This window comes from Pseudomonas sp. RL_5y_Pfl2_73 (genome assembly GCF_963970515.1).
In the GTDB taxonomy this organism is placed as follows: domain Bacteria; phylum Pseudomonadota; class Gammaproteobacteria; order Pseudomonadales; family Pseudomonadaceae; genus Aquipseudomonas.
Genome location: NZ_CAXAPD010000003.1, coordinates 1 through 54,599 on the forward strand (window position 1 = coordinate 1; position 54,599 = coordinate 54,599).

A 54,599-nucleotide genomic window follows, 5' to 3' on the forward strand; every position below is an offset into this window, starting at 1 on the left:
CAACCGAAGCATTAGTGGCACTGGCCCGCAAGCTTGCCCGAGTAGTATTCGCCCTGCTGAAGAACCAGAGCGAATACTTACCGAAGGGCATTTAAGGGGTAGCCCTGCACCATAGAATCTCCCACAGTGGTTTTGTGTCGGACATAATTTTGTGTTCACTGGAGATTCTGTGTGGGAGCGAGCTTGCTCGCGATAGCGGTGGCTCAGCCCCAAAAATGCTGGCATGTGTCCCCCGGTCTTGCTCTTGCTCTTGCTTTAGATCTTGATCTGGGGCGCCCCGTTAACCACGCTGGCCGAACGCAGGCATTGCGCAGTGGGCACCTCGGCATGGATGCCGAGGTAGCCGCGCTGGGCCATGGATGGCCCTTCGCGGCGGCCCACGGAGCAATGCCGGAGTGAGGGCATGCCGAGCCTAGGCGAGGCACCGAGTGGTGGGGCAAAGCGCTTTTGGTTACTTTTGGCGCTCTTCCAAAAGTGACCCGCTGTAAGAGCGGAACCCTAAGCAGCCGTTACCGCAGCAATGGATATACACACCAAACCATGCCTCTCGGAACAGATAATCAGAATCTTCAATAATGGTGGCTTAGGTGAACAGCATTAGGTACAAGACGGGCCTTTTTATGCGGAGTGATTCTTGACACTGGCCAGTCAGCTTCTCTAGGATGCCGCTCATGCGCCGATTTAAACAGCTACTTGCGGGGCGCCAGGTGACTCAATCCAGTCGCCGATAGAAGCCGAAGACAAGGCTTCGAAATACCGCTAAAGCGCTGGTTCGGTGTTGCCTCTCACCTGCCATGCAGACTTTTGAGGCAGAGACACGACACGATGAACGCACCCAGCCCCCTAGTACGTCTTGCGCCGATTACGGCGAACCTTGTGCAACGCAATCCGAAAATTCTCCTGGGCGGCACTCACCAGCCAACGCTTTTGCGCTATCTCGACGGCTGGCCGCGTCGTAACCATGGGCCCGCTGCTTTCCTGATCCAGTTTGTCGAAGACGGCGAGTCACTGGCGCGGTTCGCCAATGACAGTTTCGACCTGGCTGTCATCCAGTCCCCCTGTGCGGCGGACGCTCCTGAAATGATCCGGCAGTTGACCCGTGTCGCCCGGCAGGGATTGATCACGCGCCGCTGAGGCGAGGATTACGGATACGCGATGTCCACGATGTAGACCCGTTTCTCGCCGGTAGGCGTCTGGACGCTGACCTCGGCATCCAGGGCCTTGCCGATCAATGCCCTTGCCAGCGGTGAGTCGATGCTGATCAGGTTCTGCTTCAAGTCCAATTCATCGGGCCCCACGATGCGATAGCGGGCTTCGTTGCCATCCTCATCCTCGACTGTCACCCAGGCACCGAAGTACACCTTGTTCGGATCGCTGGGTTTTTCACTGACCACTTTGAGCGCCTCAAGGCGCTTGGTGAGGAAACGCACGCGACTGTCGATTTCCCGCAGCATCTTCTTGCCGTAGGTGTATTCGGCGTTTTCCGAACGATCACCCTGGGCCGCTGCCTCGCTGACCGCCTGGGTCACCTGGGGGCGGCGCACATGCCACAGCTCATGGAATTCAGCGCGCATCCGCGCTTCACCCTCGGGGGTGATCAGCGCGGTGCCGGCGGTGCGGGGAGGGCGATAGCGGCTCATGGCAACTTCTTGTATTAGCGAAGCCGGGAGTCTATCAACCCTCGCGCAATACTGTCAGCGGGCTGGCATTGAGCGCTCGACGGGTGCCAAACACTCCGGCCGTGCCGATCAGCAAGGCCCCCAGCAGTGGCAATGCCAACAGCCATGGATGCGGATGCCAGGGCAGGTCGAAGGCGTACCGGTAAAGCACCAGGCTCACCAGTTCCGAACCCAGGGCCGCAAGCAGGCCACTGACGGCGCCGAGCAGGCCGAACTCGATGCGCCGGGCCTTGACCAGCAGGGGCCGTTCGGCGCCCAGTGCGCGCAATAGCGCGCCTTGGCGAATGCGCTCGTCGAGGGTCGCTTGCAGGCCGGAAAACAGCACCGCCATCCCCGCTGCCAGTACAAACAGCAACACATATTCCACCGCCAGGGTCACCTGGGCCAGAATGCTGCGCAGTTGCTCGAGCAAAGCCTCGACTTGCAGGATCGTCACCGCCGGAAAGGCTCGGGACAGGTCGACGATCTGTTGGTCGTGGCCCGGCGCCAGGTAGAAACTGGTGAGATAGGTCGTCGGCAGATCCTTCAAGGTGCCGGGCTGGAAGATCATGAAGAAGTTGGGCTGGAAATTGTCCCAGTTGATCTCCCGCAGGCTGGTGACCTTCGCTTCACGGTTGACGCCGCCCACGCTGAACACCAGGCGGTCGCCCAGTTTGATCTTGAGGTTCTCGGCCACCTTGCCTTCCACCGAAACCCCGGGGATGTCGTCCGGTGGCTGCTGCGGCCACCAGGTCCCAGCGGTGACGATGTTGCCCGCCGGCAGGTCCGCCGCCCAGGTCAGGCTCAGGTCACGTTGCAGCGCCCGGTCACCCGCCGAGTCCTTGGTGACGAACTCTGTCGCCGGTTCGCCATTGATGCTGATGAGGCGTCCGGGAACCACGGGGTAGAGCGGCGCCGATTGCGCCGACAGTGCCAGCAGCTTGTCGGTGAAGGCCTGTTTGTCGTTGGGCAGGATGTTCAGGGCGAAGTAGTTCGGGGCGTTTTTTGGCAACTGGTTTTGCCAGGTGTCCAGCAATTCGCCGCGTAACAGCGCGATCAACGCCATGGACAACAGGATCAGGCCGAACGCCAGGGCCTGGCCGGCCGCCGCCAAGGGGTGACGGAGCAATTGGCCGAGGCCCAGCCGCCAGGGCAGGGAGGCGCGGGCCAGCAGGCGACGCAGGCTCTGGAGCAGCAGCAGCAACAAGCCGCCAAGCACCAGGGCGGCCACGACGCCACCGCCCAGCAGGGCGAAGGTGAGGACCAGGTCCAGGCTCAGGCGCCACATGATCAGGCCCAAGGCGCCCAGCGCCGCACCGTAGATCACCCAGGAGCTGGAGGGGATCGGCAGCATGTCCCGGCGCAGTACGCGCAACGGCGGTACCCGACCCAGCGCTGCCAGTGGCGGCAGGGCGAACCCTGCCAACGCCACCAGCCCGGTACCGATCCCGGCGATCGCCGGCAGCAGGCCCCCCGGCGGAACGGTGGCGGGCAGCAGGTCATGCAGCAGGGCGAACAGGCCTAACTGGGCGATCCAGCCGAGCAGGGCGCCACTGATACTGGCGAGCAGGCCCAACACCGTCAATTGCAGGCTGAACAGCACCATGGTTTCCCGGCGTGACAGGCCCAGGCAGCGCAGCAGCGCGCTGGCATCGAAACGTCGGGTGGCAAAGCGGTTGGCCGAGAGCGCGACGGCGACGCCGGACAGCAACACCGCCACCAGGCTGGCCATGTTCAGGTAGCGTTCGGCCTTGCCCAGGGCACCACCGATCTGCCGGTTGCCGTCGCGGGCATCCTGCAAGCGCTGATTGGGTTCAAGGCCAGGCTTGACCAGGTCGCGGTAGGTTTGCAGCGACGGTGCCGGGCCACGCCACAGGTCGCGATAGCTGACACGGCTGCCCGGTTGGACCACGCCAGTGGCTTCCAGGTCCTTGAGGTTGATCAGCACCCGCGGGGTGAGGCTGTAGAAGTTGCCGGCGCGATCGGGTTCATACGTCAGTACGCGGCTCAGGCGCAAGGTCTGGTTGCCGACGTCGATGCTGTCGCCGATCTTCAGGTCCAGTGCGGTCAGCAGCCGGGCTTCGACCCAGGCCTCGCCAGGGTTCGGACGTCCGCCGGTTTCTTCCGGGGCGAACGGGGTTGGGGTGCTTTTCAGCTCGCCGCGCAAGGGGTAGCTGTCATCAGCCGCCTTGACGCTGGACAGCTGGATACCATTGTCGGTGGCCACGACACTGGAGAACTCCACGACCCGGGCGTGTTCCAGCCCCAGTTCGGTGCCGCTGCGGATCTGTTCCGGGCGGGCGGGAGAGCTGCCTTCGAGCAGCAGGTCGGCACCGAGGAACTCGGTGGCGCGCATCATCATCGCGCCGTTGAGGCGGGCACCGAAGTAACCGATGGCGGTACTGGCCGCCACGGCCACGAGCAGGGCGAAGAACAACACCCGCAACTCACCGGCGCGAGCATCGCGAAGCAATTGACGGACAGCGAGACTGAACAGGCGCAACAGCGGCAAGCGTGCCATCAAGGCTCCAGAGGGGCGACCATCTCGCCGGCTTCAAGTCGGATCAGGCGCCGGCAGCGATGCGCCAAGCGTTCATCATGGGTTACCAGCACCAGGGTCGTGCCGCGTTCCTTGTTCAATTCGAACAACAGGTCGCTGATGCGTTCGCCAGTGTGGCTGTCGAGGTTGCCGGTGGGTTCGTCGGCAAACAGCACGTCGGGTTCGGCGGCAAAGGCACGGGCAATCGCCACGCGTTGTTGTTCGCCGCCGGAGAGCTGACGCGGCGAGTGCGTCAGGCGCAGGCCCAGGCCGACGCGCTGCAACAGTTGGGTGGCCCGTTCGCGGGCATCCTTGCGTCCGTCCAGTTCCAGCGGCAGCATGACGTTTTCCAGTGCATTGAGGCTGTCGAGCAATTGGAACGACTGGAAGACGAAACCGACATGCTCTGCGCGGATCCGTGCACGCTGGTCTTCATCCAGTGCGCTGAGGGCCTGGCCGGCGAGCGTCACTTCACCGCTGCTAGGCAGGTCGAGGCCGGCCAGCAAGCCCAGGAGGGTGGATTTTCCGGAACCGGACGCGCCGACGATGGCCAGGCTATCGCCTTTGTTCAGTTCCAGGCTGAGTTCGTGCAAGATGGTCAGTTCACCTTCCGCGCTGGAGACCACTTTGCTAAGGTCTGTCGCGGTGAGAATGCTTGAGCCCATGGAGAGTCCGATGCGTGTGTGGTTTTTGAGTGCCGGCCTGGCCTTGATGTGCATGGCCCAGAACGCAGCGGCGGGTACAGTCCTGATCGTTGGCGATAGTATCAGCGCGGCTTTCGGCCTGGATACCCGGCAAGGGTGGGTGTCGTTGCTCGAGCAACGGCTCAAGGCCGAGGGTTTTGACGATAAAGTGGTCAACGCCTCCATCAGTGGCGACACCAGTGCCGGAGGTCAGGCGCGGCTGCCGGCGCTGCTTGCAGCCCATAAGCCGGACCTGGTGATCCTGGAGCTGGGCGGCAACGATGGCTTGCGCGGACAGCCGCCAACGCAATTGCAACAAAACCTTGCAGCGATGATAGACAGCGCCCGCGCGAGCGGTGCCCAGGTGCTTTTGCTGGGCATGCAACTGCCACCCAATTACGGACGGCGCTACACCGATGCCTTTGCTCGGGTCTATAGCACCCTGGCCGAGGAGAAAAAAGTCCCGTTGGTGCCGTTTTTTCTCAAGGACATCGGTGGCGTCCCGACCATGATGCAAGGCGACGGATTGCACCCGTCCGTCGCGGCCCAGGGCAAGTTGCTGGAAAATGTCTGGCCGACACTGAAACCGCTGCTTTGACGCTTTTCTACAGACGGGCTTTCGGCTAATGTGGCGCCCCCGATTTGGAGCCCCCGATGCCGCGTCCCGCCTGGTCCCTGTTTGCCTACCAACTGATCGAGCCTGACGAGCAGCTGGATCTGTTCGCCTGCCAGGAAGCACGGGTGCACCTGGTGACCCGGCAGTTGGAGCTGGGTGGCTCGGCCGACCGGACCCTCTGCGGCAGCCTGCTGCCGGCCCAGCCGCGCTGGTCGAGCGTCGATCGCAAGATTTTCCAGGATCAGCGCCTGTGCTCGTTGTGCCGGGCGATTCTGGAGTCCCAGAAGCGCGGCACCTCGCCAATCTGGCCGGAGCTGCGGTTCGAGCTGTAATCCGGATTCCCGACATGTCCCTTGTGAGCGAGCCTGCTCGCGATGGCAGCGGCACATTCAACATAAATGCAAGCAGACCCACCCACAGGGATTTGTGTCGAACCCTTCATCTGTGTGAGCGCCTGAAACAATGCTGTGCATCGGACGCCGCTGTACCGCTCTCCCCGAAATAACAGGTGGCAGTGTACAATCGCCGTTTTCATACCCCAGTTCGATCTGCGAAGGATTTCCCGGATGTTGCCGCGCTTGCCTGCCGTCGCCCGCTGCCTGTCTCTTGCCGCCCTGTGTGTGGTGGGCCCCGTTGCCGCCCTGGAGCTGCCTCTGCCACCGCCGGGTGAAGACATCGTTGGCCAGGTGCAGGTGATCAAGGCCAAATACGAAGACACCTTCGCCGACCTGGGCACCACCCATGACCTGGGCTACAACGAGATGGTCGCCGCCAACCCGGGGGTCGATCCCTGGTTGCCGGGCGCCGGCGCCGAGATCGTCCTGCCGACTCGCTTCATCCTGCCGCCGGGCCCGCGCGAAGGCATCGTGATCAACCTTGCCGAGTACCGTCTCTACTATTTCCCCAAGGGGCGGAACGTGGTCTACACCTTTCCGCTGGGGATTGGGCGCGAGGGCTGGGGGTCGCCGATCGCCCACACCAGTATCATTGCCAAGACGCCGAACCCGACCTGGACCCCGCCGGCATCGATCAAGGCCGAACACGCCGCTGACGGCGACCCGCTACCCAATGTCGTGCCCGCCGGCCCAGATAACCCGCTGGGTCCCTTCAAGTTCACCCTGGGCACCCCTGGCTACCTGATCCATGGTTCGAACAAGAAGTTCGGCATCGGCATGCGGACCAGCCACGGCTGCTTCCGGATGTTCAACAACAACGTACTGGAAATGGCCGGCATGGTGCCGGTGGGCACATCGGTGCGGATCATCAGCGAGCCCTACAAGCTGGGCTTGAGCGGTGGCAAGGTGTACCTGGAAGCTCACACACCGTTGGACGACAAGGGCAACCCGTCGGTGGTGGACAAGCACACCGCGGTGATCAACGCGATGCTCAAGCGTGAAGACATCACCAGCAACTTGCGCATGGACTGGGATGTGGTGCGGGATGTGGTGGCGGCCGAAGATGGCATGCCGGTGCAAATCGCTGTTCCGAATACCTCGACGCCGATGGTCACGAGCGCGCCGATCGATTTGCAGCAGTAAAGGTCTCGATAACAACCCGTCGACGTTTCGCGATGTTGGCGGGTTTTTTATTGCCTGGGAAAACACTGGGCAATAGCTCTCAAGTCAAAAAAAAGCCGACCCAAAAATGGGTCGGCTCGATAACAATCCCGAAGGACTATTACTTGCGGCTAGCTTTTTCCAGCATGCGCAGAGCACGCTCGTTAGCTTCGTCAGCAGTCTGTTGTGCTTTTTGAGCAGCAGCCAGAGCTTCATCAGCTTTACGATAAGCTTCGTCTGCACGAGCCTGGGAGCGAGCTGCTGCGTCTTCGGTAGCAGTCAGACGTGCTTCGGTTTCTTTCGATACGCTGCTGCAACCGGTAGCCAGAACTGCGGCCAGAGCCAGAGCAGAGAATTTCAGAACGTTGTTCATCGTGTTCCCCTTCAAGGACATTCTATTAGTGACTGTCTCCCCAGACTGAGGAGTTAGCCGGCGTACATACTACCCATTACTTGTAGTAAGTAAACTGACGTAGCGCAAGAAGCAAAAAAATTGTAGGCGGTGATTCTTTTTCGAGCAACTTTTCCAAGAGGTGTTTAAAAAATATTCACCCCAAAGCCCTTGGCTGGAGCGCGTCAACGAAAAAAAGTTCCGCAGCGGCGGAGAACTCTTGCAGCCCTCGCTAACGCCGTTGTTTATTGATTCTCCTACACTTTTGTACATTTTTTGTGCAGTGTCCCAGGCATCTTTATTGGTATTGGCGGTGACTTTAACTAGGCGCGCTCGTCTCAAGACTCAACAACTGGCGATGTTCAGCTATTGCACCGTGACCGACTGCAGCGCGCCCATGGCGCTCAATCGATAAACCCGACGAGGTTTACCCCTCGATGACAGGCGTGTCTTGAGCATTTACGTCATTGGTGCCTACTATTCACGACGTGCTCGGGTTTGAGCGGATCGGTTTTGGCGCTCGGTGACCAGGCAGGCACGGGGTGGCGTAGATGTTCCTTCGCCGGAAAAACATCGGTAAGGTAGGGGTCGGCATTCAGACCCGCGAGGAGTAGTGATGAGCGAGGCGGTTACCATCCACCATGACCAGGCCGGTCATCAGTTCGAGACCAATGTGGACGGTCATCGTGCCTATCTGACCTATATGGACCTGGGCAAGCAGACCCTGGATATCTATCGCACTTTTGTGCCCAACGCCTTGCGCGGCAGGGGCATCGCGGCGGCGTTGACCGAAAGGGCGCTGCAGTACGCCGAAGAAATGGGCTACACGGTGATCCCGTCCTGCTCCTACGTGGAGCGTTACATGGAGCGTCACCAGCGGCACGCGGCGAAACTCTGAGAAAACGGATTCCCATAAAAAAACGCCGGGCTGAAAAGCCCGGCGTTTTTTTGTGTCTGGAGGAGCGCAGAAGATCGCAGGCTTCGCCAACTCCTACATCCCGCTCCAAATATGCGTAGGGGCGGTGTAGGAGCTGCGTAGGAGCTGTCGAGTGAAACGAGGCTGCGATCTTTCTCAGCCACGCTGCCGCTTCGGCAACACATCCTTGAGCTTGGCATGCATGCTGCGCAGGGTGTTCTCGGTGGCGCTCCAGTCGATGCAGGCATCGGTGATGGAGACGCCGTACTGCAAGTCGGCGAGGTCTTTCGGGATGGCCTGGCAGCCCCAGTTCAAGTGGCTTTCGACCATCAGGCCGATGATCGACTGGTTGCCTTCCAGGATCTGGTTGGCCACGTTCTCCATCACCAGCGGTTGCAGTGCCGGGTCCTTGTTGGAGTTGGCGTGGCTGCAGTCGACCATGATGTTCGGTTTGATCTTGGCTTTGTTCAGCGCCTGTTCACACAACGCAACGCTGACCGAATCGTAGTTCGGCTTGCCGTTGCCACCGCGCAGAACCACGTGACCGTAGGCGTTGCCCTTGGTGGTGACGATCGACACGCCACCTTCCTGGTTGATACCCAGGAAACGGTGTGGGCTGGAGACCGACTGCAAGGCGTTGATCGCCACGGTGAGGCCGCCGTCGGTGCCGTTCTTGAAGCCCACTGCCGACGACAGGCCGGAGGCCATTTCGCGGTGGGTCTGGGACTCGGTGGTGCGCGCGCCGATGGCCGACCAACTGATCAGGTCCTGCAAGTATTGCGGCGAGATCGGGTCCAGGGCTTCGGTGGCCGTGGGCAGGCCTATTTCGGCCAGGTCCAGCAGCAGTTGACGACCGATGTGCAGGCCGTCCTGGATCTTGAAGGAGTCATCCAGGTACGGGTCGTTGATCAGGCCTTTCCAGCCGACGGTGGTCCGAGGCTTCTCGAAATACACCCGCATGACCAGGTACAAGGTGTCGCAGACTTCCGCTGCCAGCACCTTGAGGCGCTCGGCGTATTCGTGGGCGGCCTTGATGTCATGGATCGAGCAGGGCCCGATGACCACGAACAGGCGATGATCGGTGCCGTCCAGAATGTTGCGGATGACTTCCCGGCCCTTGGTCACGGTGCGCAGGGCAGTGTCGCTCAGGGGGATATCGCGCTTGAGCTGGTCAGGCGTGATGAGGGTCTCGTTGGAGGCGACGTTAAGGTCGTTGATCGGTAAATCAGCCATCGTGTTACTCGTCAGGTCACGGGTGCCGGCCGCCAGCGATCCCCGAGCGGCGGTGCACAGCGGATTTTAAGCGCGTCGGGGAGCCGAACCTTATCGCGTTACGAGGTGGCTCGACAATGGGCGAGGACGGGTTTAATGCCCTATGGGCTGGGGAAAAGGCTTTGGAGAGGGCCCTGCAACAGATTCGTGAACAGATGTAATGAAGATTGCACGCCATGCGGCTCGCGCTGATAGTGTGCAGGGGCCGTTTACCAGAGGAGTTGCAAAGATGCAGGCAGGCGTTAAACCGCGGATCGGGATGATCGGCACCGGGGCGATCGGTGGGTTCTACGGCGTGATGCTGGCGCGTGCCGGTTTTGACGTGCACTTTTTACTGCGCAGCGAATTTGCTGCCGTGGCCGACGCCGGTTTGCGAATCGACAGCGCGGTTCACGGTGAGCTGGCCCTCAACCCTGTCCAGGCGTATCGCTCGGCAGCCGACATGCCGCCCTGCGACTGGCTATTGGTCGGCGCCAAGACCACCAGCAATGCCGAGCTGGCCCCGGCCATTACCCAGGCTGCCGCTGATGGTGCAAAAGTCCTGTTGCTGCAGAACGGCCTGGATGTCGAAGACGCTCTTCGACCTTTATTGCCCGATTCGTTGCACCTGTTGGGTGGCCTGTGCCTGATCTGCGTGCATCGCGTCGGCCCTGGTGTCGTCACCCACCAGGCCCTTGGTGCGGTCAACGTCGGTTATCACAGCGGTCCTTGCGCCGATCAGGCACAACGCATGGTGATCGTCGAAGAGGCGACGACGTTGTTCCGCCGCGCCGGTATCGACGCCCAGGCCATGCCGGGCTTGCAACAGGCCCGCTGGCAGAAGCTGGTGTGGAATGTGCCATACAACGGCCTTTCGGTTCTGTTGGGCGCCAGTACCACGCCGTTGATGGCCAACGACCATAGCCGCGAATTGATCCAGGCACTGATGGGGGAGGTGGTCCGCGGTGCGCAAGCCTGCGGGCATCACATCGCGCCGGGTTATGCCGAGTATCTGTTCACGATGACCGAGAAGATGCCCGACTACTGGCCGAGCATGTACCACGATTATTCCCACAAGCGTGCGCTGGAGCTGGACGCGATCTATAGCCGGCCATTGGCGGCAGCGAAAGCGGCAGGGTGTGAGCTGCCGAAAATCGAAGCCTTGTATCAGGCGTTGGCGTTCATGGACCGATATAACCGCTGAGCGGGCGAAAGGAGAGCGGTATGGCAAACAACATCGACGACAAACTGGTACTGGCGATCTCGTCGCGGGCGTTGTTCGACCTGAGGGAAAGCCACAAGGTGTACTTGTCGAGTGGCGTCGAAGCCTATCGGCAATACCAGATCGAGCATGAAGACGAAGTCCTGGCACCCGGCGACGCCTTCGCCTTGGTGCAAAAGCTGCTGAACCTCAACGAGCATCTGGGGCGTGCCCGGGTCGAGGTGATCCTGGTTTCGCGCAACAGTGCCGACACCGGCCTTCGAGTGTTCAACTCGATCCATCATTATGGGCTGGCTATCTCGCGCGCGGCTTTCGTCGGTGGCCGCAGCCCTTACCCGTACCTCAAGGCGTTCGGTTGCGATCTCTTTTTATCCACCCACGCTGAAGACGTGCGCAGCGCCCTGGACGCCGGGTTTGCCGCTGCGACCATCCTGTCGGGTGGTGCCAGTCGCGCGGCCAGCGAGGAACTGCGCATTGCCTTCGACGGCGATGCCGTGCTGTTTTCCGATGAGTCGGAGCGGGTCTATCAGGCCGATGGGTTGGAAGCCTTCCAGGCCAGCGAGCGACAGGCCGCTCGCGAGCCGCTGCGAGGCGGGCCGTTCAAGGGATTCCTGGCGGCGCTCAATGCACTGCAGCGCGAGTTTCCCGAGGACGCTTGCCCCATTCGTACGGCGTTGGTGACGGCCCGTTCGGCACCGGCCCACGAGCGGGTCATCCGGACCTTGCGTGAGTGGGATATTCGCCTGGACGAGTCGTTGTTCCTGGGCGGCCTGACCAAATCGGCCTTCCTCGAAGCCTTCGCCGCCGATGTTTTTTTCGATGACCAGACCGGCCATTGCGAACTGGCCAGGGAGGTGGTCGCCACCGGTCACGTGCCCCACGGTATCAGTAACGAAATGAAGCCCTGACTGCCTCGGGTCCGGGGCATCAAGCCGCACGTCGCAGTCCCCGAGGCACTGCTAAGCTGAATCAATCTCCGCCATTTTGGCACGCGAGGAGGTCACATGATTCGTTCGATGCTGTACGCCACAGACCTGGGCCTGTACGCCCCTTATGTGATGCAGCATGCCTTGGCGTTAGCACGGACGTTTGAAGCCGAGTTGTATGTGGTGCATGCGGTAGAACCGATGGGGTTGTTCGCCGAGTCGGTGTTGCAAAGCTATCTCGACGAGCAGGCGCTGAACGAATTCCACCGCCAAGGTCTGAATACGGTGATGGCCAATATCGAACAGCGGGTGCTCGACAGTTTCCGCGAGGAGTTGGGGGAAGGGCAGCAGGACTTGAAACTGATCAAGTCGGTCAGGGTGTACCAGGGCGATCCTTCCCAGGTCATCCTGGAGCAGGCTGCGAAACTCTCCGTCGATTTGCTGATCGTAGGCAGTCATTGCCAAGGGGCAAGCGGTGAAACCCCCTTGGGCAGGACCGCTGCACGGGTATTGCAGTTATCCCGGGTGCCGGTCTACCTGGTTCCGCTGGTACAGCGCCGACGCCAGGGAGAGGCGTGAGGCTAAATAATGGCGCTTTATAAAAAGTTCTAGATTTATTGTCGAAACCTTTCATATAGTTATATACCGTCGCTGATGCCCGTGGCGTCCAACTGCTTTGAGGGATACATATGAAGCTTCAACAATTGCGCTACATCTGGGAAGTGGCGCACCACGACCTCAACGTTTCCGCTACTGCCCAAAGCCTTTACACGTCGCAACCTGGCATCAGCAAGCAGATCCGCCTGTTGGAGGATGAGCTGGGCGTCGAAGTCTTCGCCCGCAGTGGCAAACACCTGACCCGTGTGACTCCGGCCGGCGAGCGCATCATCACCACCGCCGGCGAGATCCTGCGCAAGGTCGAAAGCATCAAGCAGATCGCCCAGGAATTCTCCAACGAGAAAAAAGGCACCCTCTCGATCGCCACCACCCACACCCAGGCCCGCTATGCGCTACCGCCGGTGATCAGCAATTTCATCAAGCAATACCCCGAGGTGGCGCTGCACATGCACCAAGGCTCGCCCATGCAGATCGCCGAGATGGCGGCCGACGGCACGGTGGATTTCGCCATCGCCACCGAGGCCCTGGAGTTGTTCGGGGACCTGGTGATGATGCCGTGCTATCGCTGGAACCGCTGCGTGGTCGTGCCCCAGGGCCACCCGTTGACCAAGCTGCCGAAGTTGACCCTCGAAGCCTTGGCCGAATACCCGATCGTGACCTACGTATTCGGTTTCACGGGTCGCTCCAAACTTGATGAAGCCTTCAGCCATCGTGGCCTGACGCCGAAAGTGGTGTTCACCGCCGCCGACGCCGACGTGATCAAGACCTACGTTCGCCTGGGCCTGGGCGTGGGCATCGTTGCGAAGATGGCTGTCGATACCAAGCTCGACAGTGACCTGGTGGTGTTGGATGCCAGCGAGTTGTTCGAATCCAGTGTGACCAAGATCGGCTTCCGGCGCGGCACTTTCCTGCGCGGTTTCATGTGCGATTTCATCGAGAAATTTGCACCGCACCTGACCCGGGAAGTCATGGCCAAGGCCATCCAGTGCCACAATAAGCAAGAACTCGAAGAGTTGTTCGACGGCGTCGAGCTGCCGGTGCACTAATACCCTTCTAGATCGCCTCGGTGACAGCGAACTGTTGCCGGGCGCCCGCTACCACGATCTCTACTTCATCCCCTTCGAACTTGCCCAACAGGCCGCGGCCCAGCGGTGAGCGAGGGGTGATGACGGTGATCGGCTGGCCCACCAGCGAGACCTTCAGTCCCGCTGCATCCGGCCCCAGGAACAGCCATTGCTGACGGCCGTCCTCATCTTCCAGCCCGATCAAGGTGCCGACCTGAATACCGCGCTGCTCGTCGTAAGGCCTTAGCGTCAGGTTCTGGCAGAGGGTGAGGGCCTGGCGGATTTCTTCCATGCGCCTGGCTTGTCCGGCGGCGAGGTAGGACGCCTCCAGGCCCAAGGTGTCGTACTTGTTCTCGGCGATGTTTTCTTCGTGGGTCGCGGTTTCGTAGGCGGTTTGTGCGGCGCGCTCGGCGATGTCGAGATCAATCTTGAGCTTGTCGAGAATCAACTGGTGGACGGTCTGTTTATTCATGATCATTCGCAGAATTGCAGCACATTGGCGCGGCTTTTTTCACTGGGCGCATTCTGGTCCTGTTGCAGCCAGAACTGGCACTTGGGGTTGGACAGGTTGTGCGGATTGCTACGGGCCTGATCGAGCGCCTGGCGCTGCTCGTTCCTTTGCAGGTTTTGCTGATATTGCTCGAACATCGGCGTGGGTGGCTCTGGGGGTGGTTGCACCGCCGGTGGTTGCGCCAGTTGATGGATGGCGGCGGCCACGGGCGCCAGTGGTTCGTTGAACACGAATCTGGACAGCAGCCAGCCCGTCAACACGATGGCAAGGAACCCCAGCCACAGGCCCAGGGCAATGCTGAAGGTCAATTGCAAAGCCGTGAGGCGCGAGGGTGTCGAGTGATCGGGCATGGCTGCTTCCTGGCAGGGTCATGGGGCTGGCGGTGATTGTCGCATGAAGATTAATCGTCGTCGGCTCTTCTGCGTCATCGGTTTATTCGGGACAATCAGGCCTTTGCCACAGGGAGTCGGGAATGACCGTGCGTTGGGATATTTTTTGCACCGTCGTCGATAACTATGGCGACATTGGTGTCACGTGGCGCCTGGCTCGGCAGTTGGTGGCTGAGCATCGATGCGCGGTGCGGCTATGGGTCGATGACCTGCGTGCCTTCGAACGACTGTGTCCGGAAATCGACGTCACCTTGTCCGAGCAATGGCAGCAGGGCGTGCAAGTGTGTCACTGGCCCGTGGAGTGGGCGCCCACCGAAGCCGCCGACGTGGTGATCGCCGCGTTTGCCTGTCAACTGCCGAGCGCCTACATGGATGCGATGGCCACGCGCCAGACGACGCCCCTGTGGATGAACCTCGATTATTTGAGCGCCGAGGACTGGGTGATCGGTTGTCACGGCCTACCGTCGGTCAAATACAAGCACGTGCAGAAATATTTCTTTTTCCCGGGCTTCCAGGAAGGAACAGGTGGCCTGCTGCGTGAAGCGGGTCTTCTGGAACGCCGTCGGCAATTTCAGCAGGATGCCGAGGCGCAACGACTGTTCCTGCAAGGGCTGGGGGTCGAGCGTGCACCGGATGTCTGCCTGATCTCGCTGTTTGCTTATGAGAACGCCGGGTTGGCGAGTTGGTTTGACGCAATGGCCGCTGATGCCCAGGCGTTTCATGTGCTTGTTCCCGAAGGACGGGTGCTGGGTGATGTCGAGCGTTGGCTCGGGGTCGATGACCTTGAGGTCGGTGCGGTACATCGACGCGGCGCACTGACGGTGCAGGTGTTGCCGTTCATTCGCCAGGACCAGTACGATCAATTGTTATGGTGTTGCGATTTCAACGCCGTGCGTGGCGAGGACTCCTTCGTACGCGCCCAATGGGCCGGCCGACCGTTGCTCTGGCACATCTACCAGCAGGAAGAAGACGTCCACCTGGAAAAACTCGAGGCGTTTCTCAGGCTCTACAATCAGGGGCTTTCGCAGGCGACGCAAAAAGCGATCAGCGGTCTTTGGCGGGCCTGGAATGCCGGCCAGGACATGACCGAGCATTGGATAACCATCCGTGAGCAGCAGCAGGAACTGGCCGAACATGCCCAGGCGTGGTGTCTGGAACAGGCCTCGCGAGCCGATCTTGCCGCAGCGCTGGTGAAGTTTTATGTAAATTGGATATGATACGCGGCCTAAATTTTTGTAAATCCCATCCAAATTCGGATATTCGCAATGAAAACTGGTAAAGAACTGAAACCCGGGACCGTGATCCGTCTCGAAAACGATCCTTGGCTGGTTCAGAAAGCTGAGTTCACCAAGTCGGGTCGTAACAGCGCGATCATGAAGACCAAGCTGAAGAACCTGCTGACCGGTTACAAAACCGAGAAAGTCTACAGCGCCGACGACAAGCTGGACGACGTGATCCTCGACCGCAAAGAAGCGACCTTGTCCTTCATCAGCGGCGACACCTACACGTTCATGGACACCACTGACTACACCATGTACGAGCTGAACGCCGAAGACATCGAAAGCGTTCTGCCGTTCATCGAAGAAGGCATGACCGACGTCTGCGAAGCCGTGTTCTTCGAAGAGCGCCTGGTTTCCGTGGAACTGCCGACCACTATCGTGCGTGTAGTTGACTACACTGAAGGTTCCGCTCGCGGCGACACTTCCGGCAAGGTCATGAAGCCTGCCAAACTGAGCAACGGTACTGAGCTGCAAGTTGCTGACTTCATCGAGATCGGTGACAAGATCGAAATCGATACCCGCGAAGGCGGCTCCTACAAAGGCCGCGCTAAATAAGCGAAGCCTTGTGGACGAAAAAGCCCGACCATTGAGTCGGGCTTTTTTATTTCAGGACTACACCCCTAATTCCCGTGGCGAGGGAGCTTGCTCCCCGCTGGGCCTGTAGGAGCTGTCGAGCGAAGCGAGGCTGCGATCTTTCCCAGACACTTGAGTTTCAGCGAAAGGTTAAAAGATCGCAGCCTTCGGCAGCTCCTACAGCGCAGCCCAGCGGGAGCAAGCTCCCTCGCCACAAAAGCTTCGGCGTGCAGTCACTTCAGGTGCTGCTTGAGCTCTTGCGACACCTGCAGCATCGCCGAACGTACCGCGGGCACCTGGCTGACCACGTTGAGCAAGCCATAATCGTGGATCATGCCGTTGTAGCGTACGGCCGTGACGGGTACACCGGCCGCGTCCAGCTTGCGGGCATAGGCTTCACCCTCATCGCGCAAGACGTCGGCCTCGGCAGTTTGTACCAGCGCCGGCGGCAGACCCTTGAGTTGTGTGGTGCTGGCGCGTAACGGCGAGGCATAGATCTCGCTGCGTTGCCCGGCATCGGTGGTGTAGCTGTCCCAGAACCACTTCATCATGTTTTTACTGAGGAAGTGCCCTTCGGCGAACTGGTTGTAGGACGCCGTCTCGAAGCTGGCATCGGTCACCGGCCACAGCAAGGCCTGGAAACGGATCGCCGGCGTGCCTTTGTCCTTCGCCATCAAGGCCACCACCGCCGCCATGTTGCCACCGACGCTGTTACCCACCACGGCCAGGCGTTTGCCGTCGACGTTGATCTGCTTGCCGTGTTCGGCCACCCATTTCGTGGCGGCGTAGGCCTGGTTGATCGCCACCGGGTAACGCGCCTCGGGTGAGGGCGTGTAGTTGACGAACACCGCAACAGCGCCCGAGCCCGCCACCAGATCCCGAACCAGGCGTTCGTGAGTCGGGAAGTCGCCCAATACCCAGCCGCCGCCGTGGAAGAACATGAACACGGGCAGCTCGCCCTTGACCCCGGCTGGGCGAACGATGGTCAGGCTGATCGGCTGGCCATCGACCTGGATGGTTTTCGCGCTGATGTCGGCCTTGGGCAAGGTCAGTTTCACCCCCGCCTGGGCACCCACCAATACGGCGCGGGCGTCCTTGGGCGACAGTTGCTCCAGGGGCTTGCCGGTGCCGGCATTCAGCGCGTCGAGAAACGCCTGGGTGTTGTGTTCGACGATGCCGTCGGCGAAAGCACTGCTGACGCTGAGGGCGAGAAGGGTGCCGGTCAAGGCTTGGCGGAGCGTGTTCATATGCATCTCCTTAGGTTCGAGTCCAGGCGTGGGTCAGACGGTGACGTGCAGGCGCACATCAACGTTGCCGCGGGTGGCGTTTGAGTACGGGCAGACTTGGTGAGCCGCCTCGACCAGGCTTTGCGCGTCGGTCTGGTCCAGCCCTGGCAGACTGATGTGCAGGTCGATGTCGAGGCCGAAACCGCCGGGGATCTGGCCGATGCCGACATGGGCGGTAATCGAGGCGTCGTCCGGGATCTTGAGTTTGCTCTGGCTGGCAACGAATTTCAGTGCGCCGATGAAGCAGGCCGAGTAGCCGGCGGCGAACAGTTGCTCAGGGTTGGTCGCCGCACCGCCTGCACCGCCGAGTTCCTTGGGCGTGGCGAGTTTGACGTCGAGGATGTTGTCACTGGAGATCGCACGACCATCACGGCCGCCAGTGGAGGTTGCGATTGCGGTGTAGAGAGTTTGCATGATGAGAGCCTCGTTTCTGGGTTGGCGTTGCTGCGCTAAATGTTTGCGCGCTAAGTAAGTGCGAAGAGAATGTATAGCGCTAATATTTTGCGCGCAAGATAAATTTTTGAGGCGAGTCGAATTTGCGCCACTGAAAGGGCGTGTAACCCTTTAACTAGAGCTGTTTTAGAGGATTTGGTTTTTTTGACGCTAGGCTGAACGCTACCTTCAGGCTCGCCATCAGTCGCCCTGTGGGAGCGGGCTTGCTCGCGAAAGCGGCGGGTCAGTTAAAGATGATTCAGGATGTGCCACCGCCTTCGCGAGCAAGCCCACATTGGATCTGCGGCGTTCACTGCATCCCAGGCTGACTCTGGGCTTGTGGGGGCGGTGGTGCGCCTGGAATTGGAATTAGAGGCTGTCTTGCAAATGCCCGCGCAGCGCTTGCAGGTCAAGCTGCAGCTTCTTCAACTGCTCCAGACTCAAGCCGCTGGCGGCGAGGATGCATTGGGGGATATCGAGGGCTTGTTCGCGCAGGGCGCGGCCCTGTTCGGTGAGTTCGACAATCACCACGCGTTCGTCTTCACGGCTGCGGGTGCGGCTCAGCAGGCCTTCGGCCTCCAGGCGCTTGAGCAGTGGCGTCAGCGAGCCGGGGTCTGTCAGCAGGCGCGTGCTGATTTCACCGACGGTCAATCCGTCCTTTTCCCACAACACCATCATCGCCAGGTATTGCGGATACGTCAGGCCCAGGGCCTGTAGCAGGGGCTTGTAGACTTTTGTCATCAGTAGCGAGGTGGAGTGCAGGGCGAAACAGACCTGGTTGTCGAGCAGCAGGGCTTCGCAGGCTTCGGGGGTGTCGCGGAGGGTGTTCATGGCAAAACCTTCAATCAATGATCGTTACGAATCTAGCGGGCGAATCTTTAATGCGCCAGATAATTCTGATGCCCTGAACAGCGGTGACGTTTCCCCTCCGGCACCGACTGCGTAGGATAAGCATCCTGATGAAAGGGGAATCGTCTTGTTCGAATTTGTGCAGTTTTTGGTGTTTGGTGCCGTGCTGGGCACCTTTGGGGGATTGTTCGGGATCGGTGGCGGCCTGATTGCCATTCCGGTGCTGGGCGTCTGGTTCGGCCTCGACCAGCAACTGGCCCAAGGTACGGCACTGGTCATGGTGGTGCCCAACGTGATGCTCGCATTGTGGCGCTATCACCAGCGCAATCGCATCGAATTGCGTCATGTCCTGCCATTGGCTTCCATGGGGTTCTGCTTTGCCTGGCTGGGTTCGATCTGGGCCGTGGGGATCGACGCGAACAGCATGCGGATCGGCTTCGTCGCGTTCCTGATCGCGCTGACACTCTACAACCTGGCCCGCATGTTCGCCGCCAACGCACCGACTTCGGCGCAGATGCGGTATGGCTGGCCCTGGCTCGGCGTGCTCGGGGCGGCATCCGGCATCATGGGCGGTTTGTTCGGTGTTGGTGGGGCTGTGGTCGCGACGCCGATCCTGACCAGCATTTTTGGCATCAGCCAGGTGGTCGCCCAGGGGTTATCCCTGGCGCTGGCCTTGCCCAGTACCGGCGTGACCCTTGCCACTTATGCGTTTCACCATGAGGTGGACTGGAGCATCGGCCTGCCGCTGGCCGTCGGTGGCCTGCTGAGCATCAGTTGGGGGGTGAAAGTCGCCCACGCCTTGCCGGAGCGATTGTTGCGCGGGCTGTTCTGCGGTTTCCTGGTGCTGTGCGCGGTGCTGCTCGCCTTTAAAGTTTGAAGCCTTCGACGATGTGCTCGGCCAGGCACTCGGTGATCGGCGATGGGTTATGCAGGTTACGGATCAGCATGATGCTGGCCTCGGGCAGTTCCGGCAGGTCTTCAGCTTCGCCCAGTACGCGCATGTCCGGGGTCAGCAGGCTTTCCAGTTGCGCCGTGATTGCCAGGCCGGCGCCGACCACCGCCATGAGCGCTGACAGGCTCGAGCTGTTGTACGCCACGCGATAGTCGCGGCCCATGGCATCCAGCGCATTGCAGGCCCATTGCCGGCAGAAACAGTCACTGTTGAACATCGCCAGCGGCAATGGTGTTTGTTCATGGACGTTGAAGCAGGCGGCTTCGGCCCAGACAAAGCGCTCCTTGCGCAGCAACTGGCCGATTTCGTCCCCAGGTTTACGGGTGACGATGGACAGGTCCAGGTCCTGGCGCAGCAGCAACTGTTTGGACGACTCGCAGTGCACTTCAATTTCGATCAGCGGATAGAACTGGGCGAAGCGTTGCAGGACGCCTGGCAGGAAGCGCATCACGTAATCGTCCGGCGTGCCGATGCGCACCGTGCCGACCATGTGCGGTTCACGCAGGGTATTGAACACCTCGCTGTGCAGCTTGAGGATCCGCCGAGCGTAGCCCAGCAGCACCTGGCCTTCGGCCGTGAGCTTGACCTGGCGTCCATCACGCTCGAACAGCCGCCGTTGCAATACGTCTTCTTCCAGCCGCTTCATCTGCATGCTGACGGCAGACTGGGTGCGATTGACCAATTCCCCGGCCCGGGTGAAACCACCTTGGTCGGCGATGGCGACAAAGGTTCGCAGCACTTCCGTATCGATGCTCGGGTAACTCGACAATTGATCAATCTCCGAGATGTATTGCATAAGAAACATTCGTTGGATTGATCTTATCGTTAGCGCGAGACTTGATCCATCCCCACGGAGGACATCACGATGAAAGGTCAAAAAGGTTATCTACTGATAGACAAACTCTCTCACGGCTTTTCAGTCAGCGCCCTGCTGCACAAGTTTAGCCGCTGGTACGAATTGCACCACGAGCGCGAGCTATTGGCCGGAATGAGCGACGAGGCGCTCAAGGATATTGGCGTGAGTCGTGCCGACGTGGAGCAGGAAGTGGTTCGGCCGTTCTGGGACGACCCCATGCACAAATGAGCCATCCTTTCCTACACAAACCCCTTATTGCTGAGGTAAGTTGCGAGCAGAGAAGGAGATCTCCATGCCCGCGACGCTGTCCTTTACCCTCAAACAGGCCCGGCGTCTGGCGTTGGCCGCCCAAGGATTCGATGGGCGGTCACCGCCAGCTTCGGTGCAACCCTTGCGCCTCAACCGCCTGATCGAACGCCTCGGCGTCCTGCAGATCGACTCAGTCAATGCGTTGGTGCGCTCGCATTACCTCCCGCTGTTCTCTCGCCTCGGTCACTACAATCGCGATTTGCTCGATCAAGCAGCCTGGAGCCAGGGCAGGCGTCGCACGCTGTTCGAATACTGGGGCCATGAAGCGTCGCTGCTGCCGATGTCGATGTATCCGCTGATGCGCTGGCGCATGAATCGGGCGTCGGGTGGCGAAGGGATTTATCAGCAGTTGGCGCGTTTCGGCCAAGAACGCCAGGATGTCATCCGCCGCGTCCTGGCGTCGGTCCAGGAGCAGGGCGCCCTAGGTGCTGGCAGTTTGTCTACGCGCCAGGAAAAGGCCGGGCCGTGGTGGGACTGGAGCGCGGAGAAGCATGCGCTGGAGTGGCTGTTCGCTGCGGGCGAAGTCACGGTGGCGGGGCGGCGCGGGTTCGAGCGGCTCTACGACTTGCCCGAACGGGTGCTGCCGGCCTCGATCCTGCAGCAACCGTTACTGGACGAGGCCCAGGCCCAACGCGCCTTGTTGCTACACGCAGCCGACGCCTTGGGCATTGCGACCGAGAAAGACCTGCGCGACTACTTTCGCCTCGCTCCGGCCGATAGCCGCGGGCGGTTGGCTGAGTTGGAGGAGGCCGGGGAACTGCTGCGCTGCCAGGTGCAGGGCTGGAAGCAGCCGGCCTGGTGCCGACCCGCGGCGAAAATTCCTCGCAAGGTCGCCGCCAGTGCTTTGCTGTCGCCGTTCGACTCGCTGGTCTGGGAGCGCGGTCGCACCGAGCGGTTGTTCGACTTTCGCTACCGGTTGGAGATCTACACGCCCGTGGACAAGCGGGTGTATGGCTATTACGTGTTGCCGTTCCTGCACCACGAACGCATTGCGGCGCGGGTGGACCTGCGGGCAGAACGGGCCTTGGGGCAGTTGGCCGTGCATGCCGTGCACGAGGATGCGTCGGGGCTGGACGAGGAGGGGATGCAGGCCTTGGCGCTGAACCTGAGGCGCATGGCCCGGTGGCTGGGGCTGGAGCGGGTGCAGCTCAATTGTCAGCGGGTGAGTGGGGGGCGGCTGGCCCAGGCATTAGCTCAGTCAAGTGGTGACTGAACTGGCCATTTCGCGAGCAAGCTCGCTCCCACAGGGATCTGCGGTGACGACAGCTGTCCGCGGCAGATCTAATGTGGGAGCGAGCCTGTTCGCGAAGCAATTGAACAGGCGAAGAAGAGCCTAGCGCCGAACCTGCTTCAACGTCTCGGCAATCAAAAACGCCAGCTCCAGCGACTGATCGGCATTCATCCGCGGGTCGCAGTGGGTGTGGTAGCGGTCCGACAGTCCATCCTCGGTAATCGGGCGTGCGCCGCCGATGCATTCGGTGACGTTTTGCCCGGTCATCTCGATGTGAATCCCACCGGCATAGGTGCCTTCGGCTTCGTGGGCCTGGAAGAACTGCTTCACTTCACCGAGGATCTGCGCAAAGTCCCGGGTCTTGTAGCCGCTGCTGGCCTTGATGGTGTTGCCGTGCATCGGGTCGCAGCTCCACAGCACTTGCTTGCCTTCACGCTGCACCGCGCGCAACAGCGGCGGCAAGTGTTCGCCGACCTTGTTGGCGCCCATCCGGGCGATCAGGTTCAGCCGGCCGGGGTCGTTCTGCGGGTTGAGCACGTCGATCAGGCGAATCAGGTCGTCGGGGTCCATGCTCGGGCCGACCTTGACCCCGATCGGGTTGTTCACCCCGCGCAGGAATTCGACATGGGCGCCGTCCAACTGACGGGTGCGGTCGCCGATCCACAGCATGTGGGCGGAACAGTCGTAATAGTCGTTGGTCAGGCTGTCACGGCGCACGAAGGCTTCTTCGTAGTTGAGCAGCAACGCTTCGTGGGCCGTGAAAAAACTGGTTTCGCGTAGTTGCGGCGAGCTGTCCATGCCGCAGGCGCGCATGAATGCCAGGGTTTCGTCGATGCGGTCGGCCAGGTGGCTGTACTTTTCCGCCAGGGCCGAATTGGCGATGAAATCCAGGTTCCACTTGTGCACCTGATGCAGGTCGGCGAACCCGCCCTGGGCGAAGGCGCGCAGCAGGTTCAAGGTGGAGGTGGACTGGTGGTAGGACTGCAGCAACCGCTCCGGATCCGGTACACGGCTTTTTTCGTCGAAACCGATGCCGTTGACGATGTCGCCCCGGTAGGCCGGCAAGGTCACGCCGTCAATGGTCTCATCATTGGCTGAGCGCGGCTTGGCGAACTGCCCGGCCATGCGTCCGACCTTGACCACCGGGCAGCCGGCGGCAAAGGTCATGACGATCGCCATCTGCAAGAGCACCTTGAAGGTGTCGCGGATCTTGGCCGCCGAGAATTCGGCAAAGCTTTCGGCGCAGTCGCCGCCTTGCAGCAGGAACGCCCGGCCTTGGGTCACCTCGGCGAACTGACGGCGCAACTCCCGGGCTTCACCGGCAAACACCAGTGGCGGATAACTGGCCAGGGTCTGCTCCACCTGCAACAAGTACGCGGCGTCGGGGTAGCGGGGTTGTTGCTGGATCGGCAGGGCGCGCCAGCTGTCAGGGCTCCAGGGTTGGCTCATCATGATCTCTAGGTGATTTACGCTCGGACGGCCATGTTATCAGCAAATTAGTGCGTGACCTGCTCCGGTTGCTTCGCGGACAATCGCGTCTTTGTTCCGTATACGCAGGCTCAAGCCGGCACGACCACCACCAGGAGATGAAATGACAGAGGAGCGCGTCGAGCATTTGCTCGCCGAGGTGCATGACGAGTTCGGCATGATTCGCGTATTCGAGGTGGCCGATTACCGGTTTCTCGAGTTTGGCGATGCCATTGAGCAGAGTTGCGTGTTCACAGCCGATCCGAGCTGGCTTGAATATGACTATACCCGCGCCATGCTCATCGGTGCGTTGTGTCACGAGCAGCCGGAAAGTGCGCTGTTTCTGGGGCTGGGCGCCGGGACGTTGACCCAGGCCTGCCTCAAGTTCCTGCCGTTGGAAGATGTCGAGGCCATCGAATTGCGCCCCGACGTGCCGCGCCTGGCCATCGAATATCTGGGGCTGGATGACGATCCGCGACTGTACATCCGCGTCGGCGATGCACTGGAGCTGCTTGAAAGCGCCGAGCCGGCGGACTTGATTTTCGTTGACCTCTATACTGATGTCGGTCCCGGTGTCGGGCACCTGGCCTGGGGTTTCCTGGAAAACTGCCAGAAACGCCTCAATCCGGGCGGCTGGCTGGTGATCAACCAGTGGGCCACCGATGACGGCAAGCCATTGGGGGCGGCGCTGTTGCGCGGTTTGTACAACCGTCATTATTGGGAGCTGCCGGTGAAGGAGGGTAATGTGATCCTGATTGTGCCGGCGGACCTGGACCAGGAGCTGGACATGCAAGGACTGGTCGCCAGGGCCGAAGGGCTGGCGCCACGACTGGGCTATTCGTTGCAGTCGTTGATCAAGGCGATCCGCCCGGCGACTTGAGCCCCGTCCAAGGTGTGACAACCCGTCGTGGGAGCAAAGCTTGCTCGCGATGAACACAACTCAGTACCTGCGCAAATCGCGGTGCCTGCATCGCGAGCAAGCTTTGCTCCCACAGGTAAAGATGAACCGTTTTAGCACCCCATTCCCGTAACGCAGGGTCTCTGTAAAAAATACGGTTGTACCGTTAACCCCAGGCCCTGTGACAGCGAGCCCCATAACCGGATTTGGTAATAAAAAAAGCTCCCTTTTTGGGCGAATTCCGGTATAGTGCGCGCCGGCCTTTAGCCGGGCCGCGTCAAGGTAGCGCAATTCCCCGAAGTCAGCTTCGGTTGCATGTCCGCACAACGGATGCTTCCACGACGTTCTTTTTCATTCATTCGTTTTCGCAAATCCCCGCCGACAAAGCAGCCAGGGCGACTCTTGAGTCTCAACACGGCATGCGCAGCTTTGGAGCATGGGTCTTTGCGGATGCACTTAGAGGCAGACCCATGACCCAGGAAACCGGCGGCTTCGCCGCTTTTAATCTCAACCCGAACATTCTTGCTGCCGTCACTGCGACCGGCTACGAAGAACCTTCGGCGATTCAGCAGCAATCGATTCCGATCATCATGGCCGGCCACGACATGATTGGTCAGGCGCAAACCGGTACGGGTAAAACCGCTGCGTTCGCCCTGCCGATCCTGCATCGCATCGATCCTGCCAAGCGCGAACCGCAAGCCCTGATCCTGGCGCCAACTCGTGAGTTGGCGTTGCAAGTAGCTACCGCTTTCGAAACCTACTCCAAGCAAATGCCTGGCGTGACCGTTGTGGCCGTTTACGGCGGCGCCCCGATGGGCCCACAACTGAAAGCCATCCGTAATGGCGCGCAGATCGTTGTCGCCACTCCGGGTCGTCTGTGCGACCACCTGCGTCGTGACGAAAAAGTCCTGGCCACCGTGAACCACCTGGTTCTCGACGAAGCCGACGAAATGCTCAAGCTGGGCTTCATGGATGACCTGGAAGTCATCTTCAAGGCCCTGCCGGCGACTCGCCAGACTGTTTTGTTCTCGGCCACCCTGCCGCAATCGATTCGTGCCATTGCCGAGCGCCACCTGCGCGATCCGCAACACGTGAAGATCCAGACCAAGACCCAGACCGTCACCGCGATCGAACAGGCTCACCTGTTGGTTCACGCTGACCAGAAGACGTCTGCCGTTCTCAGCTTGCTGGAAGTGGAAGACTTCGACGCCCTGATCATGTTCGTGCGCACCAAGCAAGCGACCCTGGACCTGGCCAGCGCCCTGGAAGCCAAAGGCTACAAAGCCGCTGCGCTGAACGGTGACATTGCCCAGAACCAGCGTGAGCGTGTGATCGACTCCCTCAAGGATGGCCGCCTGGACATCGTTGTGGCGACCGACGTTGCTGCCCGTGGCCTGGACGTTCCACGCATCACCCACGTATTCAACGTGGACATGCCGTACGATCCGGAATCCTACGTTCACCGTATCGGCCGTACCGGCCGTGCTGGTCGCGAAGGCCGTGCGCTGCTGCTGGTTACCCCTCGTGAGCGCCGCATGCTGCAAGTGATCGAGCGTGTGACTGGCCAGAAGGTTGCTGAGGTTCGCCTGCCGGACGCCCAGGCCGTTCTCGATGCCCGCATCAAGAAACTGACCAACAGCCTGTCGCCACTGGTGGCTGACGCCGAATCGACCCACGGTGATCTGCTCGATCGCCTGACCGCCGACATCGGTTGCAGCCCACGCGCCCTGGCCGCCGCCCTGCTGCGCAAAGCCACCAATGGCCAAGCGCTGAACCTGGCTGCAATCGAGAAGGAACGTCCCCTGGTGCCGAACAACGCACCACGTGGCGATCGTCCTGAGCGCACCGGTGACCGTCCGGACCGTGGTGATCGCGAGCGTCGTGCTCCGATCCCGCTGGCCGAAGGCCGTGCTCGCTGCCGTACCGCGCTGGGTGCCCGTGACGGCATCGCCGCCAAGAACCTGCTGGGTGCCATCCTCAACGAAGGCGGCCTGGCCCGCGAAGCGATCGGCCGCATCCAGGTGCGTGACAGCTTCAGCCTGGTAGAGCTGCCGGAAGATGGTCTGGAGAAGTTGCTGACCAAGTTGAAAGACACCCGTGTGGCAGGCAAGCAGCTTAAGCTGCGTCGCTATCGCGAAGATTGATCGGCTCTCGGGCTGATTGATCGAACATAAAAAATCCCCGACTGGTTCGGGGATTTTTTTCGCCTGTCGTTTGGTGTTCCTTCAGGTTGATTGGCGTTGTCCCGTTCGCGAGCAAGCCCGCTCCCACAGGTGATTGCAGTGAGCGGCGTATTTGCGTGCGCTGCAGTCCAGTGTTGGGGCGGGCTTGCTCGCGAATGGAGCGACTCGGTCAATCAGTCGAACCGATAGATGTCCATCCCCAGCGTCCCCATCGTGAACCCTGCATGGGCAACGCTGAACTTGCCCCCTGCACCCCGGGCAAAATACAGCGGCAGCAAGTGCTCATCGCTGGGGTGGCTGCGCACGGCGTTCGGTGCTTGGCGACGGTAATCATGCAGCGCCGTCTCGTCGTTGGCCGCCAGCTTCTCAACCATCCAATCGCGAAAGGCCTTGGCCCAGGGCTCAATGCTGTCGGGGCCGGCGTTCCCGTTCAGGTCGCGCAGGTTATGGGTGATGCTGCCGGAACCGATCAGCAAGATATCCTGCTGGCGCAGGTTTGCCAGGGCTTGGCCGACCTGTGTCTGCAACACCGGTCCCTGGCGGCTGGGCAGGGAAACCTGCACCACCGGGATGTCGGCCTCGGGGTACATCAAGGATAATGGCACCCAGACACCATGGTCGGACGGCCGTTGAAGGTCGAGGCGTGCCGGCAGGTGCGCGGCGTTGAGCATGTCTGCGACTTGCCTCGCCAGTTGAGGATCGCCAGGCGCGGGGTAGCGCACCTCATACAGGGCGGGTGGAAAACCGCCGAAGTCGTGCCAGGTGTGCGGCTGCGGATTGGCGCTGACCAACGGTTCATTGCTTTCCCAGTGGGCGGACACGATGACGATGGCCTTGGGCTTGGGCAATTGAGCGACCAGGCGAGCCAATGCCGGACCGCTGTCGCCGGGTTCCAGGGCGAGCATCGGAGAGCCATGGGAGATAAACAGGCTGGGCAGCATGAAGGGACTCCTGAGCGTTAAGATGGGGTCATCTTCCGTTAGGTCAGTGATCTAAATCTAATATAAGTTTCAACCCGTTTTTATCGAATTCTTTGGAGTGAATCATGGAGCCCGAGTTTTGGCACAAGCGCTGGTCATCCAACCAGATTGGTTTTCACTTGCTGGAGGTTAACCCCTACCTGCAACGTTTCTGGCCGCAACTGGGGTTAGAGCGGGGCAGTCGGGTGCTGGTGCCGTTGTGTGGCAAAAGCCTGGATCTACTGTGGCTTGCCCACCAGGGGTATTCGGTGTTGGGCGTGGAATTGTCGGAAAAAGCCGCCACTGATTTTTTCCTTGAACATCAGCTTGAGCCGACCATCAGTGAAGAGGGCGCATTCAAGGTGTTTCGGTCCGGTGATATCGAAATCCGTTGCGGTGATTTCTTTGCCCTGGGCCCGCAGGACGTGGCCGATTGCACGGCACTGTACGACCGCGCTGCATTAATCGCGTTGCCGGTGCCGATGCGGGAACGGTACGCGGCTCATCTGCAGAAGATCCTGCCCGATGGGGTCGGCTTGTTGATTACCTTGGATTACAACCAGGATGAAATGCCTGGCCCACCGTTCTCTGTCGGGGATGATGAGGTGCAGCGGCTGCTGGGGGATGTCTGGCGGCTGGAGGTCTTGCAGGAACAGGATGTACTGGGAGAGAGCTGGAAGTTTTTGCAGGCAGGTGTGAAGCGGCTGGATGAGCGTGTTTATTGGCTGTCCAGAGGTTGAAGCGGTGGTTGTGCTGATGCCATTGGGGGTGGCCTGGATTTTGTTGATCGAGTACATATCCGTTGCTGCGGTAACGGCGGCTTAGGGTTCCGCTCTTACAGCGGGTCACTTTTGGAAGAGCGCCAAAAGTAACCAAAAGCGCTTTGCCCCACCACTCGGTGCCGAGCCTAGGCGAGGGCACGAAGTGGTGGGGCATGAAGCGTTTTGCTTACTTTTGCGCTTCTCAAAAGTGAGCCGCTGTAAGAGCGGAACCATAAGCAGCCGTTACCTAAATAACGGATATACACACCAAAACAACAAAACCAAAAAAAACGGCGCTCCCCATTTCTGAAAGAAGCGCCGTTTGTTCTAAGTGAACAACATTACTGCGGTTTTTTGAGCCCAGCTATCAACCCCGACGACGCAGTGCGTCAATACGCTCTTCCAGCGGCGGGTGACTCATGAACATGCGAGCCAGGCCCTGCTTGATGCCACCGTTGATGCCAAAGGCATTCAGGGTGTCGGGCATGTGCACCGGTAAGCCTTGCTCGGCGCGCAGGCGTTGCAGGGCACCGATCATGGCGCTGGTGCCGGCCAGGCGTGCACCGGCGTCGTCGGCGCGGAATTCACGCTTGCGCGAGAACCACATGACGATCGTGCTGGCGAGGATGCCCAGTACCAGTTCGGCGAAGATGGTCGCCACGTAATAGGCAATGCCCTGGCCTTCTTCGTTCTTGAAAATCACCTTGTCGACGAAATTGCCGATGATACGGGCGAAGAACATCACAAAGGTGTTCACCACGCCCTGGATCAGTGCCAGGGTCACCATGTCGCCGTTGGCGACGTGGCCGATCTCGTGGGCCAGCACGGCCTTTACTTCATCGGGCGAGAACCGCTCGAGCAAACCCTGGCTGACGGCGACCAGTGCGTCGTTCTTGTTCCAGCCGGTGGCGAAGGCGTTGGCCTCGTAGGCCGGGAAGATACCGACTTCCGGCATCTTGATACCGGCTTCGCGGGACAACTGCTCGACGGTTTGCAGCAGCCATTGTTCGTGGCGAGTGCGCGGTTGGCTGATGATCTGGGTGCTGGTGCTCATCTTCGCCATCCACTTGGAGATGAACAGCGAGAAAAGGGAACCGGCGAAACCGAACACCGCACAGAAAATCAGCAGCTGATTGAGGTTGAGATCAACCCCATTGGCCGCCATGAACCCGTTGAAGCCGAAGAGGCTCAGGGTGATGCTGGCAATCAGCACGACCGCCAGGTTAGTGGCCAAGAACAGCAGGATGCGCATCATGGTTGTGAAAATCTCCTCGTGCTAAAGATGTAGCGTTATGCGGGGTATATAAGGTGCCGCCGCAGGCTATTCAACTCGCCGACTATTTCAAACTGTGTCCTACAGCCGTCCTAAATGTTTGAAAGACTTTTCTGAAAGTGACTGAGGAAAAAATATGGTGCCTACCCCCCCCGTGAACGTTGAGCCGGGAGCCCATTGGCTGTCCAGCCCCTAGTGTAGAAGGCCTTGCGTAGTCGGCAGAGCGGATATGTTGCTGAATCAAACAGCGTGCGAGGTGAGGACTCCCCGCACGCTGTCTGGCTTATTGACGGTAGGACTTGAGGAAGTTGCCGATCCGGCCAATGGCCTGATCGAGGTCATCGACCCGCGGCAGGGTGACGACGCGGAAGTGATCCGGCCACGGCCAGTTGAACGCCGTGCCCTGGACCACCAGCAGCTTCTCGGACAACAGCAGGTCGAGGACAAACTTTTCATCGTTGTGGATCGGGCAGACCTTCGGGTCGATCCGCGGGAAGGCATACAGCGCGCCCATCGGCTTGACGCAACTGACGCCAGGAATGTCGTTGAGCAGTTCCCAGGTTCGATTGCGCTGCTCCAGCAGACGGCCCTGGGGCAGGATCAGGTCGTTGATGCTCTGGTAGCCGCCCAGCGCCGTCTGGATCGCGTGCTGGCTTGGCACGTTGGCACACAGGCGCATGTTGGCCAGCATGTCGATGCCTTCGATGTAGCTCTGGGCGTGATGCTTGGGACCGGAAATGGCGACCCAGCCTGAGCGGAAACCCGCTACCCGATAGGATTTGGACAGGCCGTTGAAGGTCAGGCACAGCAGGTCCGGTGCCAGGGAGGCAGTGCAGATGTGCACGGCATCGTCGTAGAGGATCTTGTCGTAGATCTCGTCGGAGAACACCACCAGGTTGTGCTGGCGGGCCAGTTCCAGCATGCCCAGCAGCACTTCCCTGGAATACACGGCGCCGGTCGGGTTGTTCGGGTTGATGATCACCAGTGCCTTGGTGTTGGGCGTGATCTTGGCCTTGATGTCCGCCAGGTCGGGAAACCAATCGGCCTGTTCGTCGCACAGGTAATGCACCGGGTTGCCACCGGACAGGCTCACGGCAGCGGTCCACAGCGGATAGTCCGGCGCCGGCACCAGCACTTCGTCGCCATTGTTGAGCAGGGCCTGCATGGACATCACGATCAGCTCGGACACGCCATTACCCAGGTAGATGTCCTCGATGCCAACGCCTTCGACCTGCTTCTGCTGGTAGTACTGCATCACGGCCTTGCGGGCGCTGAACAGGCCCTTGGAGTCGCTGTAGCCCTGGGCGGTCGGCAGGTTGCGGATGACGTCCTGGAGGATTTCATCGGGCGCTTCGAAACCAAAGGGGGCCGGGTTACCGATGTTCAGCTTGAGGATGCGATGGCCTTCCTCTTCCAGGCGTTTGGCGTGCTTGAGCACCGGGCCGCGAATGTCGTAGCAGACGTTGGCGAGCTTGTTCGATTTGCTGACCTGCATGGCGATGTGTTCCCGAAAATGAACGATCCAGGCGGCGTATGAACGGCCGTACTGGGAATCCTGCGTCTGTGCCCAGGCCTGACGCGGCATAGGCGCCACAATCCGTTTGAATGCGCATGACGTGAATGCCAGACTGGCGTCTGACGAGGCGCAATCATACGTGCCACCCGATCTGCGGAAAAGCATCGGATCGGGCTTTTTCAATTGCCGAGGTAGGACGATGGAAAAGTTGGACAAAACTCTTGAAGAATGGCGCTCCATGCTCGACCCGGAGCAGTACAACGTCTGTCGGCTGAAGGGCACCGAACGGCCATTTTCCGGTAAGTACAACGCCACCAAGACCGACGGCGTGTACCACTGCATCTGCTGCAACGAGCCGTTGTTCGATTCGCAGACCAAATTCGATTCCGGTTGTGGCTGGCCGAGTTTCTACGCGCCGATCGAGGGCAGCGCGGTGGTGGAGGTACGGGACGTCAGCCACGGCATGATTCGCACCGAGGTGGTCTGCGCCAAATGCGACGCCCACCTGGGCCACGTCTTCCCCGACGGCCCGCCGCCCACGGGTTTGCGGTATTGCATCAACTCGGTGTGCCTGGATCTGGTCCCTCGAGAATAATTCGCTGGGAGCAAAGCTTGCTCGCGAAACAGGGCGCCCGGATCTGTGAAAGACCGCATCGTCTTCATCGCGGGCAAGCTTTGCTCCCACAGTCTGTTGTGTGGAGCTTTTCGATAATTAAATTGCATGCAATTTAATTGCTCGCTATCTTCAGACTCCTCTTCTTCCCATCTGGAGCCTTGTCATGAGCGACAACCTGCTGAGCATCCCATGCACCACCATCAAGGGTGAGCAAAAGACCCTCGCCGATTTCGCCGGCAAGGCAGTGCTGGTGGTCAACACGGCCAGCCAGTGCGGGTTTACCCCGCAGTACAAGGGGCTTGAGGCACTGTGGCAGACCTACAAGGACCAGGGCCTGGTGGTGTTGGGTTTTCCCTGCAATCAGTTCGGTAAGCAGGAGCCGGGCAACGAGGGGGCGATCACCGAGTTCTGTGAGCTGAACTTCGGTGTGAGTTTTCCGCTGTTCAAGAAAATAGAGGTCAACGGCGCCAACGCCCATCCCCTGTTTGTCCAGCTTAAACAGCGGGCTCCCGGCGTGCTGGGGTCCAAAGGCATCAAGTGGAATTTCACCAAGTTCCTGATCGGCAAGGACGGTCAGGTGGTCAAGCGTTTTGCCCCGACCACCAAGCCCCAGGACCTGACTGGCGAGATCGAAGCGCTGCTCAAATGAATGACCTGTCAGTCGATTCGCTGAAACTCGACAGCCAGTTGTGCTTCAAGCTGTACGCTGCTTCGCGTGCAGTGATCCGTGGCTACAAGCCAATGCTCGATCAACTCGGCCTGACCTATCCGCAATACCTGGCGATGCTGGTGCTGTGGGAATGGCAGGACATGGCCCCGCCACAGCCGACGGTCAAGGCCCTGGGTGAGCGTTTGCTGCTGGACTCCGGCACGCTGACGCCGCTGCTCAAGCGCCTGGAACAGCTGGACCTGGTCCAGCGCCAGCGTTCGGCCCGGGACGAGCGAGAGGTGCACTTGAGCCTGACGACGGCAGGGCGAGCCTTGCGTGAACAGGTCGGTCCGCTCAAGGCCCGCCTGTTGTGTGACAGTGGCGTTGATCTGGACCGCCTCGGAGCGTTGCGAGACGGTCTCGATCACCTGTTGGGCCAGATCAAAGCACTGACGTAGTCGGCACCCACTGGTCCAGCACTGCCGCCAGTTCTTCGCGTCGGAATGGCTTGGACAGGTAATCGTTCATGCCGGCCGCACGGCAGCGTTCGCGTTCCTCGGGCATTGCGTTGGCCGTCAGGGCGACAACCGGCAGGTCCGACCAACGCCCGCTTTGGCGGATCTGTCGGCTGGCCTCGTAGCCATCCATCACCGGCATGTTGCAGTCCATCAACACCAGGTCGAACACCTGCTGTTCCAGTTGATCCAGGGCTTCGGCGCCATGGGCCGCGACGGTGACTTCGCAGCCCAGCTTTACCAGCATCCCCTTGGCCACCAGTTGGTTGACCGGGTTGTCCTCCACCAACAGCACCCGTCCACGCTTGGACGGCGCCAGGGTTTCGATCTGTGTCTCATTGATGACGGTCGCCTCGCTTTGCATGGCGCGCCGCAGAATCTGGTACAGCGCATGGCGCGCCAGTGGCCGGGCCTGTTGTATCAGCGGGGCGAGGGCGGCGGCTTCTGCGCTGGGCATGAAGCTGCCATAGGCGGTCACCAGCAGGATCGGTGCGTCAAAGGTTGGCCGCAGGTTGAACAGGCATTCCGGGCAGTCGGTAATCAGTACGTCGGGCGTGAGCCCCAGCAACCCGTCATCGATGGTGCGTTGCACATAATCCAGACCCCACCCCGGCAACAGCATGCTCAGCAACTCGGCCAGCCCGCTGCTGTTGGCGGTGATGGCGACGACGTTGCCGCGCAACGGTTCGACCGGCGTGGCCGGGAGATGGCAGGGCAGGGGCAGGTCGGCACAGAACTGACTGCCAAAGCCGGCTTCGGAACTGATGGTCAACCGGCCCTGCATGGCTTCGCAGAGGTTGTAGGTCAGTGCCAGGCCCAGCCCGGTGCCACCAAACTGGCGGGTAATCCCGGCGCCGGCCTGGGTGAACGGCTGCAGGATTCTTGCCTGAGCTTCCTGGGGAATACCGATCCCTGTGTCGCAGACCTCGATGCGCACGCCACCTTCGTAATGACTCAACTTCAGGTCGACCCGGCCGAAGCGCGTGAATTTCAATGCGTTGGACAGCAGGTTGCTGACGATCTGGCGCACCCGCGTCGGGTCGCCGAGTACCTGCGCCGGGAACTGCGGATCGATCAGGCAGGCCAGCTCGACACTGGGGGCCGCGTTCTGGGAAAGCAGGTTGGCGGTGTCCTCGACCAGGGAGCCGAGGTCGAACGGGATGCGTTCGAGCTCCAGTTGACCGGCGTCGAATTTCGACAGATCGAGGATGTCGTTGAGCAGTTCGACCAATACCTTGCCCGAGTCATGGGCAATCGATAGCTGCTGCTGTTGTTCGGCCGTCAGGGGACCGTCCAGGGACAGGGCAATCATTCCCAGCAGGCCGTTGAGCGGTGTGCGGATCTCATGGCTCATGTTGGCGAGGAACACAGAGCGGGCTTCGGCCATGTCCAGGGCCGTGCGCCGGGCCACTTCCAGTTCCTCGTTGGACTGGCTGAGACGGGCATTGATGGCCTTGAGTTCGGCGGTGCGTGCCGAGACGATGTTCTCCAGTTGCGCCAGGTATTCGGTGAGGCGATTTTCGGCCGTGCGCCGCTGCTGGATTTCGGTGGAGATATTTTCGAATTGTTGGTTGGCGACGGAAACCAATACGCCGATTTCATCGGACTGGTGGCCGGAGGGACATTCCAGGTGGTTCTGTTCGCTGCTGCTCGGATCGCGGCTGCTCAGTTCGCGGATGACCCGCACCAAGGGCTTGGTCAGCATCACGTAGAACAGAGCCAGCAGCAGGCCGGTCAGGATCAGGCTGCGGGCGAAGCCGTTGAGCAAGGTGACCTCGGCACGGCGCAGGAAACGACTGCCGAACGCATAGGTGTCGACGTCCAGTCGCAGTGTGCCCAGGGACTCGGCGGGCAGGTGATCCAGGTAGAGCCGGTCCTCGAACTGACGCTGGGCGCCGAACAGGAAGTCGCTGATGAACCGGTTGCTGCTTTGCAGCTCGGGCCGCTTGACGCTGGCGAGCACGGTATTGTTGTTGTCGACCAGATCGGCCCCGATGATGGCCGGTGAGCGCAACAGGCCCATGGACAGCTCCTGGGCGAGTTCGGCGTCGATGTTGTAGGCGATGCGCGAGGCCGGGTTGTGGCTGATTTCCAGCAGCGAGAGGATTTCACGGTTGATCGACGCGTCTTCGCTGGCATAATCGATGCCGATCTGCATCAGGCTGAGCAAGGTGCCCAACACAAAGCCCACCAGGACGGTCAGGCGGGCCTGCTTGTAGGAAAGCCGTTGGGTGAATTTGATGTCCATGGGGTGATGAGCCACTTACGTTTCCCTTCGCCAGTCAAGCATAGCTGATCATCTCTGAAGTCCGCTGCAGCCGGTGTGTATTGTGTGAAGTAGACCCGCCACTGGATACGGCGTTTCGTTGCTGTAGCGCCATCATTACTGTGAACCTGTCCGAGGAGAAGACGTGGACTCGCGATTGAATGCTTTTCTTGAGCGTGCCGATGCCGTGCTGGCCCGGATCGAACCTTTGCTGCCGGCGCCCCGACCCGCCATCGATTGGACCCAGACCCTGGCCGCTCGTTGGCAGCGCGATGGGCGCAGCGGCTACCTGCTGCCGCTGCAGGTCAGCCTCGACATGCGCCTGTCGGACCTGATCGGCGTGGACCGCCAAGTCGAGCAACTGGGCCGCAACACCCGTCAGTTCATCGATGGCATGCCCGCCAACCATGCCTTGCTCTGGGGCTCGCGTGGCACCGGAAAGTCGTCTCTGGTACGCGCCCTGCTGGCTGAACATGCCCAGCATGGCCTGCGGTTGATCGAGATCGAACGCGATCACCTGGCCGATCTGCCCCGCGTGGTCGAACAGGTTGCGAAACTGCCCCAGCGCTTCGTGCTGTTCTGCGATGACTTGTCGTTCGAATCCGGTGAAGGCGATTACCGGGTGCTCAAGAGCGTGTTGGATGGATCCCTGGAGCAGGCGCCGGACAACGTGCTGCTGTATGCCACCTCCAACCGTCGTCACCTGGTGCCGGAAAAGGAAAGCGACAACGAGAACTGGAAACGAGTCGACGGCGAACTTCACCCCAGCGAAGCGGTGGAGGACAAGATCGCCTTGTCCGACCGCTTTGGCCTGTGGCTGTCGTTTTATCCGTTTACCCAGGAGCATTTCCTCAACGTGGTGGAGCACTGGATCGGCGAGCTGGCGGCCAAGGCCGGGCTGGCCTGGCAGCGCGACGAAGCGCTGGATGTACTGGCGGTGCGCTGGGCAACCGGTCGCGGCAACCGCAACGGACGTTGCGCTTATCAGTTTGCCCGTTATTGGGTAGGCCTGAAATTGTTGGAGCACAAGGCATGATCGATTTGAATGGCACCGGAGTCGGCCTTGACGGCTACGCGTTGTTATCGGCACAGCTGGAGTCCTTGCTGGCCGATGAGCATGACTTCATCGCCAATGCCGCGCAGTTCTCGGCTTTCCTGTCCAGTCAGCTGGATGATCTGAACTGGGCCGGTTTTTACCTCAATCGCAACGAAGAGCTGGTCCTGGGACCGTTCCAGGGCCAGATCGCCTGCGTGCGGATCCCCTTTGGCCGCGGCGTGTGCGGGACGGCGGCCGCGACCCGGCAGACCCAGCGCGTCGAAGACGTCCATGCCTTCGCCGGGCACATCGCCTGCGACAGCGCGTCGAACAGCGAGCTGGTGGTGCCGCTGGTCAAGGACGGGCGCCTGATCGGCGTGCTCGACCTGGACAGCCCGAAACTGGCGCGCTTTACCGAGCATGACCAAGCCGGCATCGAGCAGTTGGCCGCGATCTTCCTGCGCCTGACGGATTGCTGACTCGCTTTCTGTAGGCGCGGGCGAAGGCTCGGGCCGCGTTCGGACGATCTTTTGATCTTTCGCTTGGGATTCAATTTGATCTTTCGCTTGAGATTCAATCGGCAGTGGAAAGATCGCAGCCTCGCTTCGCTCGGCAGCTCCTACAGGAATGGCTTTCATGCCTTCAACCCTGCCTTGAGCAGCAGGCTGTGGGGATCGACTTCATCGATCTGGTGCGGGTCGAGGAACTGGTTGGCGTAGCTCAGGTAGATCTTTTCATCGATGAACAGCCCGAACAATTCGGGATCGATATGGGCGTCACGGCACATGGTGGCCATGATGCCCAGGGCCTCGCTCAGTTTCTTCGCTTTTTTGTAGGGGCGGTCGGCTGCCGTCAGCGCTTCGAAAATGTCGGCAATGGCCATCATGCGCGCCGGCAGGCTCATCTCTTCGCGTTTGAGGCGCTTGGGATAACCACTGCCGTCCATCTTCTCGTGATGACCGCCAGCGATCTCCGCGACGTTGTCCAGGTGACTGGGGAAGGGCAACTGGCTGAGCATCAGGATCGTCTGCACCATATGATGGTTGATGACGTAGCGCTCCTCGCGGGTCAGCGTGCCCCGAGGGATGCTCAGGTTGTAGAGCTCGCCGCGGTTGTATTTCCAGGCCGGTACATCGAGCTGGAAGCCCCACGGGTTGTCCGCCGGGATCAGTTCGGCCGCGTGGCGCTCGAGCAGATGCTCGGGCTTGTCTGCCAGCAGCGATTCAGTGACCGGTAGTGTCGGCTTGAGTGTGCGGTCCTGGCGTCGGTTCTCTTCCCAGGAAACCCCCAGGCGATCATCGAGGGTCCGGGTCCACGGGCGTTGGGCAATCTGTTGCAGGCGTTGCAGATCGGCCTCGGCCATGGCTTCGGAACCCAGGTTGCAGCGGGCGACGAAGGTAAAGTCGTCATCCAGGGCCGTCAATGTCGCGTCGCGCTGCTGCGCCAGGGAGGACAGCTCGCCGCCGCTTGCCACGGCCTGCCAGTAATCGACCCAGGCGTCGCGCTTGAGCACCTCGAAGCGGGTGCGTATCTCGTGGATCCGGTCGTTCAGGGTCTCCAGCTTGGTGGCTTTGTCGACCACGTATTCGGGGGTGGTGACTTTGCCGCAATCGTGCAGCCAGGCGGCGATGTGCAGGGCTTCCCATTCATCCTCCGTTGGCCGATAGGCGTTGAATGCCGGCGCCTGGCTGGCAGCGGCGGCCTGAGCGAGCATCAAGGTCAGGACCGGCACCCGCTGGCAATGGCCGCCGGTGTAGGGACTCTTGGCATCGATCGCGCCGGCCAGCAATTGGATGAAGGCGTCCAGCAACTGCTTTTGTCTGGCTTGCAGACGCTGACCCTCGATGCTCACGGCGGCGACACCGGACACGGCCTGCAGGAAGGCGATGCGATCGGGCTGCAGTTTTTCCAGGTCGGTTTCGGTGCCGCTGTCGGTGATCAGCAGTACCAGTACGCCGACGGTTTCCTGGTGTCGATTGCGCAGGCGAATACCGATCAAGTGGACCCGCGGCGAGTCCAGTGCCCGCAGGACGCTCTGCAGATCGGCCGCCTGTTCGAAGCCGAGGGAGGTCACGAGGTTGTCCGAGGTGGCCAGTTGCTGGAGCCATTGCGGGCTGTCGCCAGTCTGTAGCTCATGACTGCGCAGCTTGAAGGCGTTGAGGTCCCTGGGCGTTCCATCGATTACCAGCCCATACGGCTTGACCCGATTGTCGTCGTTCTCGCGCAGGTAGATCAGGCCGGCTTGGGCCTGGCCGATCTTCACGGTTTCAAATAACACCCGCTCCAGCAACGGGGCGAAGCGGGTTTCAGCACGCAGGCTGGCGGTGATTTCAAAGAAACTCGCCAAGGTCTCTTTCATGCGCGCCATCGATACGCTCAACTGGTCGACCTCCAGCACGGGGGAGCGACGGGACACCGGATAGTTGAAGTCAAAGCTGCGAATGGCATCGGCCTCCTGCACCAGTTCACGCAAAGGCTTGACCAGAATCCGGGACGTCAGCCAACCCAGGGGCAGGCACAGCAGCAGGGTGGCGAGGGTGATGAGCGCGCCTTGCCAGCGCATGCGATAGGCATTGTCCAGCAGCTCATCTTCAGGGACCAGCAACGCCAGTTCCAGGCCTTGGGGCCCGCCTTCCTGCATGTGGCTGCGAGAAACGATCCACTGGCGTCCGGCCGCTTCCAGGCGCGTGGTGTCGGTGTTGTCATCGAGCGCAGCGGCGATGGCCGGGCTGAGGTCGCGGGCTTTGATCAGGCGTGCCGACTGGGCGTCGGCGAGTAGCCGGCTGCTGTCGGGATAGCCCACTGCGTTGCCCTTGGGGTCGAGCAGGACGACTTCGGTGCCGGCGGTCACCTTATGTTTGGCCAGGGTCTGGGACAGGGCCGCCAGGGTCAGGTCGGCGCCGATGACAGCCTGCTCGCCACTGCGTCGGGCGAGGGTGGTGCCGACGTTATGGGTGGAGAAAAAAACGTAGGGCTCGGTGGTGATCTGCTCGGTGCTGCCGGCGGCGTTGCGAAACCAGCTGCGGCTGCGCGGATCGTAGCGCTCGTCGGCAACGTCCCGACGCCCGATGAGCGTCAGCGTCTCGTCGTAGAACAGCGATTGGGATTGAACCGGGTCTTGCTCGGTTGCCCGCTCAACGGTCCAGACCTGGTAGGCCGCGTCGGTCGGTGCTTGCAGGGCGGCTTTCAGGGCTGCGGTGCGCAACGGCCGGACCATCAGGAAGTTGCCGTGCTGATCGCCCAGGTACAACGACGCCAGGTTCGGGTTGTCCCGCAGTGCCTGGCTGAAGGGCACGAGCAGGGCCAGGCGTTGCGCCATCTGGGGCGTGCGCGTCGCTGGATAGTCGGCCAGCAGGCTCAACAGGTGGCGAATAGGTTCGTAGGTATCGTAAAGATCCAGGCGCACATCCTGTTCAATACGGTTGAACAGTTTTTCACTGCTGGACAGGATGATCTGCGTGGTTTGCCGATAATGGAAAATCCCCAATCCGACCCCGGTCAGCAACAAAAGCAGGGTAAACATCACGCTGATGTGGATGTGCAGGGGGAACCGGCGTTTTTCCGGACGCGGTGCGCTGGACATTGCAGTCACTCCAAGAGTCAGAGGGGCGTTCTCGATGGGTGTTGCCGCGTGCACGGGAAACCGCTCGAGAACCCTCCCAGGTACGCACTGCTAAGCGAATAGCATAGTAAACGCTGGATTATTTTGCCTTGGCGATCTCCGTTTCGAGGTCCCGCTCCAGTTCGGTCATGGCGCGGTCAAGGGCGTCGATGCAATCGCTGAGTCGCTCAGGTGCCTGCGCCTGGTGACATGCGCGCTCCAGCGCCTCGCACCGCTGGATCAGCGACGTCGCCTGGACGATGCGGGCGACGCCTTTTATCTTGTGCGCCGTTTCGCTCAGCGCTTGGCGGTTTGCGCCGCGGGCGACATCGAGTAACTCTTGGCGGTCCGAGCGGCTGCTGCTGAGTAATTCAGCCAGCAGGCGCCGGTTGGATGACGGGTCGCCACCGGTCAATGCCTGCAGGCTTTGTATGCTGAAAGCCGCTGTTCTGCCGGCGGGTTTGACGGCCTTGATCCATTGGCTCAAGGCGCTCAGGCTGATTGGCTTGAACAGGCAATCGTCCATCCCAGCGTCCTGGCAGCGTTGTTTTTCCTCCGGTTGGGCATTGGCAGTGAACCCCAGGAGGGTGCAGGGCGGTCGTTGCTGCTCGGACTCCTCGCGACGAATCGACCGGGCCAGTTCGTAGCCGTTCATGATGGGCATGTTGCAATCGGCGATGACCAGATCGAAATGGTGCTTTTGCCAGACCTCGAGCCCGTGGGCACCATCATGGGCGACCTGGTAGTGATGGCCCAGGTATTCCAACTGCTGCGACATCAGCAGGCGGTTGGCGGGATGATCGTCCACGATCAGGATGTTCAGGGTGGCCTGAGCCGTCTCGATGACCGGTTCAGGTGGGGGGCGAACCGGCTCCGTCGACAGGACGGTCAGTTGCAGGCGGACCTGGACCTGGGTGCCGACGCCGGGTTGGCTGCTCATGTGCAGGCTACCGCCCATCATCCGGCACAGGTTGCGACTGATCACCAACCCCAACCCCGCGCCGTTGCGGGCCATCCGACTGGTGTTATCGACTTGGGCAAAAGGCTCGAACAAACGTTGCAGGTCTGCCGGACCAATACCGATGCCGCTGTCATTGACCTCCAGGTGCATTTGCAAGACGTCGTCCCGGTCGGTTGGAGACAGCCGGACCTTGATCGCCACGTGGCCCTGCTCGGTAAATTTGAGCGCATTGCTGATCAGGTTCGACAGCACCTGCTTGAATCGCAACGGGTCCATCAACGCGTCGGGGTTGCCCTCGGCGGCGTCGAATTGCAGGGACAGCGCCAGGTTTTTCTGCCGGGCCACGCCCTCGAATACCCGTATGACCGATTGCAGCAGGGTCTTGAGATTGACTCGCTCGGGGGTCAGGCTCAGGTGGCCGGATTCGATACGGGCGATGTCCAGGATGTCGCCTATCAGCTCGAGCATACCGGAGGCCGACTCGTAGGCGACTTCGATGGTCGAGCGGTCCACGTGGCCTTTGTCTGCGTGTTTCAGGGCCAACTCAAGCATGCCAATCACCGCGTTCATGGGGGTGCGGATTTCATGGCTCATGGTTGCCAGGAATGTGCTTTTGGCGCGGTTCGCGTCATCGGCCTGTTGCTTGGACGCACGCAGTTCCTCGAACAGCTGGCGCCGCTCACTGATGTCGATCCAGCCGCCAATGATGCCTTGCACTTCGGCGGCGGAGTTTCGGTAGGGGAGGATCCAGTGATAGATCGTCAGTTTCCTGTCCTTGATGTGCAGAGGGCGATCCATGATCAGGGCGGTGCCTTCAGCCATGACGCGTTGGTAGTCCGCCTGGTACTCCTGGGCTTCGAAGGCGTTGCTCATGGAAGCTGGCATCAGGTTCTTGCCAATGACGTCTTCACGTTTGGCGTCGAACGTTTGCAGGTAACTGTCGTTGCAGCTTTGCAGGACGCCGTTGCGATCCCTCACGTAGATGGGGTGGGGGGTGCCGTTGAGCAGCGAATGCATGAATTCGAGCTGATCATTGAGGGCCAGTTCCGCCCGTTGGCGTTGCCTGATCTGGTGTTGCATGTAGGCGTTCCACGCCAGGGAAAATAGCAGCAACAGGCCAACGCCCACGCCGATCTGGAGGAACAGGCGGTTGTAGGTGCGCCAGGTATGTTCCGAGGGTGAGACGTAACCGCGCCAGCGGTTGTTGATGACGCCCAGTTCGTCGGGATCGATGCTGGTCAGGGCTTTGTCAAGGATGGCGTTCAACGTTGTGGCGTTTTTTGCCGTAGCCAGCGCGAACATGGCCTGTCGGGTGCCCACTGTGCTGCTGATTTGCAACCTGTCGCGCCACGCATAGGAAGAGATGAAGTAGTTGGCCATTACTTGCGAGTGCACGCTGCCGTCGACCTGGCCATGGGCGAGCATTTCCACGGCGCGCAAGGGGCCGTCCGTTTCGATGATCCGAATGTTCGGGTACTGGCTGCTTATCCATTCAATGATCGGGTTGCCTTTGGAGATTGCCAGGCTGGCGTGGCTGAACTGATCGAGTGTCGTGGGCGTACCGGACTGTTTGCGGGTCAGCAGGACGAACGAGCTGTCGATGTAGGGGCGGCTGAACTTCAACTGGAGTTGTCGTTCGCTGCTGGGCAAAAGCGCAGCGATCATGTCGGCTTGATCGTTCAGGACCGCAGCGATCATTTCGCTGTCGTTCTGGCGACGCTGGATGTCCAGGCGTAGGCCGGTGCGCAGCCGAATCAGCTCCAGCAGGTCGGCACTGATGCCGCGAAAATCACCATCGGCATCGAAGAAGGTGAAGGGCGCGGAGGTGTCGTTCACCACCACCCGGACTACCGGATGCCGGGCCAGCCAGCGTTGCTCGCGGTCGGTCAGCTGTATCCTGTGGTCCGTGAGGTACAAGTCGCTGCCTGCACTCCAGCGCTTGGAGATGGCGGCTTGCTCGGCAATGGAAACCTGGTTCAGCGTAGCGTTGATCACCTCCAGCAAACGGGTATCGCTACGTCGTACGGCGAAGCCGAAACCATGGGATTCGTGTTTGCCGAAGCTGGCCATGCGGATATTGCTCAAGTAGCCCTTATTGATCATGTAGTGGGTGGAAAGGGTATCGCCGAGAAATACGTCGGCCTGGCCGAAGGCGACGGCGTTGATGGCGTTCTGGTAGGACGGGTAGGTGGTGATGAGTGCCTTGGGGTAGAGTTGTTCAATTTCCCGTAGCGGCAGATAGTGATAGACCATGCTCAGCCGCAACCCCTCGAGATCGTCAGTCAGGGATCGGTTTTCATTCGTTCGGGTGACGAGAACGGGTTGGTCCACTGCGTACGGCGTGGACAGCACAATGTCGGGGTTGCGCGCTTCGAAACCGTTGGCGGTGCCAAGCATGTCGATTTGCCCATGCTTGAGTGCGGCCATGGCCGCCTCGCGGGAACCGAAGCGCAGGACGCTTATGGGCAGGCCGGTGGCCTTGGCGATGATGTCGGCATAATCGGCTGTCAGGCCTTCGTAGTCGCGTCCGCTGGTAGAGAGATCGAAGGGCGGGTAATCCGGGGCGGACGTTCCCAGGACCAGCGCTTGCCGATCCTGTAGCCAGGCGCGGTAAACATCATCCAGCTTGACCTCGGTGTGGGCCGTGGACGAACGCCCCAGCAGCGTGTATTGCTCGGGCGCATCCGGTGCCGCCGTGAGCACTCCTGTATATAACGCCGCGCTGATCAGCAGGAGATATTCGGTTATGCGTCTGAGCATCCTGTTTTTTCTCACACCAGCGCGTTGCGCTTCGCCATTTCAATCAGCTCGACCAAGGACTTGACCTTGAGTTTCTGCATCAGCCGTTTCTTATAAGTACTGACGGTCTTATTGCTCAGAAACATTCCCTTGGCTATTTCCTTGTTGGTACGGCCCTGGGCAAAAAGTTGCAGCACCATCAGTTCCCGATCATTGACGCTTTTGAAAAGGTCCAGCTCGACACTGCGTGGATCATCCGCACGTACCGGATTCAGCGCCTGGCTGGGAAAGTAGTTATAGCCGGACAATACTGCTTTGATTGCGCTGACAAGTTCGCTGAGGTCTTCCTGTTTACACACATACCCAGAGGCGCCGGACTGCATGCATCGAATGCCGAAGAGCGTCGGCGACTGGGCCGTGAGCACCAGCGTTTTGAGCGGAGTGGTCATGGCGTTGAAGCGCGAGAGGATTTCCAGCCCGTCGAGTTTGGGAATACTGATGTCCAGGATAACCAGGTCTGGCATGCATTCGCGCACCATTTGCATCGCGTCGACGCCGTTGTCAGTTTCTCCTACGACCTTATAGCCCTCATGCTCCAGAAGCATGCGAACGGCGAGGCGGATGACCGGATGATCGTCGACAATGAAAACGGAGTTCATGAATAAATTACCCTGCGAACTTGAATAAAGCGCGCACCTTAGCCCACTTACAACCAGGGCCGTATGAAGAGACGGGCATGCAACTTCAATTTCAGAAGTTTCCTACAAAAAAAGAGGCAAGATATTACGGTGTAATTGGTTTTTTAGTAGGCTGATGAAATAGGACGGGAGGGTTATTGACCCTTTGTGAAAGGATATTTTTTTCGGCGAGACGTTTATTCAAACAAGTGGCGCGCGGGTTTGTTCAATAGTGCGTACAAGTTTTACGCTGTGAAACTTGTACGTTGGCCCCACTGTGGGAGCGGGCTTGCTCGCGAAGGCGCAGGCTCATTCAACATCGCCGCAGCCTGATCCGCCGATTTCGCGAGCAAGCCCGCTCCCACAGGTTTTTTTCCCAGGCAGAGCCCACACCGCTCATTGGCGCGTGCGGCCGGTCATCTCCTGGGCCATTTCGCTGGCGTAGCTGTCAGTCATCCCGGCGATGAAATCGATCATTCGCAGAAAAGCGCTATGCAAAGGGCCGTTGGGATCCGGCGCGTTGTTCCCCAGCAGGTCGAGAATGCGGCGATTCTTGAACGAAGGCGAGCGCCCCCCATGTTGTTCAAGGGCGGCTCCGCAAAATCCGTTGAGCAGGATTTCCAGCGTGGTGTAGGCACCGATTTCATGCAGGGTCTTGCGCTTGTCCTGGAAAATTTTCCGGCGCGCCATGTCCTTGGCATTCAACACGCAGCGTTTTGCCGGGCCGTGCATATGCTCCACCAGATCCCCTGGCAATGTGCCGGCAAGCAACGCATCCTGCTGTTCGACAAAGGCCCGGGCGGCGGCGTTGGTCAGGTGTTCGATGGCCTTGCCCCGCAGAATCGCCAGTTTGCGTCGCCGCGAGTCCAGCGGCCCTAGTTGCCGGTAGGTGTCCGGAAGATCATCGCCCACTAGGTCCAGGAGCAGCGATTCCACCTGGGGGTATTCCAGGAGATCCATCTCCACGCCGTCTTCCAGGTCGATCAGCGCGTAGCAGATGTCATCGGCGGCTTCCATCAGGTACACCAAGGGATGCCGTGCCCAGCGTTGATCCTCGATCTGTGGCAAACCGAGCTTGTGGGCAATCTGCTCCAACAGCGGCAGTTCGCTCTGGTAGCAACCGAATTTGTGTTTCTTGTAGCCCAGCGAGTCTGCGTGGCGGGCCGTCCAGGGGTATTTCAAATAGGTGCCGAGGGTGGCGTAGGTCAGCCGCGTTCCGCCGTCGAACTGATGGTATTCAAGTTGGGTGAGGACGCGGAATCCTTGGGCGTTGCCTTCGAAGTTGAGGAAGTCGTTGCGCTCGACTTCGCTCATTGCATCGAGCCAACCACGGCCAGCGGCCTGCTGGAACCAATAGCGGATAGCATCCTCGCCGGAGTGACCGAACGGCGGGTTGCCAATGTCGTGGGCCAGGCAGGCCGATTGCACCACCATGCCCAGGTCGCTTGGCTCACACCAGTCAGGCAGGGCATTGCGGATGGTTTCTCCCACGCGCATGCCCAGGGAACGCCCGACGCAGCTGACTTCCAGGGAATGGGTCAGGCGCGTATGGATGTGGTCGTTGCTGGAGACCGGATGCACTTGTGTCTTGCGTCCGAGGCGGCGGAAGGCACCGGAAAAAATGATGCGGTCGTGGTCCTTGTGAAAAGGACTGCGGCCCAGTTCTTGCGGACTGTGCAGCGGTTTTCCGAGGCGTTCGCGAGTCAACAGTGTGTGCCAATCCAAGGCTGGTTGCTCCGTTTGATGATGTCGGTGCCCTAGCTTCCCGGTTCGTGGGTTGTCCTGCAAGGCTTATGCGGGTAGGCGCTGCCGAAGGCTGCGATCTTTTTGTTCAGTCAGGATTCAATTGGCTGGGGTAAGATCGCAGCCTCGTTGCACTCGACAGCGCCTACAGCGCCTGCGACGTCGCCACAGGGTGTCGGTCGTCAGGGTTTGCGCAGGTCCTTGGCCAGCTTGACCAACGGCAACAATGTCGTTGCCAGGCGGATCAGGCCAGTCAAGCCACCGCCCGCCCCATTGCGGGTCCGCTTGCCGGTGATGAAACCGAGCAGGGACACCGCCGCCACGCCCCACAGTGGCGCGTGCTTGATGCCGAAGCCTTCGTGCCAGCTTTGCGTCAAGCCGCGCACCCGGTGCAAGGGCTGTAGCAATTGGCGCGTTTCCTGACGGATTTCCTGGCGATGCATTTCCATGCGCAGGCGCACCAGCGCCTTGCGCATTTCCTGTCGTGTCTGGGCTTGAGGAATATCAGGCAGGCTCATGGCAACAGGCGCTCCCGGTCATTGGCCAGTTCTTCGAGGGTGGCATGGAAAGGAGAGGACTCGTCATAGATCGCTGCCTTGAGGCGAAGCCCGCAGAACAGCGCCGCCAGCAGATAAAACAGGCACAGGCCGATAATGCCGGCCAGGCGATAGGTGTCCCATACCAGGATCAGTACCAGCGCCGAAAGCCCGACCAACAGCAGCAGGCCGAACACCAGCGCAAGGCCGGCGAACAGCAGGAGGCTGACGGTGCGTGCCTTCTGTTCCTGTAACTCCATGCCGAACAATTCGACGTGGCTATGCAGCAAGCCAAGGAACGCCGCGCCCAGGCGGCGTGCTGTAGGTTGTGTGCCCGCTTCGGACGAGCCGGATTCGTCGATACCCATCATCAGCGCCGTGTCGCCAGCAGACCAATCAGAAAGCCAACGCCTGCGGCAATGCCCACGGATTGCCAAGGGTTGGCCTGTACATATTCTTCGGTGGCGACCACCGCGGCCTGGCCGCGTTCGCGCATGGAATCTTCCGTCAGCTTGAGCGTTTCGCGGGCGCGCAGGAGCGTTTCGTGAATCTGGCTGCGCAGTGCATCGGCTTGATCGCCTGCCAGCGTCGCGGTGTGATCGAGCAACCGTTCCGTGTCGCTGACCAGCGCCTGGAAATCTTCCATCAGGGTTTCTTGAGCAGTTTTTGCCTGGGTTCTGGCCATCGGTGAATCTCCGTAAGTGACATCTCAAACGTTCGAGTATGAGCCTTGCTGGAAGGTTCAGTACAAGTGACTGGTACAACTTTTGCTCAGGTTTTTGCCATGTACTGGTGCGTTAGCACTGTGCCAGTGCGCTGAAGCTGGGCGAAAGCCCGAAAAACCTTAACCCCAATAATCAAACCCCGCGAAGCACCTCCAGGCGGGATTTCGTTTTGACCGTTCTTGCGCACCAAAGCGGTTCGTTGGCCTGCGTGCGGCCAATGAGTCGTTTCAACTTGGTGCGTTCGCAAGGCGCGCGAACCGGCTTGGTGCTTTTTTCAACTTTTTCAGGTCTGCCAATCCCATGGAAAATACGCAAAGTGCCGTGGACAGTCTGGTCCACAGCTCCAACACGCTGTTCATCCTGCTCGGCGCTGTCATGGTCCTGGCCATGCATGCCGGCTTTGCGTTTCTTGAAGTGGGAACGGTCCGGCAAAAGAACCAAGTCAATGCGCTGTCGAAAATCCTCAGCGATTTCGCGGTCTCGACCCTGGCCTATTTCTTTATAGGCTATTGGATTGCCTACGGTGTGACCTTCCTGCAACCAGCGGCGGTGCTCAGCACCGATCATGGCTATAGCCTGGTGAAGTTCTTCTTCCTGCTGACCTTCGCCGCCGCGATCCCGGCGATCATTTCCGGCGGTATTGCCGAACGTGCTCGGTTCGCACCGCAGATGTGCGCCACGGTGCTGATCGTGGCGTTCGTCTATCCGTTTTTCGAAGGCATGGTCTGGAACGGCAATTTTGGCTTGCAGGCTTGGCTGCAAGCCCGGTTTGGCGCCAGCTTCCACGACTTCGCCGGCTCGGTGGTGGTGCATGCCATGGGCGGCTGGCTGGCGTTGGCTGCCGTGCTCTTGCTCGGCCCGCGTAACGGCCGCTACCGGGACGGTCGCCTGGTGGCGTTTGCGCCTTCGAGCATTCCATTCCTGGCCTTGGGTTCGTGGATCCTGATTGTCGGCTGGTTCGGTTTCAACGTGATGAGTGCCCAGACCTTGCCAGGGGTGAGCGGACTGGTGGCGGTCAATTCGTTGATGGCGATGGTGGGCGGTACCGTGGCGGCATTGATTATCGGACGCAATGACCCAGGCTTCCTGCATAACGGCCCGCTGGCCGGGCTGGTGGCGGTCTGTGCCGGTTCCGACCTGATGCACCCGGTCGGTGCGCTGGTCACGGGGGCCATTGCCGGTGCCTTGTTTGTCTGGTGCTTCACCGCGGCCCAAGGCAAGTGGAAGATCGACGATGTGCTCGGCGTCTGGCCGTTGCATGGGCTGTGCGGTGTCTGGGGCGGCATTGCTTGTGGCGTCTTTGGCCAGAGCGCCCTGGGCGGTCTGGGTGGGGTCAGCCTGATCAGCCAATTGATCGGCACGGCGCTGGGTGTTGTCGTCGCCCTGGCCGGCGGGTTTGTGGTCTATGGGATGATCAAGGCCGTGTTGGGGCTGCGCCTGACCCAGGAAGAGGAGTATTACGGCGCCGACCTGTCGATTCACAAGATCGGCGCCGTCAGCCAGGACTGAGCGTCGCACTAAGGCTCCCTGTCCTGGTTGCCAGGATAAAAGCCATGGAGCAGGCGATAGCGGTCGTGACGGACCTGATCCACATGATGCCGGACCTGCTGCTCGGGCAGGCCGAGCATGATCAGGGCGTGGGAAGCCAGCATCAGGCTCGACTCCAGCAGCTCCGGGACCACTTCGCTGGCCCCGGCAGCTTGCAGCTCGGCCAGTTGGCTGTCGTCACGGGTGCGTACCAGAATCGGTACCTGGTGGTTGACCTGTCGGGCTGCCCTGAGCACGCTAATGGCGATGTCGGTCTTGTCCACCGCGATCACCAGCAACCTTGCGCGGCTCAAGCCAATGGCCGCAAGCAGGTCACCTCGTCGCGAATCCCCATAATGCACGCAGTTTTCCCCGACGGTGGCTTCCTGGATGATCACCGGGTCGTCATCCAGGGCGATGAACACCTGGCCTTCGCGGCGCAGGAACCGCCCGATGGACTGGCCGACGCGCCCGTAGCCGCAGATGACCACATGACCCGACAAGTCGGCATTGAGTGCGCTGATCTGGTCCAGTTGCGCCTCTTCGTTGGGTTTGCGATGCAGGCGCGCGGCAATGCGTGGCGCCGCCCGCAGCAACAGGGGCGTCAATAGCATCGAGCAGAATGTCGCGGCCAGCAGCAGGCCGCTGATGTCGGCGGGCATGAGGCGGTTCTGCTGCATCAAGGCCATCAGGGCAAAACAAAATTCGCCGCCCTGAGCTAGCGCCAGGCCACTGCGCCAGGCGGTTTCAACGTCGCTGCCGCGCCATTTCACCAGGGCGGCAACCACGCAGCCCTTGATGAGCATCAGACCGAGGGTCATTCCCAGGATCAACAGGCCGTCATCGAGGAACAGCTGCAGGTCGATCAGCATGCCGATGCTGACGAAGAACAACCCCAGCAGGATGTCGCGGAACGGACGTATGTCGGCTTCGATCTGGTGCCGGTAGTGGCTTTCCCCCAGCAGCATGCCCGCCAGGAAAGCTCCCAGGGCCGGCGACAAGCCGAGCAGGTGGGTCAGCCATGCCGTCAGCAACACGATCACCAGGGCCAGCAGTACGAACAGTTCTGCCGACCGGGACGCCGCCACCTCATGGAACAGCCGCGGCAACAGCAGCCGGCTGGCCAGCAGCAGGCCACCGAATAAAACCAGGGTCTTGCCCAAGGTCAAGGGCAGCGCCCAGTACCACGGGTGGTCGCTGCTGCCGGCGAACACCGGCACCAGGGTCAACAACAGCACTGCGACAACGTCCTGGAACAACAACACCCCGATGGCGTTTTGGCCGTGGCTGCTGAAGATCTCTCCCAGGCTGGTCAACTCCTTGCTGACGATGGCAGTGGAGGACAAGGCCAGCCCGGCACCGAGCAACAACGCGGCGATCACAGGCGCGCCGCTCAATGCCAGCAATCCCGCCAGGACTGCCCCCGAGCACAGCACTTGCAGGCTGCCGAGGCCGAACACGACCCGACGCAGTTCGAGCATTTTCGACAGGGAAAACTCCAGCCCCAACGAGAACAGCAGGAACACCACCCCGAGCTCGGCCAGGTCTGGCAGTTCTTTGCTGTCGTTGACCCAGTCCAGCGCGGTAGGCCCGACCGCCAGCCCGACGCAGAGATAACCCAATACGGGTGGCAGGCGCAGTCGCCTGAACAGGGCGATGACCACCAGGGACGAGGCAAGGATGATCAGCAGGTTGGCAAACAAGGGGAGCTCCGTTTCAAGGCTACAGTGCATAGCGTAGAGGGGAAAATGCGACAAGCGTCGCTGGAAAAGCATTGGCGTTCAGTGATTTGCATCAGCGTTTTACAGAAACACCTTGAAGTGAGCCAGCGACTCGACGGTTTCCCGGGTCGGGCCTAGAATGACCGTCTATCTTTTTTGGGTCTACACGCCATGCTTCCTGAATGCCAGTTGTTCGGCACCCTGGGGTGTCATCTATGCGAAGTTGCCGAAGGGGTGTTGATGCCTTTCGTCGAACATGGATTGTTGGTGGAACTGGTGGACATCGCCGAGAAGGAAGCCTTATTCGAAGCCTATGGGCGACGTATCCCGGTCCTGCGCAGGATCGATACGGGTGCGGAGCTGGACTGGCCTTTCGATGACTCCGACCAGATCGCTGCATTTCTGTGTTGACCCCTTTCCTCGCTTGTTTTCACGCGAGGCCATTGGCGAAAATCGCATTCTTCGGTTACTGTATGTTCATACAGCTATCTGGAGTGCGTCCCCTTGGTCAATGTCGAACAACTGAAAAGCAGCGTAAACAGGATGTCCGCGGACGTTGTACGCGAGGCAGTGCTGGAACTGCGCCTGGATGGCCTGGTTACCGAAGGCAAGACACCCTTCAATAAACTGCATTTCAACACCTGTTTTGCCGAGATCGAAGCGTTGTTCCAGCGTGCCGGTTATCACAAGCAGTTGGATGTGGTGGGTTACCAGGGCCTGCTGTACGCGCTGTACGATCCAGGTCGCTGGGAGGCGGTGGAAGTACTGCGCTGGTTGAAAGAGTTCACCGAAGCGGCGGCAAAATCGACGTCAGTCACCGCGTGAGCAATCATTGCTGGGCTGGCCTGTGCGACTGTCGGATAATACCGCCTCGCAAAAATGCCTAAGAGTTTTCAATGTCCGGTTCATCGTTTTCCGCCGCTCATCATCAGGCCAGTACGCTGTACCTGCCGCCCGGTTCCTGGCAGACGGTGCTGGAGTGCCTGTGCGAGCATTTCAGCACCATCAGTCGCGAGCAGTGGCTGGACCGGATCGCTCGGGGCCGGGTATTGGACGGGGAGGGCAAGGCCATCCAGGTCGACTTGCCATACCGCGAAGGTCTGCGCATCCACTATTTTCGTGAAGTGCCCGATGAAAAGCCGATCCCGGTGGTGGAGTCGATCCTGTATGCCGATGAGCACCTGGTGGTAGCAGACAAACCGCATTTTCTGCCTGTCACCCCTGCGGGCGAATACGTCGAGCAAACCTTGTTGCGACGGTTGATCCGACGGCTGGACAATCCTCATCTGGTGCCCCTGCACCGCATCGACCGGCATACGGCTGGGCTGGTGTTGTTTTCGGCCAACCCGAACACCCGCTCGGCGTATCAGTCGTTGTTCCCGACGCGGCAGATCGAAAAACGCTACCAGGCCATTGCCCGCGCGTTGCCTGGACTGACCTTTCCGCGGGTGCATAAAAGCCGGATGATCGATGGCGAACCGTTTTTTCGAATGCAGGAAGGCCCCGGCGAGCCTAATACCGAAACGGCCATCGAAGTGCTGGAAAGCAACGGTGAGTTGTGGCGCTATGGCTTATATCCGGTTACGGGTAAGAAGCATCAGTTGCGGGTTCACATGAATGCCCTTGGGGCGGGGATCTGCAACGATCCATTTTATCCTGATGTGCTTCGGGATGTTGAGGATGACTACTCGAATCCTTTGAAGCTGCTGGCTCAAGGGTTGCGTTTTGTTGATCCGGTTACTGGTCAGGAGCGGGTGTTCGAGAGTGATATTGTGTTGCGGTGGTAGTTTTTTGTTCAGGGTTTGGTGTGTATGTCCACCGTTACCAAAAAAACGGATATACACCCAGAACCCAGAACCCAGAACCCAGAACCCAGCCCAAGCCCAAGCCCAAAAAAAACGGCGCCTCCCTCTTCAGGAAGCGCCGTTTTTTAGCGATATCGGGCAGCAGCGTTACAGATTACAAATCCTTAACGGTACGAACCTGATCCTTGTTCACGCGAGTCTGCTTGCCATCCAGTTGCTCGAACTCGTAGAAGCCGCTTTCTTCGTCGTAATGTGGCGTATCGACGGCCTGGATTTCGCGACCGTCATTCAAGGTGATCACTGTTGGCGAAGCGCACCCGGCAAGGGTGGCGAGGCCCAGAGCGAGCATGAACGTGGCGAGGGTCCGTTGTGTCATGTTGTTTCTCCGAAATGGATTCTTCAAGTTACTGACCTTCAGACGTATACATCGGGCGCAAGTTCCTGGCTAGTGTCAATCTGACACGCCCTTGTGTTCGGCCAGTAACGCCGGCGTGTTCAGATTTGCCAGGCGGGGATCGTCGGCTGGGCATTGCAGTGCAGCCGCGTGCAGTGCGCGCATGATACGACCGGGGCTGCGTTCGCCTTCGCGCCAGGCTTGTTCGAAGCTTGCCGCCAGGGCCAACGGGATGACACACAGCAGCGGCTCCCAGTGCTCGCCGTGCCGCACCATCAGCGGTTTGTCGGGGTGCTGGCTGGCCGTCTTGCGCATGTTGTCGAGCAGGTTTGAGTCTATTTGCGGTACGTCGCACGGCAGCACCAGCAAATACGGATGCTTCGCTGCCTTGAGGCCTGCCCTGATGCCTGCCAGCGGCCCGGGAAAGTCGCCTTCTTCGTCATGCACCAACTGATCGGCATACATCGCATAATGTTGCGGGTTGCGGTTGCAGGAGATGATCAGGTCATCGCTCATGGCCCGGGTCTGGCGATGGAGATGGGCAATCAGCGGTTCGCCCTGCCACGGCACCAGGCCTTTGTCCTGGCCGCCCATGCGTTGTCCGCGCCCGCCCGCCAAGAGCAGGATGGAGCAGGGTGGCAGCAACGTGTTCGAGGTCATGGCGTGTCTCCGCACGGGCGAAAAAATGAAGCGCTGTGATATAACACCGGGCTGTTTCCTTCACAACTGGACGAGCCTATGAAAGCCAAGGCTGATGTACCTTTCGTGCCGCTCAATATTGCGGTGCTGACTGTCAGTGATACCCGTACCCTGGAAACCGATACGTCCGGGCAGGTCTTCGTCGATCGGCTAACGGCGGCTGGCCACAACCTGGCGGCGCGGGTCCTGCTCAAAGATGATTTGTACAAGATCCGGGCGCAAGTCGCGACTTGGATCGCCGAGGATGTCGTGCAGGTGGTGTTGATCACTGGCGGCACCGGTTTCACGGGGCGTGACAGCACGCCGGAGGCCGTCACGTGCTTGCTGGACAAGCAGGTCGATGGCTTTGGCGAGTTGTTCCGGCAGATATCCGTGGCCGACATCGGCACTTCCACCGTGCAGTCCCGCGCGCTGGCCGGCCTGGCCAATGGCACGCTGGTGTGCTGCCTGCCAGGGTCGACCAACGCGGTGCGTACCGGATGGGATGGCATCCTGGCCGAACAACTGGATGTGCGGCATCGGCCGTGCAACTTCGTGGCTCATTTGAAACAGGCAGCGCCTTGTGAATCCCGTGGGTAAACCGGGCAAGGCCGGCGCCTTGATGGCCGTTGAGGTTGCGTTGGAGCGACTGCTCGAAATGGCGACGGCCACGCCGATTGTCCAGCGCGAGCATTTACCTTTGGCTGCGGCGTTAGGGCGAGTGCTCGCCGAGGATCTGGTGTCGACCCTTGATTTACCGCCATGGCCCAACAGCGCCATGGACGGTTATGCCTTGCGACTGGCTGACTGGAACGGCGAACCGTTGCAGGTCAGCCAGCGGATTTTTGCCGGGCAGACCCCAGAGCCGCTGGCCGTTGGCACATGTGCGCGGATCTTCACCGGGGCGCCAGTCCCTGCTGGAGCCGATTGCGTCGAGATGCAGGAAAATGCCGTGGTTGAAGACGACCAGCGGGTGCGGTTTACCGAGCCTATGGTCGGCGGACAGAACATTCGCCCCCAGGGGCAGGAGACCACCGTCGGCGAGCAGGTTCTCTCTGCCGGTACTCGCCTGGGGCCGATCGAACTGGGGCTGGCAGCCTCCTTGGGTTGTGCATCGCTGGAAGTGGTCCGCAAAGTCCGTGTCGCAGTCCTGTCCACGGGGGATGAGCTGGTCGAACCCGGTCAGGCGTTGGGCCCAGGCCAGATCTATAACAGCAACCGCGTGCTGCTGTGTGGGTGGCTGCA

Annotated in this window: 55 protein-coding genes (1 of these 55 running past the window's edge); 28 read left to right on the forward strand and 27 right to left on the reverse strand. The window is 60.4% G+C overall.

What is annotated here, in order from left to right:
* Positions 1-255: 255 nt before the first annotated feature.
* Positions 256-405, reverse strand: a complete 150-nt coding sequence (locus AACY42_RS03325; protein WP_339477074.1) for a hypothetical protein — start codon at positions 403-405, stop codon at positions 256-258.
* A gap of 420 nt (positions 406-825) precedes the next feature.
* Here AACY42_RS03325 and AACY42_RS03330 point away from each other — a divergent pair, with 420 nt between their 5' ends.
* Positions 826-1,134 (forward strand): class I SAM-dependent methyltransferase, encoded by a 309-nt coding sequence (locus AACY42_RS03330; RefSeq protein ID WP_212796954.1) that lies wholly within the window; start codon positions 826-828, stop codon positions 1,132-1,134.
* 8 nt (positions 1,135-1,142) lie between these two features.
* On the opposite strand, the gene greB is transcribed toward AACY42_RS03330, so the two are convergent.
* From greB to AACY42_RS03345, 3 genes are read right to left on the reverse strand one after another with little or no spacing between them, the layout of a single operon-like run.
* On the reverse strand, positions 1,143-1,640 hold the full coding sequence (greB, locus tag AACY42_RS03335; RefSeq protein WP_339476482.1) for a transcription elongation factor GreB: 498 nt from the start codon (positions 1,638-1,640) through the stop codon (positions 1,143-1,145).
* Between the two features lie 34 nt (positions 1,641-1,674).
* A complete protein-coding gene (locus AACY42_RS03340; protein WP_339476484.1) occupies positions 1,675-4,179 on the reverse strand; it encodes an ABC transporter permease in 2,505 nt (834 codons plus the stop codon).
* The gene (locus AACY42_RS03345; protein WP_339476487.1) at positions 4,179-4,862 is read right to left on the reverse strand and encodes an ABC transporter ATP-binding protein; all 684 of its coding nucleotides are present in this window, start codon (positions 4,860-4,862) and stop codon (positions 4,179-4,181) included. Before AACY42_RS03345 ends, AACY42_RS03340 begins: the two co-directional genes overlap by 1 nt.
* Before the next feature lie 10 nt (positions 4,863-4,872).
* On the opposite strand from AACY42_RS03345, the gene AACY42_RS03350 reads away from it, so the two are divergent.
* From AACY42_RS03350 to AACY42_RS03360, 3 genes are all read left to right on the forward strand, one after another.
* Entirely contained in the window at positions 4,873-5,478 is a 606-nt protein-coding gene (locus tag AACY42_RS03350; protein ID WP_339476489.1) for an arylesterase, read from the forward strand.
* A gap of 56 nt (positions 5,479-5,534) precedes the next feature.
* Positions 5,535-5,828, forward strand: a complete 294-nt coding sequence (locus tag AACY42_RS03355; protein ID WP_339476491.1) for a hypothetical protein — start codon at positions 5,535-5,537, stop codon at positions 5,826-5,828.
* Between the two features lie 234 nt (positions 5,829-6,062).
* The gene (locus AACY42_RS03360; RefSeq protein WP_339476493.1) at positions 6,063-7,034 is read left to right on the forward strand and encodes a L,D-transpeptidase family protein; all 972 of its coding nucleotides are present in this window, start codon (positions 6,063-6,065) and stop codon (positions 7,032-7,034) included.
* A gap of 139 nt (positions 7,035-7,173) precedes the next feature.
* On the opposite strand, the gene oprI is transcribed toward AACY42_RS03360, so the two are convergent.
* Positions 7,174-7,425, reverse strand: coding sequence for an outer membrane lipoprotei OprI (oprI, locus tag AACY42_RS03365; protein WP_003172710.1), 252 nt, complete (start codon positions 7,423-7,425; stop codon positions 7,174-7,176).
* Positions 7,426-8,059: 634 nt separating this feature from the next.
* On the opposite strand from oprI, the gene AACY42_RS03370 reads away from it, so the two are divergent.
* Positions 8,060-8,341 carry a GNAT family N-acetyltransferase gene (locus tag AACY42_RS03370; protein WP_053120470.1) on the forward strand — a complete coding sequence of 94 codons (282 nt, stop codon included), beginning with the start codon at positions 8,060-8,062 and terminating at the stop codon, positions 8,339-8,341.
* 174 nt (positions 8,342-8,515) lie between these two features.
* On the opposite strand, the gene AACY42_RS03375 is transcribed toward AACY42_RS03370, so the two are convergent.
* Positions 8,516-9,592, reverse strand: a complete 1,077-nt coding sequence (locus AACY42_RS03375; RefSeq protein ID WP_339476500.1) for a 3-deoxy-7-phosphoheptulonate synthase — start codon at positions 9,590-9,592, stop codon at positions 8,516-8,518.
* 268 nt (positions 9,593-9,860) lie between these two features.
* On the opposite strand from AACY42_RS03375, the gene AACY42_RS03380 reads away from it, so the two are divergent.
* The 4 genes from AACY42_RS03380 (at position 9,861) to cysB (ending at position 13,422) form a co-directional block, all read left to right on the forward strand.
* A complete protein-coding gene (locus AACY42_RS03380) occupies positions 9,861-10,814 on the forward strand; it encodes a putative 2-dehydropantoate 2-reductase (RefSeq protein WP_339476501.1) in 954 nt (317 codons plus the stop codon).
* Positions 10,815-10,834: 20 nt separating this feature from the next.
* Complete coding sequence (locus tag AACY42_RS03385) at positions 10,835-11,740, forward strand: 5'-nucleotidase (protein WP_003199368.1); 906 nt, start codon at positions 10,835-10,837, stop codon at positions 11,738-11,740.
* Between the two features lie 96 nt (positions 11,741-11,836).
* On the forward strand, positions 11,837-12,337 hold the full coding sequence (locus AACY42_RS03390; RefSeq protein ID WP_014337270.1) for a universal stress protein: 501 nt from the start codon (positions 11,837-11,839) through the stop codon (positions 12,335-12,337).
* Positions 12,338-12,447: 110 nt separating this feature from the next.
* Positions 12,448-13,422 (forward strand): HTH-type transcriptional regulator CysB, encoded by a 975-nt coding sequence (gene cysB, locus AACY42_RS03395; protein ID WP_339476507.1) that lies wholly within the window; start codon positions 12,448-12,450, stop codon positions 13,420-13,422.
* A gap of 7 nt (positions 13,423-13,429) precedes the next feature.
* On the opposite strand, the gene AACY42_RS03400 is transcribed toward cysB, so the two are convergent.
* Together AACY42_RS03400 and AACY42_RS03405 are read right to left on the reverse strand one after the other, a co-directional pair.
* A complete protein-coding gene (locus AACY42_RS03400) occupies positions 13,430-13,912 on the reverse strand; it encodes a GreA/GreB family elongation factor (RefSeq protein WP_339476510.1) in 483 nt (160 codons plus the stop codon).
* A 2-nt stretch (positions 13,913-13,914) separates the two neighbouring features.
* Positions 13,915-14,301: a hypothetical protein gene (locus tag AACY42_RS03405; protein ID WP_339476512.1), complete on the reverse strand. Its 387-nt coding sequence runs from the start codon at positions 14,299-14,301 to the stop codon at positions 13,915-13,917.
* Positions 14,302-14,423: 122 nt separating this feature from the next.
* Between AACY42_RS03405 and earP the strand changes: the two genes are divergently transcribed.
* Together earP and AACY42_RS03415 are read left to right on the forward strand one after the other, a co-directional pair.
* A complete protein-coding gene (earP, locus tag AACY42_RS03410; protein WP_339476515.1) occupies positions 14,424-15,557 on the forward strand; it encodes an elongation factor P maturation arginine rhamnosyltransferase EarP in 1,134 nt (377 codons plus the stop codon).
* Positions 15,558-15,605: 48 nt separating this feature from the next.
* Positions 15,606-16,175 (forward strand): elongation factor P, encoded by a 570-nt coding sequence (locus AACY42_RS03415; RefSeq protein WP_339476517.1) that lies wholly within the window; start codon positions 15,606-15,608, stop codon positions 16,173-16,175.
* Positions 16,176-16,426: 251 nt separating this feature from the next.
* Here the strand turns inward: AACY42_RS03415 and AACY42_RS03420 are convergent, their stop codons facing one another.
* The 3 genes from AACY42_RS03420 to AACY42_RS03430 form a co-directional block, all read right to left on the reverse strand.
* Entirely contained in the window at positions 16,427-17,440 is a 1,014-nt protein-coding gene (locus AACY42_RS03420) for an alpha/beta hydrolase (RefSeq protein WP_339476520.1), read from the reverse strand.
* 33 nt (positions 17,441-17,473) lie between these two features.
* Positions 17,474-17,893 (reverse strand): organic hydroperoxide resistance protein, encoded by a 420-nt coding sequence (locus tag AACY42_RS03425; RefSeq protein ID WP_339476523.1) that lies wholly within the window; start codon positions 17,891-17,893, stop codon positions 17,474-17,476.
* 387 nt (positions 17,894-18,280) lie between these two features.
* Positions 18,281-18,742: a MarR family winged helix-turn-helix transcriptional regulator gene (locus tag AACY42_RS03430; RefSeq protein WP_339476526.1), complete on the reverse strand. Its 462-nt coding sequence runs from the start codon at positions 18,740-18,742 to the stop codon at positions 18,281-18,283.
* Positions 18,743-18,887: 145 nt separating this feature from the next.
* Here AACY42_RS03430 and AACY42_RS03435 point away from each other — a divergent pair, with 145 nt between their 5' ends.
* The gene (locus AACY42_RS03435) at positions 18,888-19,637 is read left to right on the forward strand and encodes a sulfite exporter TauE/SafE family protein (protein WP_339476529.1); all 750 of its coding nucleotides are present in this window, start codon (positions 18,888-18,890) and stop codon (positions 19,635-19,637) included.
* On the opposite strand, the gene AACY42_RS03440 is transcribed toward AACY42_RS03435, so the two are convergent.
* On the reverse strand, positions 19,627-20,481 hold the full coding sequence (locus AACY42_RS03440; RefSeq protein WP_339477048.1) for a LysR substrate-binding domain-containing protein: 855 nt from the start codon (positions 20,479-20,481) through the stop codon (positions 19,627-19,629). The genes AACY42_RS03435 and AACY42_RS03440 overlap by 11 nt on opposite strands.
* A gap of 96 nt (positions 20,482-20,577) precedes the next feature.
* Between AACY42_RS03440 and AACY42_RS03445 the strand changes: the two genes are divergently transcribed.
* Positions 20,578-20,796 (forward strand): DUF1127 domain-containing protein, encoded by a 219-nt coding sequence (locus tag AACY42_RS03445; RefSeq protein ID WP_003199394.1) that lies wholly within the window; start codon positions 20,578-20,580, stop codon positions 20,794-20,796.
* Positions 20,797-20,860: 64 nt separating this feature from the next.
* Positions 20,861-22,090: a winged helix-turn-helix domain-containing protein gene (locus tag AACY42_RS03450; RefSeq protein WP_339476533.1), complete on the forward strand. Its 1,230-nt coding sequence runs from the start codon at positions 20,861-20,863 to the stop codon at positions 22,088-22,090.
* 120 nt (positions 22,091-22,210) lie between these two features.
* Here the strand turns inward: AACY42_RS03450 and AACY42_RS03455 are convergent, their stop codons facing one another.
* Entirely contained in the window at positions 22,211-23,557 is a 1,347-nt protein-coding gene (locus AACY42_RS03455; protein ID WP_339476536.1) for a class II 3-deoxy-7-phosphoheptulonate synthase, read from the reverse strand.
* A 142-nt stretch (positions 23,558-23,699) separates the two neighbouring features.
* On the opposite strand from AACY42_RS03455, the gene AACY42_RS03460 reads away from it, so the two are divergent.
* Positions 23,700-24,455, forward strand: a complete 756-nt coding sequence (locus tag AACY42_RS03460) for a spermidine synthase (RefSeq protein ID WP_339476538.1) — start codon at positions 23,700-23,702, stop codon at positions 24,453-24,455.
* Between the two features lie 488 nt (positions 24,456-24,943).
* On the forward strand, positions 24,944-26,617 hold the full coding sequence (locus AACY42_RS03465) for a DEAD/DEAH box helicase (protein ID WP_003199404.1): 1,674 nt from the start codon (positions 24,944-24,946) through the stop codon (positions 26,615-26,617).
* 212 nt (positions 26,618-26,829) lie between these two features.
* Here AACY42_RS03465 and AACY42_RS03470 read toward each other — a convergent pair whose 3' ends face one another.
* Complete coding sequence (locus AACY42_RS03470; protein ID WP_339476541.1) at positions 26,830-27,597, reverse strand: DODA-type extradiol aromatic ring-opening family dioxygenase; 768 nt, start codon at positions 27,595-27,597, stop codon at positions 26,830-26,832.
* A gap of 104 nt (positions 27,598-27,701) precedes the next feature.
* On the opposite strand from AACY42_RS03470, the gene AACY42_RS03475 reads away from it, so the two are divergent.
* The gene (locus AACY42_RS03475; protein ID WP_339476543.1) at positions 27,702-28,355 is read left to right on the forward strand and encodes a thiopurine S-methyltransferase; all 654 of its coding nucleotides are present in this window, start codon (positions 27,702-27,704) and stop codon (positions 28,353-28,355) included.
* A gap of 388 nt (positions 28,356-28,743) precedes the next feature.
* Here the strand turns inward: AACY42_RS03475 and htpX are convergent, their stop codons facing one another.
* Together htpX and AACY42_RS03485 are read right to left on the reverse strand one after the other, a co-directional pair.
* On the reverse strand, positions 28,744-29,631 hold the full coding sequence (htpX, locus tag AACY42_RS03480; RefSeq protein ID WP_339476546.1) for a protease HtpX: 888 nt from the start codon (positions 29,629-29,631) through the stop codon (positions 28,744-28,746).
* A gap of 301 nt (positions 29,632-29,932) precedes the next feature.
* A complete protein-coding gene (locus tag AACY42_RS03485; protein WP_339477050.1) occupies positions 29,933-31,144 on the reverse strand; it encodes a pyridoxal phosphate-dependent aminotransferase in 1,212 nt (403 codons plus the stop codon).
* A 220-nt stretch (positions 31,145-31,364) separates the two neighbouring features.
* On the opposite strand from AACY42_RS03485, the gene msrB reads away from it, so the two are divergent.
* From msrB to AACY42_RS03500, 3 genes are all read left to right on the forward strand, one after another.
* Positions 31,365-31,760 carry a peptide-methionine (R)-S-oxide reductase MsrB gene (gene msrB, locus AACY42_RS03490; RefSeq protein WP_339476549.1) on the forward strand — a complete coding sequence of 132 codons (396 nt, stop codon included), beginning with the start codon at positions 31,365-31,367 and terminating at the stop codon, positions 31,758-31,760.
* 184 nt (positions 31,761-31,944) lie between these two features.
* Entirely contained in the window at positions 31,945-32,430 is a 486-nt protein-coding gene (locus tag AACY42_RS03495; protein WP_003199416.1) for a glutathione peroxidase, read from the forward strand.
* Positions 32,427-32,888, forward strand: coding sequence for a MarR family winged helix-turn-helix transcriptional regulator (locus AACY42_RS03500; RefSeq protein ID WP_339476552.1), 462 nt, complete (start codon positions 32,427-32,429; stop codon positions 32,886-32,888). Before AACY42_RS03495 ends, AACY42_RS03500 begins: the two co-directional genes overlap by 4 nt.
* Here the strand turns inward: AACY42_RS03500 and AACY42_RS03505 are convergent.
* Positions 32,872-35,193, reverse strand: coding sequence for a hybrid sensor histidine kinase/response regulator (locus AACY42_RS03505; protein WP_339476553.1), 2,322 nt, complete (start codon positions 35,191-35,193; stop codon positions 32,872-32,874). The two genes, AACY42_RS03500 and AACY42_RS03505, sit on opposite strands and share 17 nt — an antisense overlap.
* Positions 35,194-35,356: 163 nt before the next feature.
* On the opposite strand from AACY42_RS03505, the gene AACY42_RS03510 reads away from it, so the two are divergent.
* Together AACY42_RS03510 and AACY42_RS03515 are read left to right on the forward strand one after the other, a co-directional pair.
* Positions 35,357-36,247 (forward strand): ATP-binding protein, encoded by an 891-nt coding sequence (locus tag AACY42_RS03510; RefSeq protein WP_339476555.1) that lies wholly within the window; start codon positions 35,357-35,359, stop codon positions 36,245-36,247.
* Positions 36,244-36,726 (forward strand): GAF domain-containing protein, encoded by a 483-nt coding sequence (locus tag AACY42_RS03515; RefSeq protein WP_339476557.1) that lies wholly within the window; start codon positions 36,244-36,246, stop codon positions 36,724-36,726. Before AACY42_RS03510 ends, AACY42_RS03515 begins: the two co-directional genes overlap by 4 nt.
* A 155-nt stretch (positions 36,727-36,881) precedes the next feature.
* Here AACY42_RS03515 and AACY42_RS03520 read toward each other — a convergent pair whose 3' ends face one another.
* The 7 genes from AACY42_RS03520 to AACY42_RS03550 form a co-directional block, all read right to left on the reverse strand.
* Entirely contained in the window at positions 36,882-39,830 is a 2,949-nt protein-coding gene (locus tag AACY42_RS03520) for an HD domain-containing phosphohydrolase (RefSeq protein ID WP_339476559.1), read from the reverse strand.
* A 118-nt stretch (positions 39,831-39,948) separates the two neighbouring features.
* A complete protein-coding gene (locus AACY42_RS03525) occupies positions 39,949-43,569 on the reverse strand; it encodes a transporter substrate-binding domain-containing protein (protein WP_339476561.1) in 3,621 nt (1,206 codons plus the stop codon).
* A gap of 11 nt (positions 43,570-43,580) precedes the next feature.
* Positions 43,581-44,207, reverse strand: coding sequence for a response regulator transcription factor (locus tag AACY42_RS03530; protein WP_339476563.1), 627 nt, complete (start codon positions 44,205-44,207; stop codon positions 43,581-43,583).
* A gap of 414 nt (positions 44,208-44,621) precedes the next feature.
* On the reverse strand, positions 44,622-45,950 hold the full coding sequence (locus tag AACY42_RS03535) for a deoxyguanosinetriphosphate triphosphohydrolase (protein ID WP_339476565.1): 1,329 nt from the start codon (positions 45,948-45,950) through the stop codon (positions 44,622-44,624).
* A gap of 200 nt (positions 45,951-46,150) precedes the next feature.
* A complete protein-coding gene (locus tag AACY42_RS03540) occupies positions 46,151-46,486 on the reverse strand; it encodes a hypothetical protein (RefSeq protein WP_339476567.1) in 336 nt (111 codons plus the stop codon).
* Entirely contained in the window at positions 46,483-46,872 is a 390-nt protein-coding gene (locus AACY42_RS03545; protein WP_003199439.1) for a phage holin family protein, read from the reverse strand. Before AACY42_RS03545 ends, AACY42_RS03540 begins: the two co-directional genes overlap by 4 nt.
* Before the next feature lie 2 nt (positions 46,873-46,874).
* The gene (locus tag AACY42_RS03550; RefSeq protein WP_339476569.1) at positions 46,875-47,189 is read right to left on the reverse strand and encodes a DUF883 family protein; all 315 of its coding nucleotides are present in this window, start codon (positions 47,187-47,189) and stop codon (positions 46,875-46,877) included.
* 340 nt (positions 47,190-47,529) lie between these two features.
* Here AACY42_RS03550 and AACY42_RS03555 point away from each other — a divergent pair, with 340 nt between their 5' ends.
* Positions 47,530-48,738 carry an ammonium transporter gene (locus tag AACY42_RS03555; RefSeq protein WP_339476570.1) on the forward strand — a complete coding sequence of 403 codons (1,209 nt, stop codon included), beginning with the start codon at positions 47,530-47,532 and terminating at the stop codon, positions 48,736-48,738.
* An 8-nt stretch (positions 48,739-48,746) separates the two neighbouring features.
* Here the strand turns inward: AACY42_RS03555 and AACY42_RS03560 are convergent, their stop codons facing one another.
* Positions 48,747-50,459 (reverse strand): cation:proton antiporter, encoded by a 1,713-nt coding sequence (locus AACY42_RS03560; RefSeq protein ID WP_339476571.1) that lies wholly within the window; start codon positions 50,457-50,459, stop codon positions 48,747-48,749.
* 189 nt (positions 50,460-50,648) lie between these two features.
* On the opposite strand from AACY42_RS03560, the gene AACY42_RS03565 reads away from it, so the two are divergent.
* The 3 genes from AACY42_RS03565 to AACY42_RS03575 all read left to right on the forward strand — a co-directional run bounded on the left by AACY42_RS03565 (position 50,649) and on the right by AACY42_RS03575 (position 52,264).
* Entirely contained in the window at positions 50,649-50,888 is a 240-nt protein-coding gene (locus tag AACY42_RS03565) for a glutaredoxin family protein (protein WP_339476573.1), read from the forward strand.
* Between the two features lie 93 nt (positions 50,889-50,981).
* Positions 50,982-51,302 carry a hypothetical protein gene (locus tag AACY42_RS03570; protein ID WP_003199451.1) on the forward strand — a complete coding sequence of 107 codons (321 nt, stop codon included), beginning with the start codon at positions 50,982-50,984 and terminating at the stop codon, positions 51,300-51,302.
* 71 nt (positions 51,303-51,373) lie between these two features.
* Complete coding sequence (locus tag AACY42_RS03575; RefSeq protein ID WP_339476576.1) at positions 51,374-52,264, forward strand: pseudouridine synthase; 891 nt, start codon at positions 51,374-51,376, stop codon at positions 52,262-52,264.
* Positions 52,265-52,436: 172 nt separating this feature from the next.
* On the opposite strand, the gene AACY42_RS03580 is transcribed toward AACY42_RS03575, so the two are convergent.
* Both AACY42_RS03580 and mobA read right to left on the reverse strand, forming a co-directional pair.
* A complete protein-coding gene (locus tag AACY42_RS03580; RefSeq protein WP_003199454.1) occupies positions 52,437-52,658 on the reverse strand; it encodes a YgdI/YgdR family lipoprotein in 222 nt (73 codons plus the stop codon).
* 75 nt (positions 52,659-52,733) lie between these two features.
* A complete protein-coding gene (mobA, locus tag AACY42_RS03585; protein WP_339476579.1) occupies positions 52,734-53,336 on the reverse strand; it encodes a molybdenum cofactor guanylyltransferase MobA in 603 nt (200 codons plus the stop codon).
* 78 nt (positions 53,337-53,414) lie between these two features.
* Between mobA and moaB the strand changes: the two genes are divergently transcribed.
* Together moaB and AACY42_RS03595 are read left to right on the forward strand one after the other, a co-directional pair.
* Complete coding sequence (gene moaB, locus AACY42_RS03590) at positions 53,415-53,954, forward strand: molybdenum cofactor biosynthesis protein B (protein ID WP_053120541.1); 540 nt, start codon at positions 53,415-53,417, stop codon at positions 53,952-53,954.
* A gap of 22 nt (positions 53,955-53,976) precedes the next feature.
* Positions 53,977-54,599: the 5' portion of a molybdopterin molybdotransferase MoeA gene (locus tag AACY42_RS03595; RefSeq protein ID WP_339477052.1), read on the forward strand. The gene runs 565 nt beyond the window's last position; 623 of the gene's 1,188 nt are visible here — the first part of the coding sequence; it begins with the start codon at positions 53,977-53,979; its stop codon lies off the right edge, out of view.

What these genes read in the sequence shown, in the direction of transcription:
- AACY42_RS03400 (WP_339476510.1), bottom strand. Translation starts at nt 13,912, where the DNA reads ATGAATAAACAGACCGTCCACCAGTTGATTCTCGACAAGCTCAAGATT.
- AACY42_RS03495 (WP_003199416.1), top strand. Translation starts at nt 31,945, where the DNA reads ATGAGCGACAACCTGCTGAGCATCCCATGCACCACCATCAAGGGTGAG.
- AACY42_RS03475 (WP_339476543.1), top strand. Translation starts at nt 27,702, where the DNA reads ATGGAGCCCGAGTTTTGGCACAAGCGCTGGTCATCCAACCAGATTGGT.
- AACY42_RS03430 (WP_339476526.1), bottom strand. Translation starts at nt 18,742, where the DNA reads ATGAACACCCTCCGCGACACCCCCGAAGCCTGCGAAGCCCTGCTGCTC.
- AACY42_RS03370 (WP_053120470.1), top strand. Translation starts at nt 8,060, where the DNA reads ATGAGCGAGGCGGTTACCATCCACCATGACCAGGCCGGTCATCAGTTC.
- AACY42_RS03380 (WP_339476501.1), top strand. Translation starts at nt 9,861, where the DNA reads ATGCAGGCAGGCGTTAAACCGCGGATCGGGATGATCGGCACCGGGGCG.
- AACY42_RS03345 (WP_339476487.1), bottom strand. Translation starts at nt 4,862, where the DNA reads ATGGGCTCAAGCATTCTCACCGCGACAGACCTTAGCAAAGTGGTCTCC.
- AACY42_RS03545 (WP_003199439.1), bottom strand. Translation starts at nt 46,872, where the DNA reads ATGGGTATCGACGAATCCGGCTCGTCCGAAGCGGGCACACAACCTACA.
- earP (WP_339476515.1), top strand. Translation starts at nt 14,424, where the DNA reads ATGACCGTGCGTTGGGATATTTTTTGCACCGTCGTCGATAACTATGGC.
- AACY42_RS03415 (WP_339476517.1), top strand. Translation starts at nt 15,606, where the DNA reads ATGAAAACTGGTAAAGAACTGAAACCCGGGACCGTGATCCGTCTCGAA.
- AACY42_RS03580 (WP_003199454.1), bottom strand. Translation starts at nt 52,658, where the DNA reads ATGACACAACGGACCCTCGCCACGTTCATGCTCGCTCTGGGCCTCGCC.
- AACY42_RS03460 (WP_339476538.1), top strand. Translation starts at nt 23,700, where the DNA reads ATGACAGAGGAGCGCGTCGAGCATTTGCTCGCCGAGGTGCATGACGAG.
- greB (WP_339476482.1), bottom strand. Translation starts at nt 1,640, where the DNA reads ATGAGCCGCTATCGCCCTCCCCGCACCGCCGGCACCGCGCTGATCACC.
- AACY42_RS03360 (WP_339476493.1), top strand. Translation starts at nt 6,063, where the DNA reads ATGTTGCCGCGCTTGCCTGCCGTCGCCCGCTGCCTGTCTCTTGCCGCC.
- oprI (WP_003172710.1), bottom strand. Translation starts at nt 7,425, where the DNA reads ATGAACAACGTTCTGAAATTCTCTGCTCTGGCTCTGGCCGCAGTTCTG.
- AACY42_RS03515 (WP_339476557.1), top strand. Translation starts at nt 36,244, where the DNA reads ATGATCGATTTGAATGGCACCGGAGTCGGCCTTGACGGCTACGCGTTG.
- moaB (WP_053120541.1), top strand. Translation starts at nt 53,415, where the DNA reads ATGAAAGCCAAGGCTGATGTACCTTTCGTGCCGCTCAATATTGCGGTG.
- AACY42_RS03500 (WP_339476552.1), top strand. Translation starts at nt 32,427, where the DNA reads ATGAATGACCTGTCAGTCGATTCGCTGAAACTCGACAGCCAGTTGTGC.
- AACY42_RS03525 (WP_339476561.1), bottom strand. Translation starts at nt 43,569, where the DNA reads ATGCTCAGACGCATAACCGAATATCTCCTGCTGATCAGCGCGGCGTTA.
- AACY42_RS03420 (WP_339476520.1), bottom strand. Translation starts at nt 17,440, where the DNA reads ATGAACACGCTCCGCCAAGCCTTGACCGGCACCCTTCTCGCCCTCAGC.
- AACY42_RS03355 (WP_339476491.1), top strand. Translation starts at nt 5,535, where the DNA reads ATGCCGCGTCCCGCCTGGTCCCTGTTTGCCTACCAACTGATCGAGCCT.
- AACY42_RS03405 (WP_339476512.1), bottom strand. Translation starts at nt 14,301, where the DNA reads ATGCCCGATCACTCGACACCCTCGCGCCTCACGGCTTTGCAATTGACC.
- msrB (WP_339476549.1), top strand. Translation starts at nt 31,365, where the DNA reads ATGGAAAAGTTGGACAAAACTCTTGAAGAATGGCGCTCCATGCTCGAC.
- AACY42_RS03325 (WP_339477074.1), bottom strand. Translation starts at nt 405, where the DNA reads ATGCCCTCACTCCGGCATTGCTCCGTGGGCCGCCGCGAAGGGCCATCC.
- AACY42_RS03375 (WP_339476500.1), bottom strand. Translation starts at nt 9,592, where the DNA reads ATGGCTGATTTACCGATCAACGACCTTAACGTCGCCTCCAACGAGACC.
- AACY42_RS03550 (WP_339476569.1), bottom strand. Translation starts at nt 47,189, where the DNA reads ATGGCCAGAACCCAGGCAAAAACTGCTCAAGAAACCCTGATGGAAGAT.
- cysB (WP_339476507.1), top strand. Translation starts at nt 12,448, where the DNA reads ATGAAGCTTCAACAATTGCGCTACATCTGGGAAGTGGCGCACCACGAC.
- AACY42_RS03465 (WP_003199404.1), top strand. Translation starts at nt 24,944, where the DNA reads ATGACCCAGGAAACCGGCGGCTTCGCCGCTTTTAATCTCAACCCGAAC.
- htpX (WP_339476546.1), bottom strand. Translation starts at nt 29,631, where the DNA reads ATGATGCGCATCCTGCTGTTCTTGGCCACTAACCTGGCGGTCGTGCTG.
- AACY42_RS03340 (WP_339476484.1), bottom strand. Translation starts at nt 4,179, where the DNA reads ATGGCACGCTTGCCGCTGTTGCGCCTGTTCAGTCTCGCTGTCCGTCAA.
- AACY42_RS03540 (WP_339476567.1), bottom strand. Translation starts at nt 46,486, where the DNA reads ATGAGCCTGCCTGATATTCCTCAAGCCCAGACACGACAGGAAATGCGC.
- AACY42_RS03485 (WP_339477050.1), bottom strand. Translation starts at nt 31,144, where the DNA reads ATGCAGGTCAGCAAATCGAACAAGCTCGCCAACGTCTGCTACGACATT.
- AACY42_RS03505 (WP_339476553.1), bottom strand. Translation starts at nt 35,193, where the DNA reads ATGGACATCAAATTCACCCAACGGCTTTCCTACAAGCAGGCCCGCCTG.
- AACY42_RS03450 (WP_339476533.1), top strand. Translation starts at nt 20,861, where the DNA reads ATGCCCGCGACGCTGTCCTTTACCCTCAAACAGGCCCGGCGTCTGGCG.
- AACY42_RS03555 (WP_339476570.1), top strand. Translation starts at nt 47,530, where the DNA reads ATGGAAAATACGCAAAGTGCCGTGGACAGTCTGGTCCACAGCTCCAAC.
- AACY42_RS03565 (WP_339476573.1), top strand. Translation starts at nt 50,649, where the DNA reads ATGCTTCCTGAATGCCAGTTGTTCGGCACCCTGGGGTGTCATCTATGC.
- AACY42_RS03350 (WP_339476489.1), top strand. Translation starts at nt 4,873, where the DNA reads ATGCGTGTGTGGTTTTTGAGTGCCGGCCTGGCCTTGATGTGCATGGCC.
- AACY42_RS03455 (WP_339476536.1), bottom strand. Translation starts at nt 23,557, where the DNA reads ATGAGCCAACCCTGGAGCCCTGACAGCTGGCGCGCCCTGCCGATCCAG.
- mobA (WP_339476579.1), bottom strand. Translation starts at nt 53,336, where the DNA reads ATGACCTCGAACACGTTGCTGCCACCCTGCTCCATCCTGCTCTTGGCG.
- AACY42_RS03330 (WP_212796954.1), top strand. Translation starts at nt 826, where the DNA reads ATGAACGCACCCAGCCCCCTAGTACGTCTTGCGCCGATTACGGCGAAC.
- AACY42_RS03385 (WP_003199368.1), top strand. Translation starts at nt 10,835, where the DNA reads ATGGCAAACAACATCGACGACAAACTGGTACTGGCGATCTCGTCGCGG.
- AACY42_RS03425 (WP_339476523.1), bottom strand. Translation starts at nt 17,893, where the DNA reads ATGCAAACTCTCTACACCGCAATCGCAACCTCCACTGGCGGCCGTGAT.
- AACY42_RS03575 (WP_339476576.1), top strand. Translation starts at nt 51,374, where the DNA reads ATGTCCGGTTCATCGTTTTCCGCCGCTCATCATCAGGCCAGTACGCTG.
- AACY42_RS03390 (WP_014337270.1), top strand. Translation starts at nt 11,837, where the DNA reads ATGATTCGTTCGATGCTGTACGCCACAGACCTGGGCCTGTACGCCCCT.
- AACY42_RS03520 (WP_339476559.1), bottom strand. Translation starts at nt 39,830, where the DNA reads ATGTCCAGCGCACCGCGTCCGGAAAAACGCCGGTTCCCCCTGCACATC.
- AACY42_RS03445 (WP_003199394.1), top strand. Translation starts at nt 20,578, where the DNA reads ATGAAAGGTCAAAAAGGTTATCTACTGATAGACAAACTCTCTCACGGC.
- AACY42_RS03530 (WP_339476563.1), bottom strand. Translation starts at nt 44,207, where the DNA reads ATGAACTCCGTTTTCATTGTCGACGATCATCCGGTCATCCGCCTCGCC.
- AACY42_RS03470 (WP_339476541.1), bottom strand. Translation starts at nt 27,597, where the DNA reads ATGCTGCCCAGCCTGTTTATCTCCCATGGCTCTCCGATGCTCGCCCTG.